The organism is Bradyrhizobium sp. AUGA SZCCT0182, from assembly GCF_018130185.1.
Lineage (GTDB): Bacteria > Pseudomonadota > Alphaproteobacteria > Rhizobiales > Xanthobacteraceae > Bradyrhizobium.
The window spans coordinates 1-57,671 of the sequence record NZ_JAFCLY010000031.1; the positions used below are offsets into that span (position 1 = coordinate 1).

Consider the following 57,671-nt stretch of genomic DNA (forward strand, 5'->3'; position numbering starts at 1 on the left):
ACCAGCAAAGGTGCACTGGTGAACTTCACCCGGGCGCTTGCGGCAGAATGGGGCGAGCATGGCATCACGGTAAACGCAATCGCACCCGGATTTTTTCCGAGCAAAATGGCCGATGGGCTTTTGCAGCAACTCGGCATCGATAACCTTGCCGCACAGACACCCCTAAGGCGCATAGGCGACGAAGACGACCTCAAGGGCCTCGCACTTTTACTGGCATCGTCTGCCGGCAAACACATAACGGGTCAGATTATTCCGGTGGATGGCGGGATAAGTTGTGCGATGGGATGAACGTGACTTCCATACGAACGACGGTCACTGGAAATATCCAGTTGATCGACACATCGAGAACCGAGATCCCATCAGCGGCGTGTTCCGCCAAGTTCGAGCATGGACAATAATCGAAAACGTTCCGGGGCCGCTCGCCTCCTTGTTGGCCGAAAATGCCCACTCCAGGAGCCAGCAATTCGGAACGCATTGTGATGACGCTCCGACGAGCTAGCCTTCCGACGCTCAACAGAAAACGCAATCTGAAGCTAGGTTCTGACCATTGGCGATGATCTGGCATGATAAATGGATGTCTCAGCGATCCGCCAAATCCTTGAAAGAAAACTCAATGTTCGTGCCCACCTTACTCGCCGAAAGCCGTGCTGCTGTTCTTTGGGACCTAATCCGACAAAATCCTCTGGGCGCGCTAGTGGTGGGTGGCGCCAACCAATTGAATGCGAATCATTTGCCTTTTGAGTCGGTCCCAACGGCTAACGTAATTCGAACGCATATCTCACGAGCGAATGAACTGGTCAGCAGCTCAAATGCCAATGCTCTTGTGATCTTCCAAGGACCAAACCACTACATCTCACCAAGCTGGCAACCTGGACACGAAAAGCACGGGCGCGTGGCTCCGAGTTGGAACTACGCCGTGGCGCATATTTATGGCCGGGTGCGTCTGATCGATGAGCAGGATTGGTTGCTCAGTCACCTTGACGCACTCGCCGAGCCGCATGAGAGCATGCGCTCCAATCCGTGGCAGGTCGCGTCTGCGCCGCCGGACTTTGTTGACGGTCTAATAAAGAGAATTATTGGTATCGAAATTCAAGTAGAGCGCATGATTGGCAAGAGCCAAGCATGCCAACAGTACAACGATGCAACGCGCGATGGAGTGGTGGCAGGCCTGCTTGCTGAGGGAACGTCCAATGCGGCTTTAATGGCAGATGTTGTGCGTGGCGCCGTAAAATCCAAGACATGAATGGCGAACTGCTCGATAGTTATGAGTCTGCATATCTGGCCACTTTTCGGACCTAAAAGGCGTCTCAAGGACGGCCTCTACCAAAATTGCACGGCGCAAGAATATGGCGGTTCGGAATGTTCGCCACGAGTCCATGAGCATCCGGCGTATGCCTCGAAACGTACCAATTGCCGACGATCACGGAAACGTTCGTCACCTTCCTGGCAATCAGGCAGCGCGCATGACCACGCCGTCCAACGGTATTCGCGAAAGCCCGACGGAGCCGAAGTAGGGCGTCATGCAGCAAGCCTTCCCTGCCCGCTTGTGGCTGCGGATCGTACCCGGCGGCAAGGCGATGATGTCTTGTCCGCAGCCCAAAGCTTCGACGGGGTCGAGTTGGAAGTCCTCGAACAACAACCAGCACGTCCGACGAGTTGGAAGGCCAAATCGTTGGCATATCGCCGCCGGGGGAGTCGCTTAGGCGGCTTGGGGGTGGCTCGTGCAGTCCAGAGTAAAATAGCGGCCGTGTGCGTATAGAAGCGCCGACCCCTCTGGCTGCACGCGAGTGGCCTTGACGACCCCTGCAAATATGGAGTGCGATGGAAACTCGTGTCTGCTTTCCAGAGCGCAATCGAAGCTCGCTAGAGCTCCGTCGAGTATCGGAGCCCCCGTGAACAGTTTGTTCCAAGTCCCCTCACCGAAGCGTGCTTCTCCGGTCAACCCAGTTCGGCCTGAAAACGTGTCTGCCAATCGGATCTGTCCAGCGGAAAGAAAGTTGAGGCTGAAGCACCCAACGTCCAGGATGGCCTGATGAGCACTTGAGCTTCGATTTATGCAGATGGACACCATTGCTGGTTTGTCAGAAAGCGCGCATGCAGCCGTGGCTGTAAGTCCTGTACGCGAGCCAACGTCACCACAAGCCACAATCGAGACAGTGGAGACTTGGTTGCGCATCGCGCTTCGGAAGTCCTCCGGCGGGATAGCACGATCGAGACTAGTCGGGTATAACATTCGCTCCTCCAGAAAGAACCGAATACATATTGCTCAAACGAGATCGGAGAGCATGTCTTTTTCGAAAGACTTCAACTTGCCTGACGTTCCCTTGCGAAGTTGCGCGGGCCAGTCTGGGTTGGCGACGAGTGCGCGCCCGATTGCGACCAGGTCAAATTCATCCTGCGAAAGCCGGTCGAGGAGGTCGTCGATATTTGCCACGTCGGCAACTCGACCGCCCAATGATGCAATGAAGTCGCTGCCGCTGCTTAGGCCGACGCCTCCAACTGTAATCGTGGGTTTACCCGTCAGGCGCTTGGTCCAGCCGGCTAGATTGAGGTTGGATCCTTCGAACTCCGGCTCATGATAGCGCCGGGTGGAACAGTGGAAGATGTCGACCCCAGCTTCCACAAGGGGGGAGAGAAACCGTTCCCATTCTTGCGGAGAATGCGCCAAACGCTGAGTGAAATCCTGCTGCTTCCATTGTGAGACGCGCAGAATCAAGGGGAAACTCGGTCCGACAGCGGCTCGAGCTGCTTTGATAACTTCAGCTGCGAAGTTCCCTCTTCTGCGTAAATCGCCTCCCCAAGTATCCTCCCGCGTGTTTGTGCCTGCCCAGAAGAATTGGTCAATCAGATAACCGTGCGCTCCATGGAATTCGACCGCGTCGAACCCGATTTGTTGCGCTGCACGAGCTCCCTTGGCGAATGCATCTATTACGTCCGCAATTTCGCTCTCCGCCATGGGCGAACCCACGACCCTTCCAGGGACATAAATGCCTGACGGTCCGACCGCTGGCAGGAGGTCGGTTTTGGGCCGTCCTTGGTTGCGCATCATGCCCACGTGCCAAAGCTGCGGAGCGATCTTACCTCCGGCCGCATGGACCGCTTTCACGACGTCTGACCAGCCGGCAAGAGACGCCTCGCCATGAAATGCCGGATGATCAGTTGATTGAGAAGATGCGTGGTGATCGATAGTGGTTCCCTCGGTGACGATCAAACCGACACCTCCTTCGGCTCTTCGGCGGTAGTACGCCAGAACCTTCTCTCCCGGAATGCCATTTGGGGAAAACGAGCGCGTCATCGGTGCCATTACGATCCGGTTTGGCAAGCTGAGCTTCTCTGTTACGAATGGTCGGAACAACGTCTCAATTGAGCTTGTCACGTGCGTAATCTCCTTTGTAGAGGTCTCTAAGCGGTTCTTTGCGTCAGCAGTAATTGCGTGGAAGGTCGCATGCTTGCAGATATTCTCGTCTCAAGCGGGCGACCAACTCGGCGACGGTATCAACGCGACGCACAGATCCGACCCCATGGCCGGCTGACCAAACCTTTGTCCAGCGAACGCGCTGCTTCTCGATTAGCGAACTGTCACTGAAGTCCACCTTCGGATTCACGAGAAAATCGGTTGGATCAATGCCGGCCTGGACCAAGGTTGGCCGGAGCCAGTTCGCCAGTACGTTCGTGACGGTGTTTGTGAGAACCAGATCGTCGATGGTCGAATCGATCAACATGCTCTTGTACTCTGGAACGGCGAGACTCTCTTCGGTGGCGATGAATGCCGTCCCCATCACTGCCAAATTGGCACCAGCCGTCTCGACGGCTCTGATCTCGGCGCCATTTGAGAGCCCTCCGCCAAGGGCGATGGGACCATCGAAGAATTCCCTGACGGCCGACAACAGCGAAAAGCCATTCATCCGTCCTGTATGTCCACCGGCACCCGCTGACACCAGGATCAATCCATCCACCCCAGCGTCGACCGCTTTTTTGGCAAAGGCGACCGAGTTGACGTCGGCGAGCACCGTTCCACCCCAAGCGTGCACGCGGTCGACGATCGGCTTCGGCCCGCCCAATGCCGTGATGACGACCGGCACGCGGGCGTTCTCCAAAACGCTCAATTCATCAGAAAGGCGTGGATTTGTCGGGTGCACGACAAGATTTGCCGCCCAGGGTACACCCGGTCGGTCGCCTAATCGTTGCGTTATCTGTGCTATCCACTCGTTGAGCACTTCGATGGTCCTAGCATTCGCGCATGGAAAACTTCCCAGAACACCATTCGCACACGCAGCGATCACGAGATCGGGCCCCGACACCAAGAACATCGGTGCCGCGATGAGCGGTAGCCTGAGTGCGCCTCCGTACTCGTCCAAAAATGCCAAGTTGGTTGTCCCCCGTGCGATCATAGTTGCTCAATATCGGTCGGAAGATCGAGCAGAAGTCGACCAACAAGCTCGTAGGTCCCTGGTCCGACCATCATGTGCTGCCCGGCGACTTGGACATCGCGAAATCGTCGCTGAATGTCGGAGGTGCGATACACAGCCGTCCCGCCTGCGAGTTCGTAGATGATGTTCACGCATAGTTTGGCGGCTTGAACGGCCTGCGAGGTCGCCAGTCGCAGGTCACGACGATCCTCGGTCGATACCTCGCCACGAAGCGCGCCTGCCCAAGCGGCATCGATTGCTTCATAGAAGAACGCCCGACCCGCGCGCAAAGCAGCTTCAGCCTTTGCGATGCCAGCTTGGGTGGACTGTTTCTCGGCCAGTACGCGCGTGTTTCCTTGCGGGACCTTCTTGCCCGCGAACTCCAAGAAGTCCTCGATTGTCGCCCTAGCGGCGCCTAACGCGACCGAAGCAATGCCGATGGCCAAAATGCCGAAGTTAGGAAACAGGAAGATGGGGTGGCTGCTGCGGCGCTTGCCGAACCGCTTTATCGTCCGGACCGCCGGCACGAATACGTCGCTCACGGCGTAGTCGGTCGAACCCGTGCCCTGCAATCCCATTACGTGCCAAGTATCCATAAATTCAACGTCGGCCGCGTCGAAAACTATCGTAAGGTGTTCCGGCTTGCCTCTCTCGTCCAATTGTATCGCACCGGCCTGATCCACGACGAACGCACCGCCAATTATCCAATGGGCATTGCGAGTGCCTGAACCCCATTGCCAACGGCCCTTGACCAGATAGCCTTCGCTGCCATCGCGGGTCACCGGCTTAGCGCGACCGTTAGGAGCAAAAGCGCCCGCTGCGATCACCCCTGGCTTGCGCAGAATTTGCTTGAATTCTTCAGTCTGCGCGCTCGCCAGCCCGAATGACGAGGTAATGCCGATGAAGACGCACCAAGCCGCTGACGCGTCCGCTTTCGCCAGTTGTTCAACGATCTCGGCGTAGACCCGTGGCGAAAGCTCCTCACCTCCATACTCGGCCGGTGTACAAACCTGATACAGGCCGTCACGAGCCATACGGTCCGCGAGGTCTTGGGGCAAATGCCGGAGTTGCTCGAATTCGGGATGCCGCTTGCGAAGTTCGTCAGCATAGCGGGCGGCAATCATCTTGAGATCGTCCACTTTCCCGATCGATGTCTGCACCGCAATATCCTCCGAAGCGTATATTCATTGGCGACCCAGCATGCGCCGCGCTCAATATAATGCACGCTGCTGGGAGGCCATTTCGGCCAAAAGGAAGGCCGTTTCGGCAAGCAGCGGCCAGCCTTGTGAACCGACGTTGCGACGTAGCGAGTCGCGGTCGGCCACAATCATGTCGGGCTCGTTGGAAACTAACGTTGGCACGCAATGGACCAGTTACGGTGACCTACATCCCATCCCGCCACCGTCTACCCAGTGGCGACTCCAGAACGTTCTTCAGCAATGGTGCCTCGATTGCCGCGGTACGGACGGACGAAACTCGTCGGGTCGCAGCCAGCGACGGGCGAGTTGCCAGCCAGATCCGAACAGGTCCAATCACTTGCGCAGAACAGGTGATTAACGGCCGTCCGCAATTGTCGCCGTGCAACTTCCTACGCGAACAAGCTTTGCCGTAATTGCGATCTAGACGCGTTTTGCGTCGGATGAGCGGCAGCTCTGCCCAGACATTCAGCCCCTCATCGAGCCATACAATGAAGATTAACCGCCGAATATGCCGGCCGGTGCCTCAAGACACGTCGTATCCAACGAGCCACACAGGGCAAGCCGCGCACGAGCCAAAGGAAGTTCATGGCGAGCAAAATATCGGCAAGCCATAATCTTTCCCTCATAGAAAAGACGATCTTCTCCAGACGTATCACCTACGGCAAGCTTGCGCGAGGCGACTATTGCCTGCCTCAACCACATCCATCCGATGACCACATGCCCAAACGCATCGAGATAGATCGTTGCGTTCGCCAACCGCAATTCAGGACTCCCACAACTGAGCAAGATCTGCGTCGCGCTGCTTAGAGCTTCAAGGGCGTCGGTCAGCCGTCCCGCCTCATCTCGCAGGCATTCCTCCCGCAGTGCCTCGACGACCGTATTGCGCACCTGATGAACCAATCGGTCTAGCGCCTCGCCCCGATCACCAATGATCTTACGGCTCAACAGGTCTATGCCCTGTATGCCGAAAGTGCCCTCATGAATATGATTGAGTCTATTGTCTCGATAGAGACGCTCGACCGGATAATCGCGAGTGTACCCGTAGCCTCCGAGAACTTGGATGGCCCACTTGTTCGCCTCCAAACAATGTTCTGCTGGCCAAGATTTCACCACCGGTGTTAGCAACCCCAGCAGCGCCGCATGTGCTTTGGCTTCGTCGGGATTGTCCTCAGTGACCAGCGCATCGATGAGCATGGCGCAGTAGAGGCACAGCGACTGGGCGCCTTCGACTGCCGCCTTCTGTGCCATCAGCATCCGCCTGATATCGGCGTGTTCGATGATCGGCACTTGCCCTTTGGTTGGATCTTTCTGTCCGATCGGACGCCCCTGCGCGCGTGTCCTTGCGTATTCCGCGGAGTAAAGATAGCCGCCCAGAGCGGACATGACAGCTGCATGCCCCACGCCGATGCGCGCCTCGTTCATCATGTGGAACATGTACTCGAGTCCCCGATGGGGCTCGCCGATCAGGTAGCCAAGGCATTCTCCATCCTCACCGAAGTTAAGCAGACAGTTGGTCGTTCCGCGCTGTCCCATTTTGTGATTGAGACCCGCCAGAGCGATGTTGTTATGCGGGCCTACCGAGCCGTCCGGCTGACAGCGCCGCTTCGGGACCAGGAACAACGATATGCCCTTCGTGCCCCCCGGTCCTCCCGGGATCTTGGCAAGCAACATGTGTACGATATTTTCGGAAATGGTCTGGTCCCCACCAGAGATCCACATCTTGCTCCCGCGAATGCGGTAGACGCCGTCGTCCCCGGGGCTAGCCGTTGTAGTGATGTCGGCAAGGGATGAACCGGCCTGCGGTTCAGACAGACACATCGTGCCGAACCATCGTCCCGCAAGCATGGCGGGTAGAAATTGTTGTTTTAACTGGTCTGAGCCGAACGTGCGAAGCAGATTCGCCGCGGCGATTGTGAGGAACGCATAGTTCGTCACTGCCGTGTTAGCGCAGGTGAAGAGACCACCCACCGCGGTATGGACCACCCAGGGCGCCTGCAGGCCGCCAATGTCCTCGTCGAACGGAAGTGCGAAGAAGCCAGCTTCCGCATACGCTTTCAACGCCTCACCGGTTCCAACGGGCATTACGACCTTGCCCCCGACAAAGCGCGGCTCGTTCGCATCGACTTCGGCAGCTATGGTAAGAAATTGCTTTTCGGCCATTTCCTGAGCGACGTCGAGGATTGCTTGCAAAGCAGCCCTATCGTAGGAACCATACCTCGACTGCCGCAGCAATCGCTCGATATCGAGAAACTCGAATAGGATGAAATCGAGATTGCGGCGGTCAACGATCACGGACATTGCGGTCTCCCCAAATGAAAAATAATGGCCGCTGAGGTGCTCTTTGAGCATCTGTACGAGCCATCCGGCGCTGCATGGCGGTATTGCGGTGCGCACAGCACGACTTCCAATCATGACTGCTCTTGTCAGTCATATAGCCTGCCCGAATTCTGGCGGAGCGAAGGGTCCGCTTCGCGCCATGCACGGCAACGTTCATTTTCGTCTTCAAGCCGGACTCTTACAAAGGCTTTGGGGCGGGGAGCGGTCTCAACAGGAACCCGGCGAAATTGATGACACCATACGCGACGATCGCAGCCGCTGCGACGGCGTAAAGTCCGGAAAGCGTCTGTGTGAACCCGGCCAAGACCGCAATAGCAATAATGACGGGTCGCAGAATTGCGGCACAGACGGGAATTCCGACCTGTGCGGCTCCCTGGAGCGCAAACGACAAGGACAAACCGAGGCCAAAGAACGCATAGCTTGGGCCGAGGTGCCGCAAGTACGCGACCGTAGCATCACGCACAGCGGGATCGCTGGTAAAAAGGTTTGCCCAGGTTTCGGGCGTCAGATACGCGAGACCACCAACCGCGCCGCATAAAAGAAACGCTACCGTCGCGCCAGTCAAAGCGATGCGGCGCGCTTGTGCGAGATCGCCGCGCCCGATCGCCTGGCCGACGAGGACGGTCAATGCAGAGCCAATGCCGAATGTAAGGGGGATCAGGAAGTACTCGAGACGTGAGCCGAGGCCGTATCCGGCAAGCGCTGCCAGTCCATACGGTGCGACAAAGGCGGTCACGAAGAGCGTCGTCACACTCGAAAAGAGGGAGATCAACGACGACATCAAGCCGACCCGTAGAATGTCGCGAAAGTGTGCGTATCGTAAGGACGTCCCTGTAGGTCTCAGCGACAATCCGCCAACGTCACGCCGGATACGCCGCGTGAGAATGATCAGTGCGAAGCATTGCGCGGCCGGCGCAGCAAGCCCTATGCCAATAATGCCAAGGCCCGCAAAGCCCGCGACGCCGAAAGTGAGCAGGTAGCCGAGGGGCATCTGCATCAGGGATGACATAAGCATCCATCGTCCAGGAAACGCTGCGTCGCCGAGGCCGCGGAAGGTCGAAGCCAATGCTTGAAGGGTCCAGGTGACCATCGCGCCGGCAAAGAAACCTGTCGCGTAGGTGATAGCAGCGTCGATTGCGGCGGCGTCACCGGCGCCTCGCGCGTTTGCGAAGACTCGGAAGATGGGCCGCCCAAAGCCGATCATGACGACCATGAAAGCCAAGCCGGAAACCATCGCAATGATTAAGCCATGGACCGCTAGATCGTGCGCATCGGTGCGTGACTTGCGTCCGGTCGCACGCGCGACGGCGGCTGCTATACCGCCGCCTATGCCACCCGCAGCAAGCGTCTGCATCAAGATCACGAACGGGAAAACAAAAGCGAAGCCTCCGAGCGCTGCCGTCCCAATCTTGCCTGCCATAAAGGCATCGAATGTATTCGCGGCAATTTGCGAACACATGACCAGTGTTGTTGGCCAGGCAAGCCGCGCGATAGGCCCTATCGCGGCAATTCGAGAAGCAGCCAGGATCATTGCTCAGTCGTTTCGGCCTTGGGCCGCGCGGGGTTCTCATAAATCAAAAGCGTGGATGTCGCAGACGCGCAAAGTCGTCCCTCTCCGTCAGTGAGAGTGGCCTCCGCAAAAGCCGCCCTGCCACCCATCGAGATCACACGGCCCTCCGCGCGCACCGGCCCGCTCTTCTGAGTGAGGGCGCGCTGAAAAGCAACTTTCAATTCGAGGGTCGTATAGGTTTGACCGATTCGCAGCTTCGAATGCACGGCGATGCCGCAAGCGCTGTCGAGCAACGTCGCGGCATAGCCGCCGTGCACAGTGCCAATCGGGTTGTATACTGAACGATCTGGTGAGCCCTCGAATACGACCTGGCCCCGGTCAAGCTTTGTCAGCTCCAATTTCAAGGTTTGCAGCATGGGCGCCCTGATGCCATGGGCGCGCATCGCCAAAAGCTGATCATATCCGTCGAGTTCTGACAGGGTCGCCAACAGGTCAGAACTAGCGCCGCCGATCTCCCGAGTACGACTATCGCTCACGTCAGCCTCCGCCTGTGTACCTGGATGCTTAGCTATTGAGCGGTAGCGCTCGAGCCTGCCGGAAATTGCTCCATTGCGTCTCATCGCTAACCAGTAGCGCCCCAAGACGCGCCGCACGCGCGATATAATGCAACGCTGTTGGGGGCCATTCCGGCCAAGGAGGAAGGCCGTTTCGGCAAGCGACGGCGGCGAGACGTATGAGCGGAATGGAAGAGTTGCGATGTAGCAATTGCCCGTAATCAACAAGAACCGCGCCGGGCCCATTGGCAATGAACGACCTTCCGTGGCTGTCGATCGCCGTTCTACATCGTTGCTCTAGCGGTGAACGTGCTGCTGGGTTTCTGCATCGGAGCGGAATTCGTCGTTACATTCGTTTCTGAAAGGCAAGCTTCGGCGGACAGCCTCAAATTGCACGTTGGCGCCGGCGTGAGTTGTCCGGAAGAGTCTCTCTCAAATAACCATCTGGCGTTATGCCCGTCCAGCGTCGAAAGGCACGCCTAAAAGTGGAGGCATCGCAATACCCGAGCAGTTCGGCGACATCGCGAACCGGCATCTCCAGTAGATAAGCACGGGAAAGTTCGGTGCGCAGCTCTGCCAACAGTGCGGTAAAGCTCCAACCCATCTTCGATAGCCTTCTCCGAAGAGAGCGTTCCGATACGTTGAGGGCCGCTGCGACTTCTGAAGCACGCAAGGATTGGTCGCGCGCAAGCGATAGAATTTCGGCTACACGATCAGGCAATCCTTCTTCCGACGCAATACTCGCAAGTACATTCTCGGCCAGGCGGCCATGCGCCCGGGAATACGTTGAGAAGGTCCCGGAGAGGGGCGCATCGATCGCCGCCTGCGGCATGATCAGTCTGTTCCGACCGGCCTTGAACGTCACGGGAATCCCGATTTCCGCACGATACGCAGCAATGTCCGTTGGAGCATAGTCCAGTTCGAGACGGACTTCAGCAAGATCTGCGCCTAGCTGTGAAAGAGTCTGCAGATTGCTGGCGAAGAAGAGGTCCGGAACGAAGTTCGTAAAGCCTTTCAAGCGGATAGGGTGCTTGTACTCGAAAACGACGTTTGACCGTCCAGTGCTCAGGGTAGCCGCATTTGGCGGATGAGACTGAAATATCCGCATATACTTGATACTCGTCTGCAGCACATGGCGGGCGGTTGGCGCGCTCACGATCGCGTAACTCAATGGACCGAATCCATTTATCCGGACCTTCTTGCCAATTCGTAGCCCTAACAAATCGTCGCCTGTCGCACTTTTGGCGAACAGAGCAAGCCGGTAGAGACGTCCTTGGCGATCAAGTTTCTTAAAGCCAAGATCACTCGTCACCGACCGATGATCGATGCCGAGAGTTTCAAGGTGCTTGACGAGCACCGGTTCGAAGGCAAGCCGTTTGATAGTCAACTTGACGACCGATCGCTTGGAAAGTTGGGAATGTCGCTGCCGTCTACCTTTCGTCGCGAGGCATCGCGTGGAGACCAGCGAGGGCCTTGCGTTGGGCCATTAGCTGACGTGCCGCCGCTAGAGTCACCGGCCATGGAGGCATTCTCCCTTAGCTTCGACTATCCGACGGCTAACGGGGCAGTTTCGGCCAGATAGGGGGGCTGCTTCGGCCAACCGGCGTTCCGTCCGCATATGACTGGTCTTTCCTCGGGTCTGATGAAACGTCAGGGAGCGATCTTGCGCAGCGACGACGGACGGCGTTTCAGCGCACCGCGCTCGCCAGCTCGCTAGTGGCATCGATGTCGAACAGATCGAGCATGCGGCGGCCGACAGCGTGCTCGACCATGTCGTCCAGGTTTTGCATGGAAGGCGGGGTACCGGCGGCGCGATGATCGCGCCCACTTCGGACAGTGCCGTCAGGGTCCGCACGTCGTCTCTCCCGTGGTTTTGCGGGCCAAGGCGCCTGTACACCCGCGCTATACTCACGGCCAAGATTAGGCGGCCAATACCATCAACTCAAATAATGATTGATGATAGTATTGATCATCAGAAATGATAATACTCGGCGAGCTAAAGGGAAAGCGGGGGAGATAAGGCAGACGCAACATTTCCTGTGCTGGCCGCGGAGAAGAACGTCACCCGCGCGGCCCGCCAGCTTAACATCATGCGACTCCGCTAATCATGCAGATCGCAAAACTCCAAGAAAGTGTGGCGAAAGGCTCTTCGATCGCAGCGTTCAGGAGAAAGACACTGACCAGCGCCGGCGAGGCGGTACTGCGTCTGACCGAGCCCAATGTACGCGACGCAGAGTACGTGCGGCAGGAATGGCATAGCTCGGCGGCCGCATTTCCGGCAGGGGTCTCGGTAGGTCTCATTACTTCGGTCGCTCAAAGCACCATGGCGATCTCGTCGCCCGCTGCTGCCCCGATATCTCGTTGTCCGCCTGCGAGGGCTACACCGAGACGCTGATCGATTGGGTCAACTCCGGTCAGCTCGATTTCGCGCTGATCAACGTGCCGCGCAGGCGGCTTACCCTGGCCCGGGTACTACGTGATGCAAGAGGAAATGGTATTTGCCGACAGGAAAAAGAGCCTAACCGAGCTCCGATCAAATTGCGTTTCGACCACGTCGCAGATTTCGACCTCGTACTACCTTCGAAATGGCATGGCTAGAGGCTCATGCTGGACCAGCACACCGCCGTGGTCGTGGAAAACCGCGTCGGCGCGTCGGGCCGAGCGTCTTATTCGGTAGTGTCTCAGTTTGAAATTTCACTGAGCAATGTTGCAACGAACGCCGGTTAGGCTGACTTGAAGACCGGCCGCGTCCTGCTTGATCTGCTGCATTGACAGGCCAGTCCAATGGGCTTGGAAGGCTTCCGGACTTGCATAGACCTCATACAGCATGACCGTGTCGGGTTCCTCCAAGGGCACCAATATCTCGAACGTTAGGGTGCCGGGTTCGGTCGCAAGGCAACGTTCGGCGTGAGCCTTCAGGTGCTTCAGGTATTCATCCCGCTTCCCCGGAGCGGTCTTAATGGTCGCTATGATTGCTAGTTTAGCCATTACATTTCCTCCCCTTGTGAAGCTTACCGCTAACCCTTCTTCCATCGGGCGGAAGCCGCCGCTCGGGCAATCTCTGATCGCTCTTGGGAGAAAGAACTCTAGCGCGGACCTTTGCGCCCTTGCGACCCGCCCTTGGCGCGATTGGGGGCCTTCCCTGTCGGTTCCTCGATCTCGCCGGTGGCAATCCTGCCAACCATAATGGCTGCGCCGATTACGTCGCCCGGACGCTTCTCGCCTTTTGGTCCTCGCGCCATTTATCTGTCCCTAAGCTGCCTCATCCTGATCGTCTTCACTGTCACGATTCAGCAAGTCGGCTGCGCGCCGCTCGACAATATCTTCACTAAAATCGGCGAAGAAATTCAACTGCGGATCGTTCGGAAACACCTTGCTCATATGCTCAACGCGTGACACAAAACCGATGAAGGCGAAGATCCACGACCCGAGCTTCCCTGAAACTCACTTCGATGGGGTCAGCGTCCCCTTTTTAGCCGTCCGGCGCATTGCGTCCCTGTCCAACTCCGGAACGATTGAGCATTCGTCATCCGCTGGAACGATAAACCCAGCAACTCGATTACGACCTTCGTGCTTAGCACGATAAAGCGCTGAATCCGCTCCGGAAACGAGCCGCTTTGCATCGCCAAGCCCGCTTCTTGCAAAGTGTGCGATGGCGCTTACGCCAATGCTTGCCGTAACGTATCCTCCACACTCCAGATTGCCGTCGTGGGGAATTCGAAGGCGCTGAATGGTAGTCCGGACTAGTTCGGCAACGCTGAGCGAGCCTGCAGCATCTACTTTTGGAAGAATTATTGCGAACTCCTCACCTCCAATTCTAGCGGCGATACCTTGTTGGGCCGCAGAAATGGAGTTCAGAATACCGCCGATTTGACGGAGACAGTCGTCGCCCGCTTGGTGGCCGTAACAATCGTTGAACGCCTTGAAATGGTCGATGTCGAGCAACAGAAGCGAGAGCTCTTTGTCTTGCGGGCCCAATTCCTCCTCCAGAGTTTTGTCGAATGCACGGCGATTGAAGAGACCCGTCAAGCCGTCCATCAGCGCCATGGCATTTAGTCGGTCTTCCAACGCCTTCCGCTCGGTGATGTCCCGAACGACGAGCACCGCTCCTTTTGATTTCCCCGATTTCGAGCAGTATGCCTTTGAACTCCCTTCGACCCATACGATGGTTCCGTCTGGCTTGATGACACGACTGGTAAATCTCACACGCTCAGCGGTCCCCGACTCAATGATCGTTTGAGCTTCGAGCAACTTGCCAAGGTCGTCTGGATGAACGAAACTCTCAGGGCCTTTTGCCAGGAGATCTTTGGCGTCCCACCCGAGTACATGCGTAGCCGATGGAGATACGTAGGTCGGGACGTTGCCCGGGCCGAGGCAGATGATGACGTCATTGCTGTTCTCGGCGATGAGACGAAAGATTTCATTCTCTTTTTCAGCGGTTTTTGCCTCGGAATGACTGCAGTTCGAGAACGCAGTTCGTACCAAAGCCCAAAATTGAACAGCTCGCGAAATCGTTCTCACCATCAAGACACCGTCCGAAGCGAACTGAAAGCTCTTTCCGTATGAGCACCGACAAGTGTGAACATCGGACAAAAATGAGCCGCAAGCGCTCCAGCGATGGTTAATGGGAGTTAAATGTTGCGCAAGGGGATCTCCGTTTTGACCCGAAAAAAAGGGCCCCGTTAACCAGGGCCAGTCGAGGAGAAGGTTTGCGCGGTGATCCGCCATCTAAAAACGTGTTGCGTTTCAACGACTGAAAAACTCGTTTCGGTATTATTGCGCGGTCTCATGGCTCCCCTCGCACGCGAGACTCTCAGAGAAATATCTCCTTCTCCATGGGCGGAATCTCCGTATCAAGCCGCCAATGCGACCGTTCGTCTGAAGTACAGGCTCATTCATGCTCATCGTTGAACCCGATAGCGCCATGAAATTGGACGGCCTCCTCGACGACCTGCAACGCATATGTTCGGCTGTCATACTTTGTAATCGAGGCGCTAGGCCGTCTTTTCCATCGTCCCGACGCTGTCGACGACGTTGACTGCCTGATCCCGCAAAGATCGTTTGAGCACCTTACCGAGAGAATTCCGCGGTAGTGCGTCGACTATGAATACGTACTTGGGCTTCTTATATCCGGCGACCAGGTTGCGCACGTGTTCGACAACTGAGGACGGCGTCGGGCTTGTGCCTGGACATCGCTCGATAAAGGCCGCAACCGCCTCTCCGAAGACGGCATCGGGCACCCCGATAACAGCGGCGTCGGCGACCTCGGGATTCTGCAGCAGGGCCTGCTCGACTTCCTTGGTATAGATATTGAAGCCGCCGCTGAGGACCATATCCTTCTTGCGATCGACGATATAGAGGTAGCCGTCGTCGTCCGCCTTGGCGACGTCGCCCGTATGTATCCACCCGTCCTTGATGGTGTTCGCTGTCTCGTCGGGCCGATTGTAGTAGCCCCGCATCACGGAGTATCGGCCTGGCTGCCCTACGCGTACGAGTAGTTCGCCCGGCTCACCGGTCTTCACCTCAACACCTGCATCATCGACGATCTGAACCTCGACGCCGGGCGTCGGACGGCCGATCGAGGAGGCGTGATCGAACTGCTCCTCATGCGACAGCGAGGTCACGCCTCCCACCTCAGTCATCGCAAAAAACGACACCAGACGTACGTCCGGAAGCAGCGCAAGAAACTGCCGCTTCAGTTCGACCGGGAATGCTTCGCCCGTCACGACGATGCGCCTCAGCGATGCGCAGCGCGAGGAATCGCCCTTGATCTCGGGAAGAAGCATCCGGCATACCGTCGGGACCATGCCGACGACGGTGATCTTTTCCTTTGCGATCGTGTCGACGGTCTCACGCGGATCGAATTTCTTCATGACGACGAGCGTGCCGCCGAGCGTCAGCGAATTGGCGAGCCGGGCAAAGCCGGTGCGATGGGCGAGCGGCGTCGTCACGAGATAGCGGTCTTCGCTCGAAATTCCCCATTCGATGGCGTTCACGAAACAATGCTGAACCACAACGTTCGCGTGGGTTATGATGGCTCCCTTCGGCTTTCCGGTGGTTCCCGAAGTGTACATGATGATGGCGTCATCCGACTCGACGGACAAACGCGGCAAATGACCGAGTTCCGACTTTCTGAGTTTCGCGTACTCGACGGCGCCCTCCAAGCCGCTTCCCGTGGTGATCCAGATAGCGTCCGGATTGGCCTGCAGAACTTCGGAGATGGACGCGCCATCCCCTTCGAAAACAATCGCCAGGGGCTGACTGTCGGAGCAGATATGCTGCAGTTCATGTGGTGTCAGCCGCGTCGTGACCGGGATCACGATCGCGCCTACCGAGAATGCCGCATAGAACAGTTCGACGATCTCGACGCCGTTGGGAAGAAACACGACAATCCGATCGCCCGGACCGACGCCTTGCGACTGAAGACCGCTCGCGACGCTCCGGATTCTACGGTCGAGATCCCGGTAGGTGAGCCGTTCGTCGCCGCAGACCAGGGCAATCTTGTCAGGGTAACGCACGGCTTGCGCGCTAAGTATGGTTTCCAGGCGCATATCGAATGCCTCAGACGACGTTAAAGGCTGGATACTGGACGTCGTCGGAAAGCCGATCCCACGCCACTTCGACGCGTTGGCCGATTTTGACCGTATCCGCGTCCTTGTTCAGGATGTTTCCAAGAATGCGCACGCCTTCCTCGAGCTGGACGGTTGCGACCGATAGCGGAAGCCGGCCGTCGAGACCCGGACCGGGAACGCGGATCACGGTGCAGGCGTAGATCGTACCCTTGCCAGATACCTCGCGCCATTCCAGATTCCGGCTGCCAGTGAAGATGCTCACCGGACGCGGATAGTGCTGAAACTGTCCGGTGTCCTTGCAGTACTGCAGCACCAGCTTTCCAACCTTGGTACCATCCCAAAACGGCTTGGTGTCTACGTAAACCGAAGCTTTCGGGATAGGACGTCCCGCCTTTTCTTCAGCCATTTTATGCCTCCAAAATCATAGCGGCGCTGGTACCCCAGTTCCGCGCATAAGGAATAACGCCGATGCCGGTCACCAGCGCGTTCTTCGGATTTGCTACCTGGCGTCCGCCGCCTTCCCCGAACAGCTGTCGAACGGCCTCGGCCAAATTCAGCCCCCCGCTGGCCAGCCCGGGTTGACCGGCCGAGATCTGGCCTCCTCCCGTGTTGAGCGGCAGTGTTCCCTTGTGCGAGAGATCGGTATCGAGGGTAAAATCGCTGCCTTGACCGCGTTTGCAGAATCCGAAGTCCTCGAACTTCATCATGACGGCGATGGTGAAGTCGTCATAAGGCTGGAACATGCGAATGTCCTTCGCTGTCAGGCCTGATTGCTTGAACACCTTCGGCGCTATCGCCGAGAAGCCGGTCTCGGTGATTTCCGACAGCGGTTGATTGCCGTTAAAATTCGTCACTTCGGCATAGGCCGTGGGAAATACCATTTTGGTGATCCCAAGGCTGCGAGCCTTTTCTTCCGTCGTTACGAGAAAAGCGTTCGCGCCGTCGCAAAACATGACGCAGTCGAGAAGACGCAGCGGGTCGGCAATAACGCGCGACTTTTCATAGTCAGCCATCGTAATCGGCGTCTTGAACTTCGCGTAGGCATTCTCGTTATGTAGAGCATGCTCTCGCTGCGTGATGGCGATCTTTCCTAGCGCCTCCGACTTGATTCCAAACTGATGGTTGTACCTGCTCATCAGAAGCCCGAACGTTGCCGGCGGCCCCTGGACGCCGGGTGGATCCTGGAATTCCGAACGGTAAGCTCCGTAGTTGGCGCGCCACGCAGTGCTTGGCGCGTCGGCGGACAAAACGACGACGACCTCGCAATGTCCGTCGCGAATAGCGGAGGCCGCGCGGGCAACGCCTCCGGTCGCCGAGCAGCCGCCCGTTCCGCCGTAGTTGAGCCAGGTCGGCGTGAGGCCCAACGCCTCGGTCATGTAGACGGCGAAAAACGGATTGGGACATTCGCTCAGCGGTGTCGTCACCGACAGACCGTCGATGGCATCCTTTGAAATTCCGGTTGCGGCGAGAAGCTTAGCCAAGGCCTCGCCCCCGAGGTCGAACGCGCTGCGTCCGGTCTTGAAGTCGATCGCCGTCTCCGAATAGCCGGCGATTACGATGTCGCGTTTCTTCGCAGTCATTGTTATTCTCCGCGGAATTCTGGCGACCGCTTTTCACGAAAGGCCTTGAGCCCTTCGTCGCGATCCTTGGTGAAGTAGAGCAGGAAGGAAGCGTCACCCTCGGCGTCAAAGCCATCCGCAAGCGACATGTCGATGCCACGGTCGATCACGGACTTCGTCATCATCACCGGGATCGGTGCGTTGTCGCTGATGCTTTTGGCGATCTCGCGGGCCTTTTCGAGTGCTTTTCCCTGCTCCGTGACGTGATTGAGGATGCGATAGCGCTCGGCTTCCGCGGCGGTGATCCGCCTGCCGGTCCACATCAGTTCCTTTGCGAGCGGCTTGCCTATCAGCCTTGGAAGCGTCTGGGTGCCCCCGCCACCGGGCATCATTCCCAGCTTGATCTCGGGCAGACCGAATCTTGCGTTCGCTCCAGCGACAATGATGTCTCCGACGAGTGCAAGCTCAAGGCCACCGCCCAACGCAAAACCTTCGATTGCGGCTATCAGTGGCTTGGTAAAGCCGCCGATGTCCTTGAAAAGCCTATTCACCTTCCGGGTCCTCTTGCGGAACCGGTAGAAATCAAAATAGCCATTTTCCTCGATCTGGAATTCGCTGGTGTCGATACCCGTACAAAATGCCTTGTCGCTACCAAGCAGAATGACCGCCCGCACCTTCCTGTCGTGCTCGACTTCATTGAGGATCGCGAGGATCTCGTCGGCCGTCTGTTCTCGAAGCGAATTCAGCTTGTCAGGCCGGTTGATCGTGATTTCGACCCACCCATTTTCCCGGTTCAGGATAACGTCCTGGTAATTCATGTCTCTTCGTCTCCGATGATTTCAATGTTCGGTTTGGGATTCGCCGCCCATGGCGGCTGCGATCTGAGCGTGAAGTTCGGCGATTTTGCCCGGGTCGGACCTCGCTTCGTCGCTGATCCGGACTTCGAGCGCTACCTTGGCTGGAGGGCTCAACACCAGCGCGCGGTCGGCCATTTCGAGCGCGTCGTCAATCCGGTGTGTAATCAGCAAGCAGGTCTTTTGAAATTCGCGCGCTATCTGAAGAAAGTCGCGGCGCAACGTTTTCGACGTGACATGGTCGAGCTGACTGAACGACTCGTCGAGGAATACGATTTCGGGGTCGATGGCGAGCGCGCGGGCAAGCGATACGCGCTGCCGCATGCCTCCCGAAAGCTCATGGACATATTTGTCGTCGGCGCCGTCAAGACGTACTCGCGCAAGCCACTCCCTGGCGCGCGTTCGCGCCTGCGACCTGGGTTTTCCCAGAATGAGAAGTCCCAGCTCGACGTTTTCGACTGCCGTGCGCCACGGCAAGAGCCTGTCCGTCTGGAAGCTTACCGAAAGCCGTCCCTTGAGCGCTTTAAAGGATGCGTAGGGATCGAAGCCGGCCACCCGAATCTGGCCGGAGTTCGGGCACGTCGTCCCCATGATCAGATTCAAGACGGTGCTTTTTCCGGCACCGGTCTGCCCGAGAAGAACCACGATTTCACCGCGGCGGACACTCATCGAAAGGTTATCGACCGCCAGATAGGTGCCGAACGTCTTCGTGACGTCGCGAACCTCAATAAGATTGTCTTCGGTCATCTTACCGTCGCCTCCGCACGCCATTTCAGGAAGATTTTCTCCAGACCGTTCACGAATGCCTGCAGCAGTAGATTCAGGATTACGAGGAAGAAGGTCCATGCCAGCACCTGATCGATCCGAAACGTCGATTGGGCGAGGTTCATGCGCGCGCCGATACCGACTGCGGATGCAACGAGTTCGGCGAAGATCACCATGCGGATTGCGTAGCCGATCACCGATTTCGTGGTCAGGAAGATGTAGGCCACGATGTGCGGGAGAATGAGGTAGCGAAGCATCTGCCAGCGCGATGGGCGGAAGCTCTCGATCATATCGACGAGTTCCTTCGGTAACGCCCGTACGCCTTCGTAGACGTTGAGAGCGTAGAACGGCAGCAGGATGACAAGCAGAATGAAGAAAATTCGCGATTCCGGATTTTTGAACCAGAACACCGCAATCAGCATCCACGACAACGCCGGAATGCCGGTATCGATAACGACAATGGCCTTCAGATATGGGCGAACGGAAGGAAACATTCCCATCGCGAGACCGATAAGCACCCCCACAACCATCGCAATCGCGACGGAAATGGCGAGACGCACGAGCGTGACGACGACGTGGTAGGGATCCGAAAAGAAAAGCTCCCGCGCCGCGTTCCAGACGGTCACGGGCGACGGCATGATGTAGTCCGGCACGAAGCGGCTGGTTATTTCCATTGCCGCAAGAAGGACAACGACAACAACGCACGTCGCGAAGATATCGCGTTTGCCCTCTGGATTCTTCCGCGCCGCGGTCGCTCCAATCAGGGGTTTGATGAGTGCCGCAGCGACTGAGCGCTCCGGACGCGACGTTCGATCGGCTTCCACCGCAATGGACATGGGTCTTTCCGTCATGATTGTCAGGAAGCAAAGAAGTGTTGATCGACCGGTTTGGTCAGCAGGCCGTTGCGCGCCAGAAACTCGCTCGCAAGCAGTATCGACGATCTCGAGAGTTCATCGCTCATAGGCCGGTAGTTGAAAGCTAGGCGCTTCGAACTGATGGCCTCCTTGAGCGTGTCTGGCGCAACGCCGGTCTTGCTGCCAAATAGATCGACGGCCTTCGCCGTATCCGCATTGATGCCGCTTAGGCAATCTTCGAAGACCTTGCTGACCTTCGCTGCGATGCCAGGATTGGCGTCGGCCAATTCCTTCCGGATCGCCACACCGAAATAGGGTAGCTCCAGCCCTCCCGAAAGCCGTCTGTAGACGTCGCCCGCCTTCAGGATCACACGCAAGTCAGGCTTCTTCATCAGACCCGTCGTTATGTTTGGCTCCCACGACAAGGCCGCATCGGCCCGATCGGCCATCAGCAGCGTCACCGACGCGGCAGGATTGTCGACGTTCTGGATCGTCGCCTCTTTTTCGATGTCGAAACGGAACGCCTCGTTGATGAGGGCCCTGACCATGCGATAGGTGCCGGTCGACTGCAGGGCCGCGATCGTCTTGCCTTTGAGCTGCGACACGTTGTCGACGCCACCCTTAGGCGCCAACAGCGCGATCATGTTGGCGTCGGTGATCGTACAAAGGTATTTGATGGGCACGCCGGCCTGGTAGCGGGCGGCAAAGGTATCCCAACTACCGATGCAGACGTCGTAGTTTCCAGCGACGAAGTCGTTGTAGTAGGTCGACACTGCCGTATAGGGGGCAGGATCGGGAAAAGAGAGACCGTGTTTGCTGCCAAGATTGTTGGCGAGAATGTACTGAACCGGCAATACCGTAAAACCCGGCTGCAGCGATGCCCATCGCACCCGAATATCCGCCGCTGCCAGCGCATGCCGGAAGGACGATGGCAATGCAAATGAGCTCGCGGCCGCTGCGGCGAGTAAGCTTCGCCTAGAAAAGTGCGCCATTTTCTCCTCCCGGGATCGGTGCGTGGACCGCGTCTTTTCTTGCTTTTGGCTCGCTGGGCCTCGGTCCGGAAGATCGAAGCGGATCTCGGTCCGAAACTTGAGTTGACCGTAAACTTGCCAAAGTCGGGACGATAGCGCATTTTCGACCCCCTACCGTTCCATATATGGGACAAAACGGATTGGGACGGGGACCACCCAGGTTGAAGGAATGCAGGCCATGACCAGAAAACTGGACCTGAACGCGCTCCTGCTGTTTTTCGAGGTCGTTAATGCCCGCAGCATCAGCAGCGCGTCGAAAAAGCTCGATATTCCGAAATCCACAGTCAGCCGTAAGCTGATGTTTCTGGAAGATCAGCTCGGTGCCGTCCTCTTCAAAAAGGGAGGCCGCAAGCTTGCCGTCACCGACATCGGTCAAGCTCTCTACGAGCACTGCGAACGCATCGCGGCCGAAATAGAGGAAGCGGGTCTCGGCACGACGCGCATGCAAACCGAACTGCGGGGAATGCTCCGGGTCAGCATGCCCGTGGATTTCGGCACCGGTTGGCTAAGCAGCGCAATCGCCGCATTCGCCGTCAGTTATCCCGATATCCATCTCGTGATCGACGCCAACAGCCGCTGGATCGACGTATCGGTCGAACCCTACGATGTCGCGGTGCAACTGGGCACTCTTCCCGAGACGCACGGCGGCATCCGCCACCTGGCAAGCATTACGCGCGGCGTTTATGCGAGCCCGTCGTTCCTGGAAAGAAAGGGAGTTCCCCTCAGCGTAGACGATTTCGAACGCTTCGATTGCATCGTAACCGAACATCAGCGGGCCGAAGGCGTCTGGAATTTTCGCAGCGGGCTTGGTGTAAAGGTGATCGACGTAGTCGGACGGATTTCCGTGAATCATATCGGCGTCGCGCGCGAACTGGTGATCGGTGGGGTCGGACTTGGCATCCTCCCGAACATCATGTGTCAGAACGATGTCAGGGCGAAACGGCTAGTGCGTGTGCTCACCGACTGGGAAAGTCCGTCACTGCAGGTCAGCGCGACATTTCTCGGCAAGCGCAAGGAATCGCGGCGCTTGCGCGCATTTCTCGATTTCATGGAGGGCAAGCTCAAGATCGAAGGAAGCCCCGGCCAGCCTTTGCCGGCGCTGCAAGGCGCAGCTGAAAAGTCAAAGACCTGACGATAACGTATGGATGGGCCCGCCTAGACCACACCGCAGTTCTGATAGACGTGCTTGATCTCGACAAAATCGTTCAGCGCCTCGTAACCATGGAGGCGGCCGAGACCGCTGCGGCGATAGCCACCCGTCTCGGCTTCGGCAAACAGCTTGTTGTGGTCGTTGATCCAGACCGTGCCATTCCGCAGCGCTCGCGCCACCCGCATCGCGCGTGCGCCGTCGTTGGTCCATACACTGGCTGAGAGGCCATACTCGCTGTGATTAGCCCTGGCGACGGCCTCCTTCTCATCTTCAAATTTCTCAATGACCACTAGCGGGCCGAAGATTTCCTCCTGAACGAAGAATGCAGCGGTGTCGCGGTGCGCGACAAGCGTCGGCGTGAGAAAGAACCCCCCGGAAAGATCGCCGTCCGGCCGCCCCCCGCACAGGACAATCTCGTCGGCAACGTCCATAGTTTCTGCAATCCGTCTGGAGACGTTCTCCAGAGAGGCCGCGTCGATCAGAGGTCCCATCTCCACTGCGGTTTCTGTGCCTGCTCCAACCTTGATGCGTGCGAGAGCGGACCCGAGTGCGGCCTTCATTTCGTCGTAACGCGAAGCGTGCACCAGCACGCGGCGGGCTGCGGTGCATTGCTGCCCGGCGATGATCGTAGCCGCCGCAGCGAGCTTCGGAGCGATATCAGCCACGTCCGCATCTTCGAACACAAGACAGGCCGATTTTCCGCCCAGCTCAAGCGACAGCTTCTTCATGGTCGGGGCCGCCGCTGCCATAATGCGCTGGCCCGTGGCGTTTGAACCGGTGAAGCTTATGACGTCCACTTCGGGTGAGGTGACGAGATATTGCGCAACCTCATGCCCCTCTTCTGAGAGCAGATTGACGACTCCTTTGGGCAACCCTGCGATTTCGTGGAGGCATTTTACAAGCTCGGCGGTAATCAACGCGGTTTGCGGCGCAGGTTTGATAACGACGGTGCAGCCCGCGCAAAGCGCAGGCGAAAGTGCGCGGATTAAAAGCACTGCAGGCGCATTCCATGGAATGATGAGCCCGGCGACACCGGCCGGTTCCTTGAGCAGGGTCGAATATGCTCCGGGTTCGACTTCGAACACATGTCCGGGAATGTAGCGCGTCAAGCCGGCATAGTAGCGTATCTCCGATACGCTGCTGGCGATCTCGCCGCGCGAATGCGCGAGCGGCTTTCCATTCTCCAATGTGAGAAGACGCGCCAGTTGCTCGCCGCGGCTCTCCATAAGATCGGCCCATCGCAGCATCACGAGTTGGCGGAGCCGTGCATTCTGTGCCCACTCGGGACGGTCAAAAGCGCGGCGTGCCGCGCCAACGGCCGCTTCTGCATCCGCGGCGCCGCTCGCTGCATAACCTCCCAGGAGCTGCCGGCTCGACGGATCAATACTCTGCGCCGTTCGGCCGGATTGAGCCGGCTGCCAGAGACCGTCGACGAGATTGCGAGCCTGCATTGACGTCATGAAATGCTGATCCTGGATGTTGCTTGCGAAGCGCACAGCACGACGTGACCCGGCGAGTGGGAGCCCTTCTGCCGGGTCACGTTCGATGCTGGCCTTAGAGTCCGGTAAATTTCGGAGCGCGTTTGGCATTAAAGGCCTCGACACCTTCCCTGAAATCCGCCGATTGGCGCAGGCGGCTGTAGCAATGGCCCTCGAGTTCGATCGCGATGGCCAGCGTCGAATCCTCGGTATCGTTGAGGAGTTTCTTTGCCGTGCGCTGAGCCAACGGCGAGAACGTGCGAAGCTCGTCCACGAGCTTGTCGGTTGCCTTTTCCAGCTCGGCATCGGGCACGCACTCGGTCGCGATTCCCCATTCCAGCGCCTGCTTTCCGGAAATCCGCTTCGAACGCATCACGATGTCCTTGGTGCGGGTGATGCCGATCATTTTCTGCAGGCGCGCGGATCCGCCCGAACCGGGAATTTGTCCGAGTTTCTGCTCCGGCAACGCGTAAAATGTCGTCTCAGACGCGATTCTGAAGTCGCACGCCAGAGAGAGCTCAAACCCGACACCGAAACAATATCCGCGGTTGGCAACGATCACCGGCTTCGCGCAACGCGCCGGCGAGGCGATATTCCAGGCAAGCTTCGACACATGCTCCGGCGTTGCTTCCATGAAGCCTCCGATATTTCCGCCGCTCGAGAAATGCTCGCCGATTGACCGCACGACAATGACCCTGACGCGCGGATCCTCGTCCAGAGTCTCGAACACCAATCGAAGCTGGTCGCGCTGCGGCATCGCCACGATGTTGTAGGGAGGCCGGTTGAGAATGATGTCCGCCCGTTCGTGCGCCTCGTCGATTTCCACCTGGAAGCCGTCGAGCTTGCCGAGACGCGGGTCTGTGAAGTTGAAAGATGATGGCATTTTCGTTTTCCCTCTTTTTGATGTTTGAAACTAGACCGCGGTTGATGGCGGTCGATGTTCGGCCTCGTATTCACCAGCGACGAGCAGTCGCCTCAGCAGTTTTCCCACGGGAGACTTCGGGATGGCATCGACGAAGACGAAGCGGCGAGGACGTTTGAAGTTGGCCAGTCCGGAGTCGCGGCAGAATGCTTCGAGGTCGGCTTCGCCGACCGGAGCACTGCGCTTCACGAAAGCAGCGACGATTTTTCCCCATTTCTCGTCAGCTAGACCCACAACCGCGACCTCGGACACCGCCGGATGCAGCGACAGGCAGCTTTCGATTTCAACGGGAGAGACGTTCTCTCCGCCCGTGACGATCATGTCGTCGACGCGACCGGTGACGAACAGATCGCCATCCCGATCTGCAAAACCAGTATCGCCGGTGAAATACCAGCCCTCTCGCAGCGATTTGGCGTCCGCATCAGGACGCCTCCAATAGCCCTCAAACGATTCGTCGCCCGCAAGCAGCGCGATGATTTCGCCTTCCTCGTTGGGCTCCGCGGTATCCGCCGCCGACCGGGCCTCGAGTTTGACGACTTTGACGTGCTGATTGATCCCCGCTTTGCCCGCCGAGCCAGGTTTGGCAACAGCGTTCGGCTCGATCGTGAAGGTGTAGATTTCGGAACTACCGTAGTGGTTGACGAACAGGTCCGGCTTGAACGTCTGGTCCAGTTTTTTCAAAAGACCGTCAGTCATCGGCGCACCGGCGAATCCGAGCTTGCTCACGCTGGAAATATCGGTGTGCCCGAACTCGGGGTGATGGACGAGGTCGTGATAAAGCGTCGGAACCAGATAGAGATTCGTCACCCTCTCCCGCTCGATGGCGGCAAGAGCCTGTCGCGCGTCGTAGCGCGGTAGGCACACGAAGGTACCGCCGATCAACGACATCGAAATCAGCGATCGAACGCCCATGGTGTGATAGAGCGGCATCACGCCGAGAGTACGCTCGTCACGGCCGTACAGATTTTGGGCGACATGGGCGACGCTTGCTGCGCGCTCAGCCCGGTGGCGGCGCGGAACTCCTTTTGGCCTCGACGTGGTCCCCGACGTGTAGAGCATGATCGACCAGGCGTCCGGACCCACGCGCGGCGTGATTCCCGGCACCGATTTGGCCGCCATCTCTCCAAAGGAAACCGAGCCTTGGTCCATCATAGTTGTGCCGCCGACGGCGATACGCAGCATACGGTGGCCGAGCTTCGAGCCCGCCACCGCTTCCGCCGAGACGCTTTCGTAGATCACAGCCAGCGATTCCGAGTTCTCGATGCAGAAATCGAGCTCGTCCGACTTGGCCCGCCAATTGACCGGAGTGATCACGATACCGGCGAACTGGCAGGCCCAATGGATGGTTGCGGCCTCCCAGCGGTTCTGCAGTGCGGTCACTATGTGATCGCCCGGCTTCAGCCCGAGTTCGTCGAACAACGCGACTGCCGATGATATTCGCGCGTACCACTGCGAATATGTGAAGCGAAGATCGCCATCGACGATCGCAACCGCAGTGGGATCGCGGGCCACGCTGGCGACGAAGCTGGTACCGAGATCAAGCATGTGTATTCTCTTCGTTTGTGGAGGAGCCGGCCAGTTCACGCGCGGCATCGAGGGCCGCGCGGACGATGGGCGTATAGCCCGTGCATCGGCAAAGATGACCGCTCAGCAGGTCGCGGATATCGCCCTCATCGGGCGCCGGATGGTCGCGCAGGAAGTGATCAAGCGACATCAGGATTCCGGCCGTGCAAAAGCCGCACTGCAGGGCGTGATGGCGTTTGAACGCGGACTGCAGCACGCCGAGGCGGTCTCGTGACGGAGCAAGATCCTCCACGGTCCGCACTTCGCTGCCGTCGATCTGGACGGCGAGCATCAGGCACGCCCGTGTGATCATCCCGTCAACGACGACGGTGCACGCACCGCAGACACCGTGCTCGCATCCGACATGGGTTCCGGTAGCACCGATCTGATGGCGCAGAAAATCGGTCAGCAGCATCCGGGGTTCAGCCTCGCCATGCGCGGCCGAACCGTTCAACGTGAACCTGATATGATGCCGCCGGTCCGATTGGAGACGCCTCATTGCAGCACCTCTCGCACAAGGTCGCGTCCGATCAAGCGGACCAGGTCTCGCCGATATCGGGCGGTTGCATGTACATCGTCCCGTGCGTCGAGTTCATGTGCGAATGCGTTCAACGCATCGTCCAGCGCGCTGCCGTCGAGGCGTGGCCAATCGCGCGCGACGGCGGTGTCCGCAACGCCGCCGACGGCGAAGCGGACGCCGTTCTGATCGGCGACCGCCGCGCATGCGACGATCGCGAAGTCGCCGTGACGGCGCGCCACCTCACGAAATGCGCAACGCGTGGCGTTGCCCGACGGAAAGCAAACCGCTTCGATCAATTCGTCGTCGGCGCGGGCCGTGGACATCATGCCTGTGAAGAATTCACTGGCCGCGACCTTTCGGCGTTTCCTTGCGGTCCGCAAATGAACCTCACCACCAAGCGCCAGGAGGGCCAGCGGCATTTCCGCACTCGGATCAGCGTGCGCAATCGAACCGCAGATGGTGCCGCGGCTACGGGTCTGGACGTGGCCTGTCCACGGCAGGGCCAACGCCACGAGATTCAATTTCTCGGCAAGCGAGGGCCAGGTCAGCAGAGCCGCTTGCCTGACGCCAGCACCGACCGTCACGGATCCGGCCCTGGTTTCGATGCGGTCGAGTTCCTTCAGCCGCATGATATCGATCAGGACTTTTGGCTTCGCCAGCCGCGTGTTCAGCATCGCCACCAGCGACTGCCCGCCCGCCATGATCCGCGCGTCGCCGCCTTCGGTGGCCAGAACTGCAAGGACTTCTTCCAGCGTCTCCGCGCGGACATAATCGAACGGAGCCGGCTTCACGATCGCCTCCTGAACAGATACCGCAACTTGCCGATCAGGGACGTCCCGGTATCTGCAGCCGCCGTGCCTCCCGAGTGCCGGGCCAATGCCGAAAAGAACTGACGGATAATGACGCGTGCCGCTCCGTCCAGCAGGCGACCGCCGATACTGGCGACCTTGCCACCGATCGCCGCGTCGTACTCGTAACGCACCAACGTGCCGCCGTTCTCAGGTGCCAGCTTGATGCGGCCTTCGCCGCTGCCGAACCCGAGGGCGCCTTCAGCGGACCCCCCGAGCGTCACGGCGCTTGGGGCGTCCAGATCGGACAACTTCACTTCGGCGCGGTAGCGGCCCTTGACCGGCCCGATCCCGATCGTGACCTCGGCCCGAAAATGAGTGTCGGAGAGCTTCTCGACCCTGTGACACCCCGGAATGACGGCCTGCAATGTTGCGGGGTCGAGCAGCATCGCCCAGACCGCCTCGGGCGGAGCATTGACCGTGGCGCTGCCATCACCGCGGAGCTGACGCCCGCTCTTGGCGGTTTTCGGCGCTTCGGCACCGCGTCCAACCGGAGGGATCGGCTCGGCGCCGCGGACGATCTCGGCCAATCCAGCGGGAACGATCGGCAGCTCCACATCTTTGGTACCAAGCGCATCGGCTACCGCGTTGGCGATGCAGACCGGCGTCGACATGCAATTCCCCTCCCCGACCCCCTTCGATCCGAGCGGCGTAAACGGCGATGGCGTCTCCATGTGAAGGATGACGGGATCGGGAACCTCGACGGTGGTGGGCAGCAGGTAGTCGGCGAAGGTGCCCGTCAGGAAGCTGCCGTCCGGCGCGTAGGCATATTCTTCGTAGAGCGCGGCGCCCACAGCCTGCGCGAACCCGCCGCGGATCTGCCCGTCGACCATTGCGGGATGCAGGATCGTGCCGCAATCGTGCATGGTCACATAGCGGTCGATGCGCGTCATCAGGGTCGTGCGGTCGATTTCAACGCCGCAAAAATCGAAGATGAAGCCATAGCAAAGCGACGAGTTGATCCTGTCTTCGTCGTCCGGCGGCGTGAGTTCGGGCGGCGTCCAGAACACGGTCTCGCGAATGGTCTGCTCGACGTCATCGGGCAAGGTGCCCGGCGCCCAATGGCTCAGTGCGGCGAGCCGCGAGAACGCGATTCTGTTGTCCGGGTTCCGCTTCGAGCTCACGCTGCCGTTTGCGAACATGATGTCGTCCGTATCGGTATTGAACTGGCTCGCCGCGACACGCGCCAGGCGCGCGGCAATGCGTTCGGCCGCAAGCTTCGCAGTTCCGGCCACCGCCGCAGCAAAGCGGCTCGCATAGTTGCCGGATGCGATCGACCATGCATCTTTCGCGGTATCGATCTCGGTATTGACCCGTACGTCAGCAGGAGCGAGGCCGAAGACATCGGCCACCACCTGAGACAGAACGGTCCGATGCCCCTGTCCCTGGGGAACCGATGCGACGTGAACGATGATGCTGCCGACGGGGTCGAGGGTCACGGTGGCTGTTGCTTGCGCGCCGTTTTTCGGGCCGGCCTTGCGACGCTCGGCCGCCGTCAACACGGTGGTGATGTACCCCATGTTTGAGACGCTGGGCTCAACGACCGCCGCATATCCGATTCCGTAGAGCCTGCCTTCGGCCCGAGCGGCGTCCCGGCGGGTCTTCAGCTCATCGAGCGCTCCACCTGCGATACCGCGCGCGATCGCTTCCTGATAGTCGCCGGAATCGAGCAAGGCGCCCGTCGCGGTCCGGTAGGGGAACGCATCCGCCGGAACCAGATTTCGCTTGATGACGTCCAACGGATCGAGATTTAGTTCGACAGCGATCCGCTGCACCAACCGCTCCAGCGCAAAATAGACCTGCGGCCCGCCGAAGCCACGATTCAGGCCTGTCGGCGTCTTGTTGGTAACGACGACTCGGTTGCGCACCGCCACATGTTGAATGTCATATGCGCCTGTCAGATTGCCGTGCATGCGGTAGAGCGTGGCAGGTTCGGGCGCCCGCAAATGCGCACCGCAATCCTCCACCTGATCCCAGTCGAGCGCCAAAATCCGGCCATTGGATGCGACTGCGGCCGAAAGCTTGGTGGCACGGTTTGTCGCGGAAACGGAGGCCGTCAGATGCTCCAGGCGGTCCTCGATCCATTTGACTGGACGCCCGACCGCGCGCGATGCGGCGCAGAGAAGCACGATGTAGGGAAACACGCCCTGCTTGACGCCAAAACTGCCGCCGGAATCCGGGGGGGTGCGCAGCCGCACACGGTTGCCGGGCACTTTTAGTGCGCGCGAGATCACCGCATGGATGCTGAAAGGTCCCTGGAAGTTTGCGAGTATGTCGAAGGCATCTTCTGACGCGTCATAGTCGGCGACGACGCCATAGGTTTCAATCGGCGTGCACGAATTGCGGGGATATTTGACGTCGACCGAAATATGGTGGGCAGCTTCGGCGAAGGCGCGCTCCGGATCGCCGTAGCGGAAGGTTCGGTCACTCGCGACGTTACCGCCAAAACCATCGTGAAGAACCGAGGATTCGGGCGACAACGCCTTGAGCGGGTCAATGTTGGCGGAAAGCGCCCTGTACTGCACGCCAATCAAATCGACCGCATCTTCGGCCTTATATCTGTCAGACGCGATCACAACGGCGACCGGCTCCCCGACATAGCGGACTCGTCCGACGGCGATCGGCCAGCATTCAACCGGCGCTTTTACGCCGACCACAAGGCTGGCGGTCAATGCCTTGATGTCGTCGCCGGTCAAGACCGCGGCAACCCCGTCCGCATGCCGCGCCACTTCGCTATCGATCCCGGCGATTTCAGCGTGAGCGTGGGGCGAGCGCAGGATGGCGGCGTACAGCGTGCCCGGGCGGACGCCGAGGTCGTCGATGAAGCGGCCGCGCCCGGTCAGCAAGGCCGCATCTTCAACGCGTTCGATCGAACGCCCGACCCACGGCCGGTCGTCGCCCCTGCGCTGCTCGATCGATGTTGCGGTTCGGACCGCGTCCTGCACCATGTCTTCGCATGCCTCCCGACGCGTTTTTCGATGCGACGCGAACAGTTGTCAGGATCAGGGGGTGCAGGGCCATACCGCCCGCTCTCAGGACTTACCAAATCGTCTCATTTGAAGGAGCATGCGCAGGTCGGGTGGCTAACGTCCCGGATCGACGTTCGTGACACTCCGAGTCGTTCAGGTCGCGAAGCTTCGGTCCTTCGGGGACGCAATACGAGCGAAGCAGTCGAAACTGAAGCTCAACTCGTCGACCTCCCATTCAAGCCGGACGCGAGGAGGACGGATGTGTCGACGTTTCCCATAGGGTGAGAACTGCTGGCGCGTTCTCCGCGCAAACTGTGAGCTCCCGACGTGATGCGATCGCCTGCGGACAATTACGACCGTAGCCCTACTCCGACGTAGCGCTCTATCAGGCTGTCTTTCGTTAGCAGTTCGCTGGTTGAGCCAGCCCAGGCGATCCTGCCACGCTCAAGCAGAACCGCCGTGTCTACGAAGTCGAGTACCCGCTCGATTTGCTGCTCGACGATGATGATGATCGGAGACTCGTCCGTCGTGAGACGGTTGAACGCCTCCATCAATTCGTCGCAAATAACCGGAGCCAAGCCTTCGAGCGGCTCGTCCAGCAAGAGCACGTGCGGACGCCCGAGCAGGGTTCGCGCGGTCGACAGCATTTGCTGCTCCCCGCCCGACAATCGGCCGGCGGGATTGTGCCGCCGCTCCTTCAGGCGGGGAAACATGGCATACGCCTCCTCTACAGCAGCGCGTGGGCGCTGCTTCAACCCTGCTCTCAAATTCTCCTCGACCGTCAACGACGGAAACACGTCGCGCGTCTGGGGAACATATCCCATACCCGCCCAGGCCCGATCGGCGGGATCGAGATCCATCAAGGGAAGGTCGCCAAGACTGATGGTGCCGGCATGCCGCCGCGTCAAACCCATCAGGGTCGCAAGCAGCGTCGTCTTCCCGACACCATTGCGGCCGAGCACCGCTACTTTCTGGCGCGCGGAGAATTCCAGGTTGATGTCCTCGATGATCCGGGTTTCCCCGTATCCGGCAGAAAGGTTCGAGATTTTGAGACTGATGTTCTGCATGTCACGCCGTGCGTCCACGATGACTATCACCGGCCCTGTAACCGCCGAGATAGGCCACCCGCACCCGGGAGTCCTTCACGAGCTCGTCAGGCGTGCCTTCAAATATCAGTTCCCCAGCAGCGAGCACCAGGACACGCGACGCGAAACGAAACACCAGGTCCATGTCATGTTCGACCATCAGGATGGCAATCCCGGCCGGCAAGCGCTCCAGCGCGTTCAGAATAAGCCCGGTCTCCGACTGAGGAATTCCAGCCGCTGGTTCGTCCAACAGCAGAACGCCGGGATTGAGCGCGAGAGCCAGCGCAAGCTCGGTCAACCGTTGTTGCCCATAGGCGATATGGTGGACCAAATTATCGGCGATTGCGGACAGTCCGAGCTGGTCGAGGAGTGAAGCAGTCTCATGCTCAACGGCCTGATACTGATCGGCCGGACGCCAACAGCGCGCGGTCAGCCTCTGTCGTTGAAGAACCGCCAGCCTCAGATTCTGGCGAACTGTCATGTTTTGAAACAGCCGGCTGATCTGGAACGATCGGACCAATCCCGCTCGTACACGCGCTGTCGCGGATGCGCGCGTGACGTCCTGCCCGTCCAGCCGGACCTCTCCGCCGTCGGCAGAGAGCAGGCCGGTCACAAGGTTGATGAGGGTGGATTTCCCCGCCCCGTTCGGGCCGATCAGGGCGACCCGCTCGCCTGACTGGAGGCCGAAGGAGACGTCGCGCGTCACGGCGAGTCCGCCAAATGCCTTGCGCAAGCCATTTATCCGGAGCCGCTCAGACATCGCGACGGGCTCCCCAGCGCGCGTGTTTGATCCATTGCACGAACTGCGCCCCGATGCTCTGGATGCCGCCGGGCAGTGTCAGGATGACCACCACCAGCAGGACCCCCATCGACGTCAACCAGTGGAATGGATTCAAAGCCGACAGTATGTGCTCGGCGATCTGAAACAGAACCGTGCCCAGCACACCGCCCATCAGCGTACCGGTGCCACCCAAGATCAGCATGACAAGCGCCTCCGCCGACCTTTCGAAGCTGACGCTGTCGAGTGCCACGACACCCGCCGTGATCGCGGCCAAGGCGCCGGCCAGCCCCGCGACCGCGCCGGAGATGGCGTACATCGCGATCAAGGTCGGCCGAACCTTCGCGCCCATCGCCTCGACGCGGACGGGATCGCTTTCGATCGCTTGGCACAGCAGGCCGAACGGGGACCGGACCAGGCGCCTTAACAGGACGAAGACGACGAGCAGGATTGCGACCGCAAGCCAATAGGCCGTCCGCCCGTAAATATCGAACTCGGCGCCGAAGACCGGACCGGGAGAAATCCCCGACAATCCGTCGCTCCCCCCCGTCAGCCATGACGCCTTGTTGGCAGCGGCAGCCGTGAGCTGGACGAGCGCGATCGAGACCACGATCTGGGTGAGAATGCGATGTCGCGCGATGATGACGCCGGACAGCGCGCCGGCCACCGCTCCGGCGATCATACCGCAGGCCAGCAGGACGAATGGCTGGGCAATGCCGCCGGACACGGCGAGAATTCCCGCCGCGTATCCGCCGATACCATACAGCGCCGCGTGTCCAAGCGTGGCGATGCCGCAGAAGCCGAGCACGAGGTCGAGCGACATCACGAAAATCGCCAGGCAGATGACGCGGGCCAAAAATGACAGATCATTCGGAAACATCCAGAATGCGGCGATCGCGGCAGCGGCAAGTACGGCAAGCTGCGTCATCGTCGAGCGATCGCGATGGACTTGAAATCTGCCCTGCTCCGCGGGCGCGCGCGAGACATCCTGAAGCATCATTGAGGTCGTCCGAGCAGGCCATTGGGAAACAGCGACACGATGCCGATGACAGTGAGATAGAAGATGAACTCGCCATAGTCCGGCACCAGGTATTTTGCAGTGGTATCCGCCAAGGCCAGCAGCAGCGAGGCGGCGACCGAACCTGCGATCGAGCCAGCGCCACCGACCGACACCACGACCAGAAACACCGCCATGTAGCGAAGCGCGTAAAACGGTTCGATCGGCATCAGCTCGGCACCGACGATGCCACCGAGCGCGGCGAGAGCGGCGGACAGGCTGAACGCAATCGCGTAGAGGCGGTTGGTTCGTATCCCGAGCGCGGACGCAATGGCGCGATTGTCGACCGCCGCGCGCAGCCTGATGCCGAACTCGGTCCGCTCGATCAGATACCACAAGCCGATCGCCACCGCGGTACCGCACGCGATGACGAATATCCTATGCGCGGGCAGCGTGCGGAAACCGATATCCACCGGCCCCGACAGCAGCGGAGGCAGCGGGATCGATTTGACCGTTGGACCGAAGGCAAAATTGGTCAGCCCGATAATGCAGAAGGTAATACCGATGGTCGTCAGGACCTGCGGCAGCGGCGGCAGCGTGTAGATCCGGTGGTACAGCAGGCGCTCGAGCGGCCATGTGAGCAGGACCACGCCGAGAATCGCCGCGACAACGGCCACGCCATAGGGCAGACCGGCGGTCCGAACGGCAAACGACGCCAGCACGCCGCCGATCATGGCGAAGCCGCCATGGGCGAGGTTCACGACCCTGGCAAGGCCGAGCATGATCGACAGGCCGATCGAGATGATGAACAGAACCATCCCGTAGGCGAGAGCATCAACCAGAATGCTGGTTAGCGTATTCATCCGCCACAACCGTTGCGCATTGGCTAATCCGTGAAGACCACGGTCTTGTGGCCGCTCAGAATGACTCGGTTTTCCACCACACAACGGACGGCGCGCGCAAGCACGCGACGCTCGATGTCGCGCCCCTTGCGGATCAGGTCGTCGGGCGTGTCTCTATGCGAGATGCGCTCTACGTCCTGCTCGATGATCGGGCCTTCGTCGAGATCAGAGGTGACAAAGTGTGACGTCGCGCCGATCAGCTTGACGCCCCGTTCGTGCGCCTGGTGGTAGGGTTTTGCTCCCTTAAAACCGGGCAGAAAGGAATGATGGATATTGATGCAGCGGCCGGCGAGCTTTGCCGTCAGCCCGTCCGAGAGGACCTGCATATACCTCGCCAGCACCACGAGCTCGGCGCCGGAGTTTTGAATTACTCGCCAGACTTCCGCCTCCTGCTCAAGCTTGGTTTCCTTCGTCACCGGCAGATGGTGAAACGGCACCCCCTCGAGGTCATGGTGGGCGTAGATTTCGCGGGGATGATTGGAGATGATGCCGACGATATCGACCGCCAATTCGCCGATCCGCCAGCGATACAGCAAGTCCGCCAAGCAATGGTCGGAGCGCGATACCATGATGAGAACCTTGCGCCGCTGCGCGCGATCGTGAAGCGACCAGGACATCCCGAATTGCTGCGCAGTCTCCGCGAACTGCTCCTGCAATCCGGCCGCGTCTGGTTGCGACTCGGCTTCGACCGGATTGAACACGATGCGCATGAAGAAGCGCCCGGTTTCCACGTCGTCGAACTGATTGGCGTCGAGGATATTGTAGCCGGAGCGAAACAAGAATGCCGACACCGCTGCAACAATGCCGGGCTTGTTCTGGCAGGAGAGGGTCAGGATGTAGCAAGGCGAAGACATCATGGATTCCTGCGCATCTTGGCAAGCGGCGGCGTGCAGGCGCACGCCGCCATCGGGGGTAAGCTGGACGTTCATTTCCTTGACAGCTCCAGGCCGTAATCGGGCTGGGCTTCGAAGGTTTCGGTTTCACGGTTGACGAGCCGCCCCGCCGCATCGCGCTCGACGACGCGGAGATAGACATTCTGGATGATGTCGCGCGTTTGCGGATCGATCCGCACCGGCCCGCGAGGGCTCGTCCAGGAAAGCCCCTTCGCGGCTGACAGAGCGCCGTCCGGATCGGGCTTGCCGGCAGTCGCCTTGATCATCGTGTACAGCACATGCGTACCGTCATAGGCCGACACGGTCGCGGGATTGGGCATCGCTCCCGGCGCCAGTTTCGCCACCGCCTCCACAAAGGCCTTGTTCTCGGGCGAAGGATGAACCGCCGAGTAGAAATACGTCGTCTCGAGGCCGAGCGCGGCATCGCCCTGCTCCTGGAGGTCGCTCTCCTGGGTTTCCGACGTCCCGAGGAACCGCACGCCGGATGCTCGCAAGCCGCTGTCGGCATACGACCTCACGAAGCTGTAAGTCGGCGGACCGTAGGGAAGGAAAACGAACAGCGCGTCGGGCTTGGCGATCTTGATCCGTTGCATGTAGGGACCGAAGTCCGTGGCGCTCAGTGGCATCCGGATCGATTCCACGATCGTGCCTCCTCCGGCCTCGAACGTCTTCTTGAATGCGGTCTCCGCATCAATCCCCGGGCTATAGTCGGCAACCGCGGTGATGACGTTGCGAATTCCCCGCTTCAGTGCATTGCGGGCGATCGGCACCGTCACCTGCGGCAAGGTGTTCGAGGTACGGACGAAATAGTCCGACTTGCTAACGACGATGGACGTCGAAGAGTTGAACAGGATGGTCGGAATTTTTGCCGACTGAGCCAGCGGCGCGATGGCGAGCGCCTCGGGCGTCGTCATGATGCCGGCGAGGTATTGCACCTTGTCCTTGACGACCAGCTCCTGCGCCAGCGCCTTCGCGCGCTGCGGATCGACCTGCGAATTGTCGCGGTAGATCCACTCGATACTGATCTCCGGCGCCGGCTGCCCGTGCTGCGCCACATAGGCTTGGATGCCCTGCCGGAACGGTGCGCCGAACGAGCCGGAGAAGTTACCGGAGAACGGGGCGATGACGCCGACCTTGACGACCTCGGCGGTCAGACCAGACGCACTCCAAAGGACAGCAGCTACGGCAATTCCAGTTCCGAATGCAGATTTGAACCTCATTAGATCCCCCAAGGAAATTCCTCCCATGATACGGCCCTTGCGCGCGTCGTATGTCATACGTATACAGTGTGGTGACATATGCCTGCATTTTCGTCAAGTTTGACCCGGTAATCGGCAATATCGTATACGTATCGTATCCAGAAAGGTAATCTCGTGGTTATGGATGACGCAAGTTCCCAGACGTTGAAGGCCCTGCTCGGCCTCCGTGGGCTTATTCTGGAAGGCGAGCTGAGACCTGGCACCCGCGTCTCCGAGACCCTGCTGGTTGAGCGCTTCGGGGTTTCCCGGACTCCGGCGCGAACTGCCTTGGTTCGCATGAACGAGGAAGGGCTGCTCGAGCAGCTTCCGAGCGGCGGATTCGCGGTCAAGGGCTTCACCGAACAGGACCTTGCCGACGCGATAGAAATCAGGGGCGTGCTTGAGGGAATGGCTGCGCGCTTCGCGGCCGAGCGTGGGGTGCCTGCCGAGTTGCTCGCGCGCATGGACCGTTGTGTGGCAGATCTGAACCATGCGGTAGCTGCCCTGTCGGAGCACTTCGACCTCAGTGAGTTCGTCCGCCTCAACGACCAGTTTCACGCGCTGCTCGTCGAAGCATCGGGCAGCGAGATGATCGCACACTCGCTTCAGCGCATCATGTCCCTGCCCTTCGCAGCCCCGAACGCATTCATTGAATCGCAGCGCGCCGACGTGCACGGCGTCGTGCAGATTCTCGTCGTCGCCCAGGACCAGCATCGCACTATCGTCGAGGCAATCCGGAACCGGCAGAGCGCGAGAGCGCAGGCGGTCACGGCCGAGCATTCTTTCTGCGCGACGCGTTACCTGCGGCTGGTGCTGGCTTCGGGCCAGGAACCTCACGGCATTCCTGCCCTCACGCTGATCAAGACCTCGCGCTTCAAATAGGACCGGCCGTGAGTGCACGTATTCTGGACGGACGGGTGATCGGAAAGGCGATTCGGAATCGGACCAGACTTGAGGTCGACGACCTTGTCCGGATTACCGGTGTAGTACCGGGACTTGCCGTAATCCTGATCGGCGACGACCCGGCCTCCCGCATCTACGTCGCCAACAAGATCAGGGCATGTACGGACGTCGGAATCCGCTCGAGCATGATCGAGTATCCGAAGGATGTGCCGGCCGACACGCTGATCGACGCTATCGAGCGGCTGAACGACGATCCAGCGACGCATGGCATCCTCGTGCAGCTCCCGCTGCCACCGCACCATGATGTTCGCGCCGTGCTGCACGCCATTTCCGTCGAGAAGGACGTCGACGGCTTTCATCTCTACAATGTCGGCGGGCTAGTCGTCGGTGACACAATCTTCTCGCCTTGCACGCCCTTTGGCGTGATGAACATCCTCGACCACGCCCGTATTCCCATCGAAGGCAGGAACGTCACGATCGTCGGAGCAAGCAATATCGTCGGCAAGCCGATGGCGCTGATGATGATGCGCCGAGACGCAACGGTCGCGGTCTGTCACGCCAAGACACGGGACCTCGCGCAGTACACGATCCTTGCCGACATCCTCGTGGTCGCGGCCGGCGTCCCCAACCTGATCCTGCCCCAGATGGTGCGAACCGGGGCTGTCGTCATCGACGTCGGAATCAACCGGCTGCCGGACGGACGCCTGGTCGGCGACGTCGATTTTGAGGGTGTGAGCCGGAAGGCCTCCTGTATCACGCCCGTGCCGGGCGGCGTCGGGCCCATGACGGTCACCATGCTGCTGGTCAACACCATGTCGGCAGCCCGCCGCTTCGTCGAACGGACCCGCGGACCGATCCTGACACCCGTTCATCCACAAGACATCACGCAGTTGGCGTAACCAGGGAGGTAGTTATGAAACCGAATGACATGCGTACGACACCAGCAGGTTACTTCACGAGCCGCTGGGGCCTTCCCGAATATACCGACTGGATCGACGAGAGCATGTCCTGGAAGGAGACGTGCTATATCGGCGACTGGTCTTTCCTTTGGGAACGCCGCTTCAAGGGGCCGGACGCGCTCAGGCTGCTGTCCGATACGTCGGTGAACAGCTTTGCGAAGTTCGACCTGAATCAATCCAAGCACGTCATTCACTGCAACGACGACGGCAAGGTGATCCACGAAGGCATCCTAACCCGGCTGGGCGAGGAGGAATTCATGCTGTTTGGTCGCGGCACTTTCTGGGTCGACTACAAACTCCGGCATGGCAACTACAACGCCACCTCGCAACCCGACGACTGGTTCAACTTCCAGGTTTCCGGACCGAATGCGGCCGCCGTCGTCGAGAAGGTGTCCGGCCAGAACGTTCGCGATATCGGCTTTATGCGCAACGGGGAAATTACCATCAGGGGACACAAGGTCCTCGCGCTCCGGCAAGGAATGGCCGGTGAACCCGGCTTTGAGCTGCAGGGTCCAACCGCTCATTCGAAAGAAATCTACGACGCGATCCTCGAAGCCGGGCGCGACTTTGGTATCCGGCAGCTCGGAGGCCGCGCGGTGTTTATCAACCACCTAGAGGCCTGTTTTCCGACCATCCTGGTCGACTACCTGCCGGCCATGTTCGGCGACGACGCCAAGGAATATCTCGCCGAGTTCAAGGCCGCCATGCCATCCTTTGCAGTCACGTTCAACATTGCAGGCAGCTTCCAGTCCGACGATATTCGCTCCTACTATCGCAGTCCCGTCGAACTGGGGTGGGGCAAGAACATCAAGTTCGACCATGAATTCATCGGTCGGGAGGCGCTCGAAAAGGAAGTGGCCAACCCTCGCCGCGTGATCCGAACTCTGGTTTGGAACGCCGACGATGTAATCGAGGTCTACGCCTCGCTGTTCCGCAAGGAACAGCCCTTCCACTTTATGGACATGCCCCGCGACCAGCGCGGCTTCGTCTATGCAGACAAGGTGTTGCGCGGCGGCCGCGAAGTCGGCATTTCGACGTCTCGCGGGTATAGCTATTACTTCCGCCAAATGCTGTCATTGAGCGTCATGGACGTCGCCGATAGCGACATCGGCACGGAGGTCGTGCTGGTATGGGGCAACCCCGGCGAACCACAAAAGGAAATTCGTGCCAGCGTGGCTCCGGCTCCCTACAAGAAGGACAACCGGCGGGTGGACATGGCAAAGCTCGCCTGAGAAACGCGCGCCATAGTATGGAAGCAGGATATGACAACGACACAGAAAGACGCCTCCGACCTGCATGACGAGAGCGATCGACGTGCAATTCGCGAGTTGATCGAGAACTGGGCGATCTGGCGCGACGCGGGCGACTGGGAGCGCTTTCGAACCGTGTGGCACGATGACGGGCGAATGAATGCCACCTGGAAACAGGGAACAGCCGCCGAGTTCATCGAGGCTTCTATCGAGGGATGGAATCGGGGCGTCAGCATCCTTCATTTTCTTGGAGGCATCTCGATTGATCTTTCGGGCGAACGCGCGATTGCACAGACGAAGATGACGATCTCGCAGAGAGCTGACGTTCATGACGTACTTTGTGATGTCGTCTGCACGGGACGATTTTACGACTTCCTGGAGAAGCGTCAGGGTCGTTGGGGTTTGGTGGTACGCCAGCCCATCTACGAGAAGGACCGGATTGATCCGGTTGACCCCCGCGCCTCGTTGACGCTCGATGGCAACCTGCTTTCGCAGTTTCCGGCCGGTTATCGCCATCTAGCCTATATGCAGTCTCAGATCGGATATCCCGTCAAGAAGGATATGCCGGGACTGAAGGGTCCGGAAGTTGAAGCACTTTACGCACTAGGCCAACGCTGGCTACGCGGAGAGTCCACATCATTGCAATGGGCAAATAGCTTTAATTGCCGGCTGCCCTCGTCTCAGCTGCCTTGACGGCTACGCAGCCAACAACTGCATTTGCAATCATTCAGATGCAGTTATAATGCGTGAACGCGAGACGTTGCGGAATTCGCGCGGACTGACGCCGGCATGATCGCGGAAGAAGCGTGTGAAATGCGCGGGCTCCAGAAAGCCGAAGCGCTCGCTCAGCTCCCCCAATGGGGTATCTTCTCGCATCACCGCGTCCAGCGCCCGTTCCATCCGCATGACATTGAGATAGAGCTTGGGCGAGACGCCAAGCGATGCCTCGAACAGGCGGAAGAATTGCGCACGCGACAGGCCGGCGCCTCTCACGAACTGACCGACATTGGCGTAGGAATTCCGGAGCCGCATAGCATCCATCGCGCGTCGGATCCGCCAGTCGCAGCTTACCGCGCTCATGCCCCGGATCGAGTTTGGAAAGCTGCGCCAGGGCGTGAATCGCTCGATCACCGCGATCATGAGATCCGACAGCGTCTGCTCATGGGCGTGCCGGTCGTCTGGATGCGCCATCATATCGGCCGCGAGGTGCAGGGTAAGCTGGCGAATGCGCGGAGAAATCTCGCCCGACGGTTGCTCGAAGAAGCCGGGCGCGCCGCTGGCGGCCCATCCCGGCCGGAACTCCTTCAGCCATTCGGGCTCGATATAGAGCGCCAAGATAAGGGTTCGCGGCCTGTTGACGCCATGCACGTAGGCGTGCGGCTTCCACCCGTCGACGAGCACGGCCGTCATGTCCGTAAGCGGATAGATCCGGTCGCCAACCAGGAACTGCGTGTCGGCGCCTTCGACCTTGAGCAGGACATGGCAGTGATGATGAGCATGACGGACCAACGAACGGTCCATGTCGAGCAGAGCGACCCTGCCGAAAGCACCATGAGCAATGCGCAGGGCCGTGGACATCAGGACTTCCCTTGAGCCATTGCGATGCGGAATGATCCGGTTCCCGAAGTGCAAGTATAACCAGGATCGGGCGCCGACGCCATTCGTGCGGTAAGATTCAAGCTGCAGTCATGCTGCGACAATTGGCTCACGACCGGACCTCTGCCAGAATTCGCGCGAAGGCGGCGTTCGGATCGGCTTGCAAAGCCACGGCCAGATCGACCTGGTCCTCGCCCTTCACACGTATCCGCTTGAAGGCAAGCTCGGGCGCATCGACGGGCGCGGTCGCGTCGAGGCCCATCTTGGCGCTGATACCATCGTTCGAGGTCGGATCCAGCTTGGAGCCGAGCGCGCCGGCAACGACCAGCAAATCCCGGTCTGCCTGGAAGCGCGTGGCGACCGCCCATTCGATCTCATCGGTACTGCTGATGTCGACGTCCTTGTCCACCACAATGACCTGCTTGATGTCGTAGTGAGCCCCGAACGCCGACATCATGACGTTCTTCGGCTCGCCATCGTTGGTCTTGTCAATCTTGATCGCGAGATGATAGCGGCACGTGCCACCACGCGTGAGGCGGACATCAAGCACATTGGGAAAGCTGCGCCGCAAATGCTGGAGCAGCGTCGCCTCGCGCGGAACGCCGCCGAGGATGAGGTGCTCGTAGCCACCGCCGACGATCGTGTGGAAGATGGGCTGCGCTCGATGCGTGATCGCGTCCACCTCGATCACCTCGCGATTGGCACGGGGACCATAATACTGGGGGAATTCGCCGAATGGTCCCTCCGGCTCGCGCACACCGGGCAGGATTCGTCCTTCGATCACGATTTCCGCGTGCGCGGGAACGCGCACCGAATTGGTCCGGCATTTCACGACGTCTACGGGCACGCCGAGTAGCGCACCGGCAATCGCCATTTCGTCCTCGTCCAGCGCGGCGATCGCCTGCGAGGCAAGCAGCAGGACCGGATGAGCGCCGATGACGATCGCGATTTCCAGCGCCTGACCCTTCTTTTCGGCGATGCGATAGTAGGAGAACGTGTGGCGCGGAAGCAGCAGGACGCCGATACGGTTCGAGCCGCTAATCTGGCAACGGTGGATCGAGACGTTCTGGACGCCGGTCTCGGGATTGCGGGCGATCAGCAATCCGGCCGTGATATAAGGCCCGCTGTCGCGCTCATTGTGCTTGGGAATTGGAAGCTGGCTGAGCAAATCGACGTTCTCATGGACAACGTCCTGCACCGGGCCGCTTGCTACCTCGCGGGTCGGCAGCGGCTCCCGCGCGGCAGCCAGAAATCGCGGCAGCAATTGATCCTCGCTGACCCCGATGGCGTCGGCGACCCAGTCACGACCGGCAAACAGATTGGCGACGATCGGAATCTCGTGTCCGCCGGGACGTGGAAACAGAACGGCACAGTCGCGCTCAAGACGCTTGGCGACCGCAGCCAGTTCGTCGGCCAAGCCGATGCCTTCGCGGGCAATCGCGAGCCTGCCACGTCCGGCAAGATGGGTGAGCCATGCCCGCAGATCGGAAGGCACGTTGGCCTCTTTCTTTGCCAGGTGTTCAGTTTGCATATGACTGGTCTTTCCTCAGGTCGGAGCAATCGTCAGGGAACGATCTTGCGCAACGCTTGCGGACGACGCTTTAGCGCTTTGTCCTCGCCCCAGCGGCGCACGATGCCGACATCGACGTCGAACAGGTCGAGCACGCGGCCGACAGTGTGGTCGACCATATCTTCCAGGTTCTCGGGCTTGGCATAGAACGCAGGCACCGGCGGCGCGATGATCGCGCCCATCTCGGACAATGCCGTCATCGTCCGCAGATGGCCGGTGTGCAGCGGGGTTTCGCGCACCATGAGCACCAGGCGTCGACGCTCCTTGAGCACGACGTCGGCGGCGCGGGTCAGAAGCGTGGTGGTCACGCCCGATGCAATTTCGGACATCGAACGCATCGAGCAAGGTGCCACGATCATGCCGGCGGTACGGAACGAGCCGCTCGATATCGAGGCAGCCATGTCGTCGATCGCATGGCTGACATTGGCAAGCTCCCTCACCTCCGCAATCTTCAGGTCCGTCTCATAGGCGAAAGTCAGTTCGGCGGTCTTCGACATCACCAGATGTGTCTCGACCCCGGCATTCCGCAACAATTGCAGCATGCGCACGCCATAAGTGACGCCCGATGCACCCGAAATGCCGATGATCAGCCGCTGGGGCGTGTCCTGCATGTTGTCGTTCCGCTCCCATGATTGGCGTTCGAGCGCCCATGATCGGGCCGCACATCCGCCGAACAAGACTAGGCAGCGGACATCATCAACACAAATAATGATTGATTATGGCATCGATCATCTGAAATGATGGCTTGATCCGCCAAGCATGAGGAGAACGCCTTGGAAATCAGGCAGATGCAATATTTCCTGTGCTTGGCCGAAGAAAAGAACGTCACCCGCGCGGCACGCCAGCTCAACATCGTGCAACCCGCGCTGAGCATGCAGATCGCCAAGCTCGAGGCTGAGCTTGGCCAGAAGCTGTTCGATCGCAGCGTCCAGGGCATGACGCTGACCAGCGCCGGCGAAGCGCTGCTGCGGCTGACGGCGCCGATTGTACGCGATGCCGAGCACGCGCGGCAGGAGATGGCGCAACTCGGCGGGCGTATCTCGGGCCGGGTGTCCGTCGGCCTCATTACTTCCGTCGCGCAAAGCATCATGGCAAGGTCGTCCGCGACGGTAGCCAGCCGCTACCCCGAGATCACCCTCTCCGCCTGTGAAGGCTACACCGAGACGCTGGTCGATTGGGTCAACACTGGCCAGCTCGATTTCGCGCTGATCAACGTACCTCGCCGGCGGACTCCGCTCGCCGCGCATCACGTGATGGACGAGGAAATGGTCTTGGCCTGCGGGAAAGAGGGGTCGATCAAGCTACCGGCAAAACTGCGTTTCGACCGCATCGCTGATTTCGATCTGGTGCTGCCCTCGAAACGCCATGGCCTGAGACTGATCCTGGACGAGCACGCCGCCGCGGTCGGCATCGACCTGAGACCGCGGCTGGAACTCGACACCCTGCCGGCTCTGTGCGATGTGATCGCGACCACCAATTTCGCAACGGTCTTGCCGACCATCGCGCTACGGCAGTCCCTTGCGGGCGGAACCATCCGAGCCCATCGCTTCGACGAGCAAAAAATCGTTCGCTCGATTGCCTGGGTTCATCATCCACGAAGGGCAGTGTCCGTCGCTGCGAAGGCAGTGCTGGACATCATCAGCCACGATCTGGCGGAAGCCGCTGCCTCGGTACGGACATTCGTGGAGTCGCCATCCGGCGGCTCGACGTCCTCCTCTGGTAAGCCTCGTCAGGGGCCTCGCAGACGAACTACTTCCTAAATTCAATTCGCCGCACCGCCGCTCGGACCAAGATGTCGCTCCGTACCTTAAAATGAGACGGCTTGGTAAGTGTTGAGACGAGCCGGCATGACGGTGATACCCCCGACTAACTACGTTTCTCCGCAAGCGCAGAAAATCGTGGCGGGACAAGTTTTCCAGGCGAACGTCGAGGCTGCAGCCGTACTGCCCGGTGCCGTCCCAAACCCCGGATATCTGGGCGAATTCCAGCAGACCGCCAAAACAAGAAGGCAGTCGGAAGATGGAGTCCGAGGATGGCGTGGTTTGGTTGCAGCAAGATTAAAAATGGCACAGCACGGCACACTGACGGGCTTAGGGCCGTCCGGAGAGCGCTCCTGTCTCTGTGCGTGGCCGCCATCCTTGCCACCGTGGCGCCACCGTCCGCTGAAGCGCAACCTGCCGATTACCCCAGTCGGCCGATCCAGGTGTACGTGCCCTTTGCCGGAGGCAGCGCCAGCGACGTGATCACGCGTATCCTGCTCAACCGGATGGCCACCTCGTTCGGGCAGTCTTTCGTGGTAGACAACCGCCCCGGCGCCGGCGGCAATATTGGCACCGCGGCAGCCGCGCATGCCGCACCGGACGGCTACACGCTGTTGATGAGCACCTCAGGGCCCCTGGCCGCAAACAAGTCGTTATTCAGGGATCTTGGCTACGATCCACTGAGGGATCTCGCGCCGATCTGCCTGTTCGCCGTCCTGCCCAACGTCGTGGTCATCAATTCGAAACTTCCGCCGAAATCGCTTCGCGAATTGATGGACTACGCCAAGGCGCATCCCAAGGAGCTGAACTACGGCACGGTCGGCGTCGGCTCGTCACAGCATCTGGCCGGCGCCCATTTCGAGCAGCTCACCGGCACCGAACTCACCCACGTTCCCTACCGCAACATTTCCAACTATACGCCGGACTTCATCTCCGGCCAGGTGCCGCTCGGATTCCAGCTTCTGCCCAACGTGATCGGCCTGATCAGGAACGGCGATGCGCGGGCGCTCGCGGTCGCCAGCAGCAAACGCATGACTGCGCTACCCGCCATCCCGACGGCTGCCGAGGCAGGCCTTCCGGACTACGAGAGCTCTGCCTGGCTTGCCCTGCTCGCGCCGGCCAACACAAACAAGGCCGTGATCGACAAGCTGTATGCCGCTGTGGTGGAGGCCATGAATGATCCCAAGGTGCGCACGCTCCTCGTCGAGCAAGGCGCCGAACCGCTTGTCCTCGGCCCGGAAGAACTCAGAAACTTCATGGCGTCGGAAAGTGCCAAATGGGCCGCGATCATCAGAAAGATCGGAATTGAACCAATGTGAACGCGGCAGTTGAAACGGCCTGGGGCGCCATCGCTACTCCTGCACGTTGCCACCCTCGATGAGCTCGCCGAACATCTTCCACCGCTCGCCCTCGAACCGCATCGCCTCCAGGAAAAGACCCTGCCGTGGCGTGGCCTTTCCATAGCGCAGGCGTCGCGATCTCGTCGAATGACCGCTTTGCGCGCCAGAAGCGGTCGTAGATTGACCCGCAAAACAGGTCGATCCACGCGCCGTAAAGCGTGCTCGATCCATCCCACGGACTTCATCGGAACCGGTGTACTGCGGTTCCGGCCGGCCGAAGGCGGAAAGGACGATAACCTCGCAGTTGCGCGGAGCGACGTCCGGCTGTGTGGCCCGACCGAGGGGACGGCCGGGGGAGGCCGCCAATGACTCTTGGCTTAAGGCTCTCGTTCCCACTCCAAGATAAGTACTCCATATTTTTGGCAATCTTAGCTCTCGCCGCGCCGCGATATGCTCCAAGCAATAGGTTGTCTTCGACTGTCAACCGCGGAAACAGCCTACGTCCCTCTGGAACAATGCTGATGCCTCTCTCGACGACTTGCTCCATTGATAGCTTTGCAATGTCAAGCACTTCGCCACCATCTCGTCCTTGCCGAGATGTCGATCCTCCTGCAGCTTCTGACGTGTCGAGGCCGGCACGTGGTCCTTGTAGAACTTCCGCACTTCGTCGCGGAACGCAACTTCTTCTTTGCTGAAGCTGAGATCCATCGGATCCTCCTGTGAACGAATGAAAGTCGTTCCCTACGTCGTCTCCGATAACCCTGACGTTGATGGATCGCAAAAGCATCAACCATAGTGCAAAAAACGTAGGTCCTCGACCCGAGGGTCCCCGCCCTCGCGGGGACGACGATGTGTTATCTTTTATTGAACAATCTCAAACAGGCCGGCAGAACCCATGCCACCGCCGACGCACATGGTCACCACAGCATATTTGGCCTTGCGGCGGCGGCCCTCGATCAACGCATGACCAGTGAGCCGCGCGCCTGACATACCGTAGGGATGGCCGACAGAAATCGCGCCGCCATTGACGTTGAGTTTTTCCGGATCGATCCCGAGCTTGTCGCGGCAGTACAGCACCTGCACCGCGAAGGCTTCGTTCAATTCCCACAGATCGATGTCGTCGATCTTGAGGCCGTGCCGCTTGAGCAGGCGCGGTACCGCGAATACCGGTCCGATGCCCATTTCGTCCGGCTCGCAGCCGGCGGAAACGAAGCCGCGGAAGATACCAAGCGGCTTGAGGCCCTTCTGCGCCGCCAACTTGTCTGTCATGATGACGGTGGCGCTGGCACCGTCGGAAAGCTGGCTGGCATTGCCGGCGGTGATGGTAAAACCCTCGCCGCGCACGGCCTTGAGGCCCGCAAGACCTTCGGCCGTGGTCTCTGGACGCGGCCCCTCGTCCTTCGACAGTGTGACTTCCTTGAAGGCAACCTGTCCGGTCGCCTTGTCGGCAACGCCCATCTTGGTGGTGATCGGCGCCAGTTCGTCGTTGAACTTTCCGCCCTGCTGCGCGGAGGCGGTGCGGCGCTGGCTTTCGAGAGAGTATTCGTCCTGACGCTCGCGCGAGATACCGTAACGCTTGGCCACGGTTTCGGCGGTGTCGAGCATCGGCATGTAGACGTCTTTCTTGATCGCGACCAGTTCCGGGTCAACCGCGTGAAACTGGTTGGCGTGCTCGTTCTGGACCAGGCTGATCGATTCACCGCCGCCGCCGACCGCGATCTCGACCCCATCGAACAGCACCGAACGTGCCGCAAGCGCGATCGCCTGCAGGCCGGAGGCGCACTGGCGATCGATGGTGGTGCCGGCCGTCGTGACCGGAAGGCCCGCGCGGAGCAGCGCCTTGCGGGCGATGTTTGTGCCGGTGGTTCCCTGCTGCAGGGCGCAGCCCATCACCACGTCTTCGATTTCTTTCGGATCGAGCTTGGCGCGCGCGACGGCCTGGCCGATCGCGTGGCCGAGCAGCGTAGCCCCCTCGGTTGCGTTGAGTGCGCCGCGATAGGCCTTGCCGATCGGCGTGCGGGCGGTAGAAACGATAACTGCGTCGGTCATGAACGACCTCCTGTTTTGTAATGGCTTTATTTCAGCGCCCTCGGTAACGGTGCAACGCATCGCCGATGTGTCACAACATATCCGGAAATGATGTGTGATGCGCGGGCCGGCGCATCAAGCCGCCTTCGATGCCTGCGCCAGCGACGCAAAGGTCTTGCCCTCGACCGCCAACCGTTTCAGCAGCGGCGCGGGTTCTAGGCTGGAATCGTTGGTCTCCTTGGCATAGAACGACAGCCGGTCTGCGATATGCTTGAGGCCGACCTGGTCGGCATAGAACATCGGGCCACCGCGATAGACCGGCCAACCATAGCCATAGAGCCAGATCACATCGATGTCGCTCGGGCGCGCCGCGACATGCTCCTCGAGAATCCGCGCGCCTTCGTTGATCATCGGATACATCATGCGTTCGAGAATTTCGTCGTCGCCGACCGTACGGCGTTTGCGGCCGAGGCGTTGCAGTGTCTCATCGATCAGCTTCTCGACTTCCGGATCTGGCAGCGGCGCGCGCGAACCCGCCTCGTATTTGTAATAGCCATTGCCGGTCTTCTGGCCGAACCGGCCGGCTTCACACAGCGCGTCGTCGATTTCCGACTTGATGCCGCGATCCTTGCGCGAGCGCCAGCCGATATCGAGGCCGGCGAGATCGCCCATCGCAAACGGGCCCATCGGCATGCCGAACTTTGTCACGACCGCATCGACCTGCTGCGGCAAGGCGCCCTCGAACAATAATTGCTCGGCCTGCTTGCCGCGTTGGGCCAGCATTCGATTGCCGACGAAGCCGTCGCAGACACCGACTACCGCCGGTACCTTGGCAATCCGCCGGGCAACCGCGACCGCCGTCATCAGCGCGTCCGGCGCGGTCTTGTTCGCCCGCACGATCTCGCACAGTTTCATCACATTCGCCGGGCTGAAGAAGTGCATGCCCAGCACGTCCTGGGGACGCTTTGTGACTTTGGCGATTTCGTCGATGTTGAGATAGGAGGTGTTGGACGCAAGCACGGCGCCCGGCTTGGCGTATTTGTCGAGCGCGGTGAAGACTTCTTTCTTGATCGCCATGGTCTCGAACACGGCTTCGATAATCAGATCAGCGTCCTTGACGTTTTCAAGCCCCACGACGCCCTTGATCAGGCCCATCCGCTTGGCCGGCGCATCGGCCGCAATACCGCCGCGCGCAGCGGTCGCCTCGTAATTCTTTTGCATCACTCCCATGCCGCGCTTGAGCTGCTCGTCGCTGGTTTCGATCAGCGTCACCGGAATCCCGGCATTGGCGAATGACATCGCGATGCCGCCGCCCATGGTACCAGCACCGATGATGGCAACGCTCTCGACCGGACGTCCCTTGGTTTCCTCGGGAACGCCGGCGACCTTGGCGGCCTCACGCTCGGCGAAGAAGGTGTAACGCTGCGCCTTCGACTGGTCGCCGGCCATCAATTTGAGGAAACCCTCGCGTTCTTTCTTCAAGCCTTCCTCGAACGGAAAATCGATCGCGGCGCCGATCGCATCGGCAGCGGCAAACGGTGCTTCCAATCCGCGCGCCTTCTTGGTCAGCGCCGAGACGGCGTTGGTGAAGATCGAGCGGTCGGCCTTCGCGGCTGCAAGCTTGCTGTCGTCGTCGCGCAGCTTGCGCAGCGGCCGTTTCTCCGCCAGCACCTTGCGGGCAAACGCCTCGGCCCCCGACGCCGGGCCTTCGACGATTTCTTCGATCAGGCCATTCTTGAGCGCGTCCGCTGCGCTGATCGGATCGCCGCCGACGATCATCTTGACCGCCAGTTCGGGACCGACCGCGCGCGGCAGGCGCTGCGTACCGCCCGCGCCGGGCAGCAGGCCAAGCTTAACCTCGGGCAAACCGAGCCTTGCTTCCTTGGTCGCCACGCGGAAATGACAAGCGAGCGCAACTTCGAGCCCGCCGCCGAGCGCGGTGCCATGAATAGCGGCAATGACGGGCTTTGGACTGTTCTCCAGTTCGATCAGCACCTCGTGGAGGCCTGGAGGCTTCGGCGGCTTGCCGAATTCGGTAATGTCAGCGCCGGCGATAAAGGTGCGGCCACCACACGTCAGGACGATGGCTTTTACTTCCGGGTCGGCCAGGGCACTCTTTACGCAGTCAAAAATGCCGCCTCGAACGGCGGCACTCAGTGCGTTGACGGGAGGGCTATTGACCGTGACGATGGCAATGATGTCATGACGATCAAGCTTGACGACTTCACTCACAATACCCTCCGCAGCTTTCTCGGCTCGTATTTCGCACTGGGGAATTTAACACCACTTCGGCGCCCGCGGCGCCCGCACCTCCAACGCGACGCCGCCGATGCGCGCGGCGATGACCGCCTTCCAAACACGAGGATTGGGCAAGTAGGAAAAGATCCGCACCTCGGCCATAGTGCTGTCTCCGTGGTGCGCCGCTAAGCCGGTAGCGCAGTTATTCGTGCAATGGGCCGTGGAGCTGGACATGCTTGAGCCCTTATTCGTCATGTCGAGGGGACCAGCATGCGCGGAACGCTGCTCGACGAAGAGGGCCGAAGCGGCCAAGGGGGGATGCAGGAGCGGCCACGCTGATGGCGCCGTTTGGCATGGCGGAGTGCGCTTCGATCACCTAATTTACGAGGTCTTTCAGCAGATCGACAGTACTGCCGGCGATCAGAAGATCGTCGTCTACAAAGAGAAACCTCGCTGGGCCCACGGCTTGAGTAACGACCATCACAACATGACAATCTCAAGATTGATGACTATGGGTCCGAGGCGCCATCAAAGATGGCAGAGAGCGATCTATCCATAAAATCGGCGGCATTCAATTTTTGCTTTATCAGCACGTGGCGATAATGGAGATCGATGGTCTTCTGTTCATCAAAAACGACGCTGTCTTCGATGCCATCGACACGCGTGCCTCGGCTATCTTGAGCGCCGATCCGATGGATTGCGATCGATCGCATCGAAAACGCGCTCGACCGCCGTGCGATCGACGACATCTAGGTATTCGGCGGCTGCGTTGCCTCCTAAAAGCGGAAGTGCCTTTTCCAGCGCGTTGGTATGAACGTCCGCAATCGTTACGCGCGCACCGTTTTCAGCCAACGCCCTTGCGATGCCGAGCCCGATGCCAGAGGCGCCGCCGGTTCACCACTATCGATCGTCCGGTCACATAGAATAACTCATGGACCTTCATCCTCTATCTGCGTGGTCATTTCCCAATGGCCACCAACTGTCTTTTCGTTGCTGCCGCGCGACAGCGGCCTAACTCAACAACTCTGCGAAACTGCGGATTGGCCGTTCACCTTTCCAGCCCACCGATGCTCGCCGCATCGCATCAGACAGTTTCCGCGTCGATTCATTGTCGTCGATCAGCTCGATGAATCCTGGTCCGCCCTCTCCACGGTCGATAAAGAAGACGTCTCCACCGCCAGGCGCTGGCGCCTGAAAGACGATCGACTGGCCTTCCGCTTCATAAGCTTCGGCCAGTTGCTTCACGTCGGGCCGGAACTTGCCCACGTGATGGAAGCCATGTCCGCGCCGTTCTCGCGCCTCTTTATATACGGAGGGCTTGTCATCGAGCGCTTGGATAAGCTCAATCATCAATGTGCCCGAGAGGGCCACTGCGATGGTGAACTCGGCATCGCCCGGCCGGCCGCGGTATGTCGAGCGATCGCGCCCGATCCGGTCAAGGACAAACCATGGCCCAATACCGATCGCATCGGTCCACCAATCCATAGCGGCGGCAAGATCAGGAACGGAGAAAGCAATCTGGATGAGCTCTTCACCGCTCACGATGACCGATTCTCCCACTCCCCCAATCGAATCGTTCGTCTTCACATCGGCTCTCCTTGCGCTTTTGGAACGCCTTGCTCATGTCGCAGACGCAGCTTCCAACGGCTTCGTCCGTCCGACGACGCGCGGCGCGGTCTCGTCGAGGAGAAAGGCCAACCCACCCGCTATGGTGCAGGCTCCAGCCGCCATCCAGAAAGGCGTCGAAGGGCCAAGTATGTCCGCCGCGATGCCGGCGAGACCAGGTCCCCCGAACCCTCCAACTATCTCACCCACCCCCATAATGAAACCAAGTGCTGTCGCTACATGGGCCGGCGGGATCGTCTCCGAAGGTACGGTCGCCATGAACAGCACCGTGCTGCCAATCGCGAAAAAGCCGACGCCCAACAACAAGCACATTACCGGCAGGGAGCCGTCGAAAAGCACCGCTGTAACCGGTGCAATCACACCCACAAACGAGAAGAGCGCTAGAACGGGGCGCCTGCCGAAATAATCGGATAACGCGGGCACCAACAGCGCGGAAATCGCAGACGAAACGCCGGTCGTGGCCATCACGACGCTCATCTCGCCCGGCGTCAAGCCACGGGCTTGTACGAGATAGATTGGCAGGAAAGTCATGTGGATTAACACCCACCCAACCATCAGGCCGCTGATGATCGCGCAAATCCAAATGTTGCGATAACTCAGCATCTTTTTCAGTCCGATGGACTTTCCAGAAGCGCTTTCCTGCCGCACAGGCGCTACGGATTTCGGCTCTCTGATCAAAAGTATGATGAGAACAGCGACGATGAATCCGGGAACTCCGGCAAGAAAGAACGCATTCCGCCACCCGTAAGCAGTGGCGATAGCGACAAGGGCAAGCGGAGCAACAAAGCCATTCAGGATCGAAGTCACAAAATTCTGGATCACTCCCATGTTGAATCCCCGCCGATGTTCGGAGGATTCGGCCACCATAATTGACTGTGCGATCGGAAGAACGGGTCCTTCAGCGATCCCCATGATCATGCGCGCGCCCAGGAGCACCAGGAAAGAATTTGCCAAGCCGGAAATCACTGAGCAGGCAGAAAACACGATGATCGCGGCGACCAGCAGGACTTTTCTGTTACCGAGATAGTCAGACAGCGCGCCGACGACATAGCCGGAGACCGCCCATGTCAATCCCAGGGCCGCCGCCAATGCGCCAAGTTGGGTGTTGGTGAGATGCAGTTCGGGAACGATGAACGGGGCGAGAAAGTTGAGCGCTAGCCGATCAAAGAAGACAAAACCGAATGCCAGCGCCAATAGCACCATCACGGTATTCTCGTAGCTGAAGATGCGCGACTTAACCATTGTGTTTCCCCCTGTGCATTATCGTGCTGATGTCGCGAGCGCCTCGGCAAACCACGCCGTCGTCAGTGCGTTGCGTTCGGCGGAGTGGTTGTAGATGGTGTGCTCCCCGTCCAGCCACGTCTCGACACGCGACAGTGGGTGGCTATTGCCGACAAGAAAGCCACGTTGCGCGCCGGGCGGCACCAGCGGGTCCGCACCGCCCTCAAGCACGAGGGTGGGGCAAACCAGCGGCGCGTGTTGGCTGTCGAACGCAAGCGCGGACAGAATCGCGGTGAGCGCCGCCGGATCCGATTCGCCGAACATCGCGGAAAATTGTTCCTGGGCCGTGCGGAATGGCGGCAACTGCGTCAGCATCGGCCCGCCATTGATACAGCACGCCTCTATGCGACGATCACGCGTAGCGGTGAGCGCGGCGAGCAAGCCGCCATAGCTGTTTCCCCAGAGCCCGATGCGCCGGCCAGGCGTGCGTTCCTGAATCCAATCGACGAAACGGCTGAAACCGGACGTCAGGTCGGTATCAGCTCGAATCCCGCCTTCCAGCCGGCTGTCGCCTTGCCCGGGACCGTCCACCAGCAAACAGTCGAGGCCGCGCCGGCAGGCCGCCTCCGCCATCGAACGATAGGCGGTCGACCACCCACTCATGCCACCGAATACGATCACGCTTCCCGCGACCGCGGCAGCGTTCGTATGGAAGTGCCAACCGAACAGCCTACCGCGCCGGTACGGCATTTCGATGCGCGACACAGGAAACTCCGAGAACGCAGCAAAGCGGGTGAAGCATCGAGTCATTTTCCGGTAGAGGTTGCGCTTCCGCTCGCCGTCTGCGTTGAACGCCATCTGCGCGAAGATCAGGCTCGCGGCCGCCGCGTGCCAGAGTTCACGTGCGGCCGCAGATTCTTGTTCGTCATGCGCCTTCGCTTCCTGCTGTTGCGCCAACTCCTCCAGGACGATGTCCCAGGCCCTGCCCTCACGGACAATTCGGTGGGTCAGCTCCGCCGCCTCGCGGCTCATGCCGTAGTCCACCATGCGTGTGATCGGCATAGCGCGGCACAGTGCATCAATCTGCTTGAGCTGATCTTCGCTGAGATTCATGTGCAAAGCCTCGCGCATCAAACGGCCAATGCCGACTTGCGCCAGCCGAGCTTCTGCCGCAGTTCGTCCACGAGACGCGGCAGATCGGCCATACCGGGGGCGAAACCGAACAGGTTGATGTCCGGACGTGTGAGCAGTGCGGCGACGTGCTTCTCGGCGAGGTAATTAGAATAGACTCCTCCTGTGTCGACGATGCGCTCGACACCCGGGCCGGCGTTGTCGGCGAGCGTGAATAGCCGGCAACCGAGGTCCCTCAGGAATCCGATGCGTGTTGGATCGAGCACCGCGGCTGGATTGTTCTCGGCGATCAGCGCGAAGCGGTAGCCGACGTGGCCGTCGAGCCGGCCCGTCCGGCCGCCGATGCTGACTTGCCCCTGTGGTGGCACCGAGCCGACTACTTTGCCGGCCTCGCCGCTGCGGTCATTCTGGATTACGCCTGCCGCGAAAGCGGGGAATGGCGGAAGCGACGGCACCAGGTTGAAGCGGAAGGCGAGGTCGCGAATGAAGGCGACAGCGCGGCTGTGGGTGTTCGCCACCTTGCCGAGCATTGTCGCGGCACGCATGATGTTGTCGACGTGCGGGCGGCGTTCCAGCTCGTAACTGTCGAGGATGTCCGCAGATGCAGCGCCGCGCAGAACAAGGTCGAACTTCCAGGCGATGTTGGCGGCATCGCGAATTCCAGAGCAGGCGCCCTGCCCCATATATGGAGGCATGGTATGGGCGGCATCGCCGCCGAGGAAGGCCCGCCCCCTGCCCCAGTTCTGCGCCATCCGGCATTCAAACGTGTAGACGAGTTGCCGTATGATTTCGATGTCGTCGGGCCCGACCCCATGATAGTGCCTCAGTATCTTCCAAGCACTCTCCGGCCTCTCCATTTCCGCTGTGTCTTCATGCTTCAGAAGCGCGAACTCAAATCGCTGCCGGTTCTTGCCGATCGGCAGGAACATATGTCCCCTGGCCGGATCGCAGTATTGTTTGGTCTCCTCGAAACTCGACGCCATGGAGCGCTTTCGCTCGCCGTCGATGTTGAGCCAGCGCTCGTTGAAACCGTTGTCATCACGCTCGATGCCGAGCGCCGAGCGGACGAAACTGCGGGCGCCGTCAGCGCCGAACACGTAGCTTGACCGCAGTGTTTCGACACGGCCGTCCCTCTTCATTGCGAGCTCGATCGTGCCGGCAGTGCTTTTCAAGCCTGTGAGCTCTGTACCTTGGTGGATGACAACATTTGTCAGCGTGCGCACCCGGCGATCGATCGCTGCTTCGATGTCAGGCTGGTGGATCGAGATATGCGCCGGGAAACCCATCGGCAGGCTCGGAACTTTGCCCACGTCTACGAGCGGCCTGCCCTTCGCGTTGTAAAAAATGTACGACTCGATCGGTGAGGAATCTCGCAGAGCCTCGTCAATATCGCAGGCAAAGCTGAGCAGCCGCGCCGTCTCGCCGTCGATATGGGTTAGTCGCGGCAGGCCGTAGAGCGTTGGCCAACGCTCGATGACCACCACGCGGTGCCCGAGCTGCCCCAGCAGCGAGGCCGCGGTGAGACCCGTCGGGCCGTAGCCGATGATTGCCACATCGAAATCAGTCGGTGCCACGAAATGTCCTCCCCTGATTTTTTTGGAGCTTGTGACAATCCTTGACATTGGCAAAATCGATTGTTTTTATGGATCCTATCCATACCATGGATGCAAGACATGCGTTTCAAAGGGCTCGATCTAAATCTCCTTGTCGCGCTCGATGCGCTGATGACCGAGCGCAGCCTCACCGCGGCGTCACGCAGCATCAATCTGAGCCAACCCGCAATGAGCGCTGCCGTCGCACGGCTGCGCACCTATTTTCACGATGACCTATTTACGATGAGGGGTCGCGAGCTCGTTCCAACACCTCTCGCCGAATCCCTTGCCGCTCCAACTCGCGAGGCCCTGCTGCACATCCAGCTCTCCATCGCGTCCCGGGAAACGTTCAACCCTGCCAAATCGGATCGCCGCTTCAGGATCATCCTGTCGGATTTCATGGCACTGGTGTTTTTCAGAAAGGTTGTCGAGCGTGTCGCGCGGGAAGCTCCCGGCATCACGTTCGAGCTGCTGCAGTTCGACGATCAGCCGGACGAGCCGCTTAGGCGCGGCGAAGTTGACTTTCTGATCTTTCTGGAAATGTTCATGTCCAGCGCACATCCCAAAGCAAGCCTTTTCGACGAAACGCTCGTGTGCGTGGGCTGCAGAACGAACCCGAAGCTTTCACGGAAGCTCACTTTCGAGCGATACATGTCGATGGGGCACGTTGCGGCTCAGTTCGGGCGCACACGGAAGCCGTCGATCGAGGAATGGCTCTTGCTCGAGCATGGTCACAAGAGGCGGATCGAGGTTGCCGTGCCCAGCTTCAGTATGATCCCGTCGTTTCTGTTGGGCACGGAGCGAATTGCGACGATGCACTCAAGGCTCGCAGCACAACTTGCAGCGACGACGCCGCTGCGGATCATCGACCTTCCGCTGCCACTTCCCGCCTTTACTGAGGCGGTTCAATGGCCTGCCCTTCACAACAATGATCAGGCAAGCATTTGGATCCGGGACATCATGCTGCAGGAAGCAGCCCACATGAGGTCTCCGCCGAAGGCAGCGCGAGGTCGCCACCGTCGCGAGACCATGCCGCGGCCGATAAGTGGCTCGTCAACCAAAACTAAGCCCTAACCACCGTGAAACGACGGCGGGACAATGCGCCGGCCAATGCGCTCAAACCCCATTCTGTCGCCTCGTTGCCTGAACCGTGACTGCGGAAGTATCGGTGTCACAGTTCTGACGACGCGCACGATCAAGCGTTGATGTCGTGGCCACGGGGTAGGGTCCAACCACGCAGACTCGATCAGCTCATGACAGCTCGTTGCTTTCGACGTGAACGGCCCCGGCCTTGACAGTCGTAAGAGCAGCGTAACCCAACGATCAGTTAGAAGGACGCTTCGCCAGAACGAGACAGATGCCTAACGCGATCATCGCTGCCCCCGACCCCTCTCGTAGGCGGCGGATTAGCGTAGGACGGGCTGCTGCGCCTTCCCGGATGCCGCTCGCCGCAAAAGCGACCACGATATC

General features: G+C 59.8%; 54 protein-coding genes and 1 pseudogene (1 of these 55 running past the window's edge). 11 read left to right on the forward strand and 44 right to left on the reverse strand.

Features of this window, described 5'->3' with window-relative positions; translation table 11 throughout:
- Positions 1 to 288: SDR family oxidoreductase (locus JQ611_RS27860; protein WP_212467197.1), on the forward strand; the 288-nt coding region annotated here is incomplete at its 5' end.
- Positions 289 to 553: 265 nt separating this feature from the next.
- The gene (locus JQ611_RS27865) at positions 554 to 1,243 is read left to right on the forward strand and encodes an FMN-binding negative transcriptional regulator (protein WP_249133511.1); all 690 of its coding nucleotides are present in this window, start codon (positions 554 to 556) and stop codon (positions 1,241 to 1,243) included.
- A gap of 207 nt (positions 1,244 to 1,450) precedes the next feature.
- Here JQ611_RS27865 and JQ611_RS27870 read toward each other — a convergent pair whose 3' ends face one another.
- The 10 genes from JQ611_RS27870 to JQ611_RS27915 form a co-directional block, all read right to left on the reverse strand.
- Complete coding sequence (locus JQ611_RS27870; protein WP_212467199.1) at positions 1,451 to 1,639, reverse strand: hypothetical protein; 189 nt, start codon at positions 1,637 to 1,639, stop codon at positions 1,451 to 1,453.
- Between the two features lie 60 nt (positions 1,640 to 1,699).
- Positions 1,700 to 2,233 (reverse strand): flavin reductase family protein, encoded by a 534-nt coding sequence (locus JQ611_RS43110; protein WP_409411305.1) that lies wholly within the window; start codon positions 2,231 to 2,233, stop codon positions 1,700 to 1,702.
- A 33-nt stretch (positions 2,234 to 2,266) separates the two neighbouring features.
- The gene (locus JQ611_RS27880; protein ID WP_212467201.1) at positions 2,267 to 3,376 is read right to left on the reverse strand and encodes an NADH:flavin oxidoreductase; all 1,110 of its coding nucleotides are present in this window, start codon (positions 3,374 to 3,376) and stop codon (positions 2,267 to 2,269) included.
- Between the two features lie 43 nt (positions 3,377 to 3,419).
- Positions 3,420 to 4,367: a nitronate monooxygenase family protein gene (locus JQ611_RS27885; RefSeq protein WP_212467202.1), complete on the reverse strand. Its 948-nt coding sequence runs from the start codon at positions 4,365 to 4,367 to the stop codon at positions 3,420 to 3,422.
- Between the two features lie 20 nt (positions 4,368 to 4,387).
- On the reverse strand, positions 4,388 to 5,569 hold the full coding sequence (locus JQ611_RS27890; RefSeq protein ID WP_212467203.1) for an acyl-CoA dehydrogenase family protein: 1,182 nt from the start codon (positions 5,567 to 5,569) through the stop codon (positions 4,388 to 4,390).
- A gap of 534 nt (positions 5,570 to 6,103) precedes the next feature.
- A complete protein-coding gene (locus tag JQ611_RS27895; protein WP_212467204.1) occupies positions 6,104 to 7,906 on the reverse strand; it encodes an acyl-CoA dehydrogenase in 1,803 nt (600 codons plus the stop codon).
- Positions 7,907 to 8,123: 217 nt separating this feature from the next.
- A complete protein-coding gene (locus JQ611_RS27900) occupies positions 8,124 to 9,476 on the reverse strand; it encodes an MATE family efflux transporter (protein WP_212467205.1) in 1,353 nt (450 codons plus the stop codon).
- Positions 9,473 to 9,991, reverse strand: a complete 519-nt coding sequence (locus tag JQ611_RS27905) for a PaaI family thioesterase (RefSeq protein ID WP_212467206.1) — start codon at positions 9,989 to 9,991, stop codon at positions 9,473 to 9,475. Before JQ611_RS27905 ends, JQ611_RS27900 begins: the two co-directional genes overlap by 4 nt.
- A gap of 403 nt (positions 9,992 to 10,394) precedes the next feature.
- On the reverse strand, positions 10,395 to 11,396 hold the full coding sequence (locus JQ611_RS27910) for an AraC family transcriptional regulator (protein ID WP_212467207.1): 1,002 nt from the start codon (positions 11,394 to 11,396) through the stop codon (positions 10,395 to 10,397).
- Positions 11,397 to 12,703: 1,307 nt separating this feature from the next.
- Positions 12,704 to 12,997 (reverse strand): putative quinol monooxygenase, encoded by a 294-nt coding sequence (locus JQ611_RS27915; protein ID WP_212467208.1) that lies wholly within the window; start codon positions 12,995 to 12,997, stop codon positions 12,704 to 12,706.
- Between the two features lie 177 nt (positions 12,998 to 13,174).
- On the opposite strand from JQ611_RS27915, the gene JQ611_RS27920 reads away from it, so the two are divergent.
- Positions 13,175 to 13,405, forward strand: coding sequence for a hypothetical protein (locus tag JQ611_RS27920; protein ID WP_212467209.1), 231 nt, complete (start codon positions 13,175 to 13,177; stop codon positions 13,403 to 13,405).
- Between the two features lie 48 nt (positions 13,406 to 13,453).
- Here the strand turns inward: JQ611_RS27920 and JQ611_RS27925 are convergent, their stop codons facing one another.
- The 8 genes from JQ611_RS27925 to JQ611_RS27960 all read right to left on the reverse strand — a co-directional run bounded on the left by JQ611_RS27925 (position 13,454) and on the right by JQ611_RS27960 (position 21,503).
- On the reverse strand, positions 13,454 to 14,533 hold the full coding sequence (locus JQ611_RS27925; RefSeq protein WP_212467210.1) for a GGDEF domain-containing protein: 1,080 nt from the start codon (positions 14,531 to 14,533) through the stop codon (positions 13,454 to 13,456).
- Positions 14,534 to 15,003: 470 nt separating this feature from the next.
- Positions 15,004 to 16,560 (reverse strand): class I adenylate-forming enzyme family protein, encoded by a 1,557-nt coding sequence (locus JQ611_RS27930; RefSeq protein ID WP_212467211.1) that lies wholly within the window; start codon positions 16,558 to 16,560, stop codon positions 15,004 to 15,006.
- Positions 16,561 to 16,570: 10 nt separating this feature from the next.
- A complete protein-coding gene (locus JQ611_RS27935; RefSeq protein WP_212467212.1) occupies positions 16,571 to 16,987 on the reverse strand; it encodes a Zn-ribbon domain-containing OB-fold protein in 417 nt (138 codons plus the stop codon).
- 1 nt (position 16,988) lies between these two features.
- Positions 16,989 to 18,062, reverse strand: coding sequence for a thiolase family protein (locus tag JQ611_RS27940; RefSeq protein ID WP_249133502.1), 1,074 nt, complete (start codon positions 18,060 to 18,062; stop codon positions 16,989 to 16,991).
- A 101-nt stretch (positions 18,063 to 18,163) separates the two neighbouring features.
- Positions 18,164 to 18,958 (reverse strand): enoyl-CoA hydratase/isomerase family protein, encoded by a 795-nt coding sequence (locus JQ611_RS27945; RefSeq protein ID WP_212467214.1) that lies wholly within the window; start codon positions 18,956 to 18,958, stop codon positions 18,164 to 18,166.
- 21 nt (positions 18,959 to 18,979) lie between these two features.
- Positions 18,980 to 19,741: an ABC transporter ATP-binding protein gene (locus JQ611_RS27950; protein WP_212467215.1), complete on the reverse strand. Its 762-nt coding sequence runs from the start codon at positions 19,739 to 19,741 to the stop codon at positions 18,980 to 18,982.
- Positions 19,738 to 20,595 (reverse strand): ABC transporter permease, encoded by an 858-nt coding sequence (locus JQ611_RS27955; protein ID WP_212467216.1) that lies wholly within the window; start codon positions 20,593 to 20,595, stop codon positions 19,738 to 19,740. The genes JQ611_RS27950 and JQ611_RS27955 overlap by 4 nt, the downstream gene beginning before the upstream one ends.
- Positions 20,596 to 20,615: 20 nt before the next feature.
- The gene (locus JQ611_RS27960) at positions 20,616 to 21,503 is read right to left on the reverse strand and encodes an ABC transporter substrate-binding protein (protein WP_312012194.1); all 888 of its coding nucleotides are present in this window, start codon (positions 21,501 to 21,503) and stop codon (positions 20,616 to 20,618) included.
- Positions 21,504 to 21,822: 319 nt separating this feature from the next.
- Between JQ611_RS27960 and JQ611_RS27965 the strand changes: the two genes are divergently transcribed.
- Positions 21,823 to 22,776: a LysR family transcriptional regulator gene (locus JQ611_RS27965; protein WP_212467218.1), complete on the forward strand. Its 954-nt coding sequence runs from the start codon at positions 21,823 to 21,825 to the stop codon at positions 22,774 to 22,776.
- A gap of 23 nt (positions 22,777 to 22,799) precedes the next feature.
- On the opposite strand, the gene JQ611_RS27970 is transcribed toward JQ611_RS27965, so the two are convergent.
- The 12 genes from JQ611_RS27970 to JQ611_RS28025 all read right to left on the reverse strand — a co-directional run bounded on the left by JQ611_RS27970 (position 22,800) and on the right by JQ611_RS28025 (position 36,969).
- Positions 22,800 to 24,254 (reverse strand): aldehyde dehydrogenase family protein, encoded by a 1,455-nt coding sequence (locus JQ611_RS27970; protein ID WP_212467219.1) that lies wholly within the window; start codon positions 24,252 to 24,254, stop codon positions 22,800 to 22,802.
- Between the two features lie 94 nt (positions 24,255 to 24,348).
- Positions 24,349 to 25,155 (reverse strand): enoyl-CoA hydratase/isomerase family protein, encoded by an 807-nt coding sequence (locus JQ611_RS27975; RefSeq protein ID WP_212467220.1) that lies wholly within the window; start codon positions 25,153 to 25,155, stop codon positions 24,349 to 24,351.
- A 30-nt stretch (positions 25,156 to 25,185) separates the two neighbouring features.
- On the reverse strand, positions 25,186 to 26,739 hold the full coding sequence (locus JQ611_RS27980; RefSeq protein ID WP_212467221.1) for an AMP-binding protein: 1,554 nt from the start codon (positions 26,737 to 26,739) through the stop codon (positions 25,186 to 25,188).
- Positions 26,732 to 27,256, reverse strand: coding sequence for a (2Fe-2S)-binding protein (locus JQ611_RS27985; protein ID WP_212467222.1), 525 nt, complete (start codon positions 27,254 to 27,256; stop codon positions 26,732 to 26,734). The genes JQ611_RS27980 and JQ611_RS27985 overlap by 8 nt, the downstream gene beginning before the upstream one ends.
- Positions 27,253 to 28,068, reverse strand: coding sequence for a xanthine dehydrogenase family protein subunit M (locus JQ611_RS27990; protein WP_212467223.1), 816 nt, complete (start codon positions 28,066 to 28,068; stop codon positions 27,253 to 27,255). The genes JQ611_RS27985 and JQ611_RS27990 overlap by 4 nt, the downstream gene beginning before the upstream one ends.
- The gene (locus JQ611_RS27995; RefSeq protein WP_212467224.1) at positions 28,065 to 31,073 is read right to left on the reverse strand and encodes a molybdopterin cofactor-binding domain-containing protein; all 3,009 of its coding nucleotides are present in this window, start codon (positions 31,071 to 31,073) and stop codon (positions 28,065 to 28,067) included. Before JQ611_RS27995 ends, JQ611_RS27990 begins: the two co-directional genes overlap by 4 nt.
- 371 nt (positions 31,074 to 31,444) lie before the next feature.
- Positions 31,445 to 32,161 (reverse strand): ABC transporter ATP-binding protein, encoded by a 717-nt coding sequence (locus JQ611_RS28000; protein WP_212467225.1) that lies wholly within the window; start codon positions 32,159 to 32,161, stop codon positions 31,445 to 31,447.
- A 1-nt stretch (position 32,162) separates the two neighbouring features.
- On the reverse strand, positions 32,163 to 32,939 hold the full coding sequence (locus JQ611_RS28005; protein ID WP_212467226.1) for an ABC transporter ATP-binding protein: 777 nt from the start codon (positions 32,937 to 32,939) through the stop codon (positions 32,163 to 32,165).
- Entirely contained in the window at positions 32,932 to 33,957 is a 1,026-nt protein-coding gene (locus tag JQ611_RS28010) for a branched-chain amino acid ABC transporter permease (RefSeq protein ID WP_249133503.1), read from the reverse strand. Before JQ611_RS28010 ends, JQ611_RS28005 begins: the two co-directional genes overlap by 8 nt.
- Entirely contained in the window at positions 33,954 to 34,817 is an 864-nt protein-coding gene (locus JQ611_RS28015) for a branched-chain amino acid ABC transporter permease (RefSeq protein WP_212467227.1), read from the reverse strand. Before JQ611_RS28015 ends, JQ611_RS28010 begins: the two co-directional genes overlap by 4 nt.
- Before the next feature lie 23 nt (positions 34,818 to 34,840).
- Positions 34,841 to 35,710, reverse strand: coding sequence for a formyltetrahydrofolate deformylase (gene purU, locus JQ611_RS28020; protein ID WP_212467281.1), 870 nt, complete (start codon positions 35,708 to 35,710; stop codon positions 34,841 to 34,843).
- A gap of 71 nt (positions 35,711 to 35,781) precedes the next feature.
- Positions 35,782 to 36,969: an ABC transporter substrate-binding protein gene (locus tag JQ611_RS28025; RefSeq protein ID WP_212467228.1), complete on the reverse strand. Its 1,188-nt coding sequence runs from the start codon at positions 36,967 to 36,969 to the stop codon at positions 35,782 to 35,784.
- Positions 36,970 to 37,128: 159 nt separating this feature from the next.
- On the opposite strand from JQ611_RS28025, the gene JQ611_RS28030 reads away from it, so the two are divergent.
- The 4 genes from JQ611_RS28030 to JQ611_RS28045 are packed head-to-tail and all read left to right on the forward strand — an operon-like array spanning position 37,129 to position 40,792.
- Positions 37,129 to 37,869 (forward strand): GntR family transcriptional regulator, encoded by a 741-nt coding sequence (locus JQ611_RS28030; protein ID WP_212467229.1) that lies wholly within the window; start codon positions 37,129 to 37,131, stop codon positions 37,867 to 37,869.
- Positions 37,870 to 37,877: 8 nt separating this feature from the next.
- On the forward strand, positions 37,878 to 38,789 hold the full coding sequence (gene folD / locus JQ611_RS28035; RefSeq protein WP_212467230.1) for a bifunctional methylenetetrahydrofolate dehydrogenase/methenyltetrahydrofolate cyclohydrolase FolD: 912 nt from the start codon (positions 37,878 to 37,880) through the stop codon (positions 38,787 to 38,789).
- Positions 38,790 to 38,803: 14 nt separating this feature from the next.
- Positions 38,804 to 40,081 carry an aminomethyl transferase family protein gene (locus JQ611_RS28040; RefSeq protein WP_249133504.1) on the forward strand — a complete coding sequence of 426 codons (1,278 nt, stop codon included), beginning with the start codon at positions 38,804 to 38,806 and terminating at the stop codon, positions 40,079 to 40,081.
- A 30-nt stretch (positions 40,082 to 40,111) separates the two neighbouring features.
- Entirely contained in the window at positions 40,112 to 40,792 is a 681-nt protein-coding gene (locus JQ611_RS28045; RefSeq protein ID WP_212467231.1) for a nuclear transport factor 2 family protein, read from the forward strand.
- Between the two features lie 30 nt (positions 40,793 to 40,822).
- Here the strand turns inward: JQ611_RS28045 and JQ611_RS28050 are convergent, their stop codons facing one another.
- From JQ611_RS28050 to JQ611_RS28060, 3 genes are all read right to left on the reverse strand, one after another.
- Positions 40,823 to 41,677: a helix-turn-helix transcriptional regulator gene (locus JQ611_RS28050; RefSeq protein ID WP_212467232.1), complete on the reverse strand. Its 855-nt coding sequence runs from the start codon at positions 41,675 to 41,677 to the stop codon at positions 40,823 to 40,825.
- Positions 41,678 to 41,804: 127 nt separating this feature from the next.
- Positions 41,805 to 43,226, reverse strand: a complete 1,422-nt coding sequence (locus JQ611_RS28055; protein ID WP_212467233.1) for a UbiD family decarboxylase — start codon at positions 43,224 to 43,226, stop codon at positions 41,805 to 41,807.
- A 32-nt stretch (positions 43,227 to 43,258) separates the two neighbouring features.
- Entirely contained in the window at positions 43,259 to 43,876 is a 618-nt protein-coding gene (locus tag JQ611_RS28060) for a UbiX family flavin prenyltransferase (protein ID WP_212467234.1), read from the reverse strand.
- 177 nt (positions 43,877 to 44,053) lie between these two features.
- Between JQ611_RS28060 and JQ611_RS28065 the strand changes: the two genes are divergently transcribed.
- Together JQ611_RS28065 and JQ611_RS28070 are read left to right on the forward strand one after the other, a co-directional pair.
- Complete coding sequence (locus JQ611_RS28065; protein WP_212467283.1) at positions 44,054 to 45,025, forward strand: LysR family transcriptional regulator; 972 nt, start codon at positions 44,054 to 44,056, stop codon at positions 45,023 to 45,025.
- Between the two features lie 272 nt (positions 45,026 to 45,297).
- Positions 45,298 to 46,344 carry a tripartite tricarboxylate transporter substrate binding protein gene (locus tag JQ611_RS28070; protein WP_212467235.1) on the forward strand — a complete coding sequence of 349 codons (1,047 nt, stop codon included), beginning with the start codon at positions 45,298 to 45,300 and terminating at the stop codon, positions 46,342 to 46,344.
- A 501-nt stretch (positions 46,345 to 46,845) separates the two neighbouring features.
- Here the strand turns inward: JQ611_RS28070 and JQ611_RS43115 are convergent.
- The 10 genes from JQ611_RS43115 to JQ611_RS28120 all read right to left on the reverse strand — a co-directional run bounded on the left by JQ611_RS43115 (position 46,846) and on the right by JQ611_RS28120 (position 56,162).
- Positions 46,846 to 47,073 (reverse strand): hypothetical protein, encoded by a 228-nt coding sequence (locus JQ611_RS43115; protein ID WP_249133505.1) that lies wholly within the window; start codon positions 47,071 to 47,073, stop codon positions 46,846 to 46,848.
- Between the two features lie 153 nt (positions 47,074 to 47,226).
- On the reverse strand, positions 47,227 to 48,414 hold the full coding sequence (locus tag JQ611_RS28080) for an acetyl-CoA C-acyltransferase (RefSeq protein WP_212467236.1): 1,188 nt from the start codon (positions 48,412 to 48,414) through the stop codon (positions 47,227 to 47,229).
- Positions 48,415 to 48,528: 114 nt separating this feature from the next.
- Positions 48,529 to 50,625, reverse strand: coding sequence for a 3-hydroxyacyl-CoA dehydrogenase NAD-binding domain-containing protein (locus tag JQ611_RS28085; protein WP_212467237.1), 2,097 nt, complete (start codon positions 50,623 to 50,625; stop codon positions 48,529 to 48,531).
- Between the two features lie 45 nt (positions 50,626 to 50,670).
- Positions 50,671 to 50,793 carry a hypothetical protein gene (locus JQ611_RS42575; protein WP_283816784.1) on the reverse strand — a complete coding sequence of 41 codons (123 nt, stop codon included), beginning with the start codon at positions 50,791 to 50,793 and terminating at the stop codon, positions 50,671 to 50,673.
- A 347-nt stretch (positions 50,794 to 51,140) separates the two neighbouring features.
- Positions 51,141 to 51,380: a hypothetical protein gene (locus JQ611_RS28095; protein ID WP_212467291.1), complete on the reverse strand. Its 240-nt coding sequence runs from the start codon at positions 51,378 to 51,380 to the stop codon at positions 51,141 to 51,143.
- Positions 51,304 to 51,483: a hypothetical protein gene (locus JQ611_RS43120; protein ID WP_212467238.1), complete on the reverse strand. Its 180-nt coding sequence runs from the start codon at positions 51,481 to 51,483 to the stop codon at positions 51,304 to 51,306. The genes JQ611_RS28095 and JQ611_RS43120 overlap by 77 nt, the downstream gene beginning before the upstream one ends.
- A 159-nt stretch (positions 51,484 to 51,642) precedes the next feature.
- Positions 51,643 to 52,218, reverse strand: a complete 576-nt coding sequence (locus JQ611_RS28105; protein ID WP_212467239.1) for a VOC family protein — start codon at positions 52,216 to 52,218, stop codon at positions 51,643 to 51,645.
- Positions 52,219 to 52,251: 33 nt separating this feature from the next.
- Complete coding sequence (locus JQ611_RS28110; RefSeq protein ID WP_212467240.1) at positions 52,252 to 53,499, reverse strand: MFS transporter; 1,248 nt, start codon at positions 53,497 to 53,499, stop codon at positions 52,252 to 52,254.
- A gap of 18 nt (positions 53,500 to 53,517) precedes the next feature.
- Entirely contained in the window at positions 53,518 to 54,591 is a 1,074-nt protein-coding gene (locus tag JQ611_RS28115) for an alpha/beta hydrolase (RefSeq protein WP_212467241.1), read from the reverse strand.
- Positions 54,592 to 54,608: 17 nt separating this feature from the next.
- Positions 54,609 to 56,162, reverse strand: a complete 1,554-nt coding sequence (locus JQ611_RS28120) for a bifunctional 3-(3-hydroxy-phenyl)propionate/3-hydroxycinnamic acid hydroxylase (RefSeq protein WP_212467242.1) — start codon at positions 56,160 to 56,162, stop codon at positions 54,609 to 54,611.
- Between the two features lie 120 nt (positions 56,163 to 56,282).
- Here JQ611_RS28120 and JQ611_RS28125 point away from each other — a divergent pair, with 120 nt between their 5' ends.
- A complete protein-coding gene (locus JQ611_RS28125; RefSeq protein WP_212467243.1) occupies positions 56,283 to 57,275 on the forward strand; it encodes a LysR family transcriptional regulator in 993 nt (330 codons plus the stop codon).
- Between the two features lie 249 nt (positions 57,276 to 57,524).
- On the opposite strand, the pseudogene JQ611_RS28130 reads toward JQ611_RS28125, so the two are convergent.
- Positions 57,525 to 57,671, reverse strand: a pseudogene (locus JQ611_RS28130) (LysE family translocator) (it continues 503 nt past the right edge of the window).

What these genes read in the sequence shown, in the direction of transcription:
- JQ611_RS27865 (WP_249133511.1), top strand. Translation starts at nt 554, where the DNA reads ATGATCTGGCATGATAAATGGATGTCTCAGCGATCCGCCAAATCCTTG.
- JQ611_RS43110 (WP_409411305.1), bottom strand. Translation starts at nt 2,233, where the DNA reads ATGTTATACCCGACTAGTCTCGATCGTGCTATCCCGCCGGAGGACTTC.
- JQ611_RS27895 (WP_212467204.1), bottom strand. Translation starts at nt 7,906, where the DNA reads ATGTCCGTGATCGTTGACCGCCGCAATCTCGATTTCATCCTATTCGAG.
- JQ611_RS27900 (WP_212467205.1), bottom strand. Translation starts at nt 9,476, where the DNA reads ATGATCCTGGCTGCTTCTCGAATTGCCGCGATAGGGCCTATCGCGCGG.
- JQ611_RS27915 (WP_212467208.1), bottom strand. Translation starts at nt 12,997, where the DNA reads ATGGCTAAACTAGCAATCATAGCGACCATTAAGACCGCTCCGGGGAAG.
- JQ611_RS27925 (WP_212467210.1), bottom strand. Translation starts at nt 14,533, where the DNA reads ATGGTGAGAACGATTTCGCGAGCTGTTCAATTTTGGGCTTTGGTACGA.
- JQ611_RS27930 (WP_212467211.1), bottom strand. Translation starts at nt 16,560, where the DNA reads ATGCGCCTGGAAACCATACTTAGCGCGCAAGCCGTGCGTTACCCTGAC.
- JQ611_RS27935 (WP_212467212.1), bottom strand. Translation starts at nt 16,987, where the DNA reads ATGGCTGAAGAAAAGGCGGGACGTCCTATCCCGAAAGCTTCGGTTTAC.
- JQ611_RS27945 (WP_212467214.1), bottom strand. Translation starts at nt 18,958, where the DNA reads ATGAATTACCAGGACGTTATCCTGAACCGGGAAAATGGGTGGGTCGAA.
- JQ611_RS27950 (WP_212467215.1), bottom strand. Translation starts at nt 19,741, where the DNA reads ATGACCGAAGACAATCTTATTGAGGTTCGCGACGTCACGAAGACGTTC.
- JQ611_RS27955 (WP_212467216.1), bottom strand. Translation starts at nt 20,595, where the DNA reads ATGTCCATTGCGGTGGAAGCCGATCGAACGTCGCGTCCGGAGCGCTCA.
- JQ611_RS27965 (WP_212467218.1), top strand. Translation starts at nt 21,823, where the DNA reads ATGACCAGAAAACTGGACCTGAACGCGCTCCTGCTGTTTTTCGAGGTC.
- JQ611_RS27970 (WP_212467219.1), bottom strand. Translation starts at nt 24,254, where the DNA reads ATGACGTCAATGCAGGCTCGCAATCTCGTCGACGGTCTCTGGCAGCCG.
- JQ611_RS27975 (WP_212467220.1), bottom strand. Translation starts at nt 25,155, where the DNA reads ATGCCATCATCTTTCAACTTCACAGACCCGCGTCTCGGCAAGCTCGAC.
- JQ611_RS27980 (WP_212467221.1), bottom strand. Translation starts at nt 26,739, where the DNA reads ATGCTTGATCTCGGTACCAGCTTCGTCGCCAGCGTGGCCCGCGATCCC.
- JQ611_RS27985 (WP_212467222.1), bottom strand. Translation starts at nt 27,256, where the DNA reads ATGAGGCGTCTCCAATCGGACCGGCGGCATCATATCAGGTTCACGTTG.
- JQ611_RS27995 (WP_212467224.1), bottom strand. Translation starts at nt 31,073, where the DNA reads ATGGTGCAGGACGCGGTCCGAACCGCAACATCGATCGAGCAGCGCAGG.
- JQ611_RS28000 (WP_212467225.1), bottom strand. Translation starts at nt 32,161, where the DNA reads ATGCAGAACATCAGTCTCAAAATCTCGAACCTTTCTGCCGGATACGGG.
- JQ611_RS28005 (WP_212467226.1), bottom strand. Translation starts at nt 32,939, where the DNA reads ATGTCTGAGCGGCTCCGGATAAATGGCTTGCGCAAGGCATTTGGCGGA.
- JQ611_RS28010 (WP_249133503.1), bottom strand. Translation starts at nt 33,957, where the DNA reads ATGATGCTTCAGGATGTCTCGCGCGCGCCCGCGGAGCAGGGCAGATTT.
- JQ611_RS28015 (WP_212467227.1), bottom strand. Translation starts at nt 34,817, where the DNA reads ATGAATACGCTAACCAGCATTCTGGTTGATGCTCTCGCCTACGGGATG.
- purU (WP_212467281.1), bottom strand. Translation starts at nt 35,710, where the DNA reads ATGTCTTCGCCTTGCTACATCCTGACCCTCTCCTGCCAGAACAAGCCC.
- JQ611_RS28025 (WP_212467228.1), bottom strand. Translation starts at nt 36,969, where the DNA reads ATGAGGTTCAAATCTGCATTCGGAACTGGAATTGCCGTAGCTGCTGTC.
- JQ611_RS28030 (WP_212467229.1), top strand. Translation starts at nt 37,129, where the DNA reads ATGGATGACGCAAGTTCCCAGACGTTGAAGGCCCTGCTCGGCCTCCGT.
- JQ611_RS28040 (WP_249133504.1), top strand. Translation starts at nt 38,804, where the DNA reads ATGAAACCGAATGACATGCGTACGACACCAGCAGGTTACTTCACGAGC.
- JQ611_RS28045 (WP_212467231.1), top strand. Translation starts at nt 40,112, where the DNA reads ATGACAACGACACAGAAAGACGCCTCCGACCTGCATGACGAGAGCGAT.
- JQ611_RS28050 (WP_212467232.1), bottom strand. Translation starts at nt 41,677, where the DNA reads ATGTCCACGGCCCTGCGCATTGCTCATGGTGCTTTCGGCAGGGTCGCT.
- JQ611_RS28055 (WP_212467233.1), bottom strand. Translation starts at nt 43,226, where the DNA reads ATGCAAACTGAACACCTGGCAAAGAAAGAGGCCAACGTGCCTTCCGAT.
- JQ611_RS28060 (WP_212467234.1), bottom strand. Translation starts at nt 43,876, where the DNA reads ATGCAGGACACGCCCCAGCGGCTGATCATCGGCATTTCGGGTGCATCG.
- JQ611_RS28065 (WP_212467283.1), top strand. Translation starts at nt 44,054, where the DNA reads ATGCAATATTTCCTGTGCTTGGCCGAAGAAAAGAACGTCACCCGCGCG.
- JQ611_RS28070 (WP_212467235.1), top strand. Translation starts at nt 45,298, where the DNA reads ATGGCGTGGTTTGGTTGCAGCAAGATTAAAAATGGCACAGCACGGCAC.
- JQ611_RS43115 (WP_249133505.1), bottom strand. Translation starts at nt 47,073, where the DNA reads ATGGATCTCAGCTTCAGCAAAGAAGAAGTTGCGTTCCGCGACGAAGTG.
- JQ611_RS28080 (WP_212467236.1), bottom strand. Translation starts at nt 48,414, where the DNA reads ATGACCGACGCAGTTATCGTTTCTACCGCCCGCACGCCGATCGGCAAG.
- JQ611_RS42575 (WP_283816784.1), bottom strand. Translation starts at nt 50,793, where the DNA reads ATGGCCGAGGTGCGGATCTTTTCCTACTTGCCCAATCCTCGTGTTTGG.
- JQ611_RS28095 (WP_212467291.1), bottom strand. Translation starts at nt 51,380, where the DNA reads ATGTCGTCGATCGCACGGCGGTCGAGCGCGTTTTCGATGCGATCGATC.
- JQ611_RS28110 (WP_212467240.1), bottom strand. Translation starts at nt 53,499, where the DNA reads ATGGTTAAGTCGCGCATCTTCAGCTACGAGAATACCGTGATGGTGCTA.
- JQ611_RS28115 (WP_212467241.1), bottom strand. Translation starts at nt 54,591, where the DNA reads ATGAATCTCAGCGAAGATCAGCTCAAGCAGATTGATGCACTGTGCCGC.
- JQ611_RS28125 (WP_212467243.1), top strand. Translation starts at nt 56,283, where the DNA reads ATGCGTTTCAAAGGGCTCGATCTAAATCTCCTTGTCGCGCTCGATGCG.